The organism is Frigoribacterium sp. VKM Ac-2859 (genome assembly GCF_013204925.1).
In the GTDB taxonomy this organism is placed as follows: Bacteria; Actinomycetota; Actinomycetes; order Actinomycetales; family Microbacteriaceae; genus Frigoribacterium.
Genome location: NZ_JABMLC010000002.1, coordinates 438,360 through 494,450, shown reverse-complemented (window position 1 = coordinate 494,450; position 56,091 = coordinate 438,360). Strand labels below are relative to the sequence as shown.

The following is a 56,091-nucleotide window of genomic DNA, read 5'->3' as shown; positions in this document are numbered from 1 at the left end:
GCGACCGGACCACCGGCCCGACCAGGCGTGGTCGACCGTGACGAGCCGCGCCTCCTGGTCCATGACCCGACCCTATTCGTGCGTGCTGCCCGTGCCCTGCAGGCCCGCCCGCGTCCGGGGACGACGAGGCGGGCTCGCAGGGTGGGGGACGACGAGGCGGGCTCGCAGGGTGGGGGACGACGAGGCGGGCTCGCAGGGTGGGTGCCGACGAGGCGCGACTCAGCCGGGCAGGACGGCCCGCGAGCACCGCGCCACGTAGGGCAGGCGGATGAGGTCGGCGCCGCGGGTGTCCGGGTGCGTGTCGAGCAGCCGCTCGACGTCGCGCAGCAGGGCCGCGCGGTCGTCGGGCGAGAGCGTGATGACGTAGCTGCGCGACGCGATCATGGCGAGGAACTCGTCGCGACCCAGCTCGTGCACCCAGGGGACGTCGTACCGCTCGACGGTGCCGAACGGCGCACCGACGACGGGGGCGTCCGACCCCATGTCGCGCTCGCGGGGTTGACGCATCACCCGGCTGAGCTCCGCCAGCCACGGCACGGACTCGTCGCGGATGTTCCAGACGAGGCCGAGGGTGCCGCCGGGACGCAGGACGCGGGCGATCTCGGGCACGGCGCGGTCGGGGTCGACCCAGTGCCAGGCCTGCGCGACGAGGACGGCGTCCACCGAGTCGTCGCCGAGGGGGATGTCCTCGGCCGACCCGGCGACCGACGTCGCCCCGGGGACGACCTGCTCGAGGGTCGCGCGCATGCCCGGCGACGGCTCGACGGCCGTGACCGACGGGGCACGGTCGAGCAGCAGACGGGTGAGCTTGCCCGTGCCCGCCCCCAGGTCGACCACGTGACAGGCGCCCTCGGGCAGCAGCCAGTCGACGGCGTCGAGGGGGTACGACGGGCGACCCCTCTCGTAGACGTCGGCGGCCAGCCCGAACGAGGCGGCGAGGTCGGAATCGGGTCGTGCGGGGTCGAAGCCATGGGCGGCCGGATCGAACCCCTCCTGCAGTGGTTGATGTGTCACCGGAACACTGTCGCACGTCACGATCCGTCACACACCCTCTGTTACGTCGGCCTCGGGCGCAGCATGGAGGGGATGACTTCCTCGCTGCCTCCGACCCCTTCGTCCCCGCGTCCGACCCGTCCCCTGCGGGTCGTCGCGGTGTCCGGCACCCTCAGCACGCCGTCGAAGACCGACGCCCTCGTGCACGAGATCGTGACGGCGCTGGGCGACGTCCTGCCGATCGAGGCGCACGTCATCCGGGTCAGCGAACTCGGCCCCCTGTTCGCCGGCGCGCTCACCCGGGACCAGCTCGACGAGCGGGTCGAGCGCGAGCTGGTGGCCATCGAGACCGCCGACCTGCTGATCGTCGCCTCGCCCGTCTACCGCGCCTCCTTCACCGGGCTGTTCAAGCACTTGTTCGACTTCGTCGAGCAGTACGCGCTCGTGGACGTGCCCGTGCTGCTCGCCGCGACCGGGGGGAGCGAGCGCCACGCGCTGATCATCGAGCACGCGTTGCGACCGCTGTTCGGGTTCTTCCAGGCCCTCACCCTGCCGCTGGGCGTCTACGCGCACACGACCGACTTCACGGCGACCGGAGGCGCGGAGAAGTACGCGGTCACGGCCCCTCTGCTGCAGGAGCGCATCCGCCACGCGATCCAGCGCGGCCTGCCGCTGATCCGCTCGAGCATCGCCGAGAAGGGGCGCATCGAGCAGACCCTCGACGACGGCGACGCGCGCGACGACCTGACGGGGGACGACCTGCGCGCCGGCGAGCTCGACGTCACGACCCCGACGCGCCTGTTCAGCTGAGCGCGACCCGAAGGCGGGGCAGCCGCTCCGGGATGCCCACCGGTATCGTGATCGTCGTGAACCCCGACCCGACTCCCCGTGGCCCGTCCGTCGCCCGCGCCGAGATCCGCGACAGCGAGGCACAGCGCCGTCTCGGCCTGTTGCCCTCCGGCGTGCTGCCGGGGCGTGCGGCCCGATGGGTGGACGACGGCGTGGACGACCTGTCCGTGCTCGCGCTCGCCGAGGCACAGACCAGCACCGACGACGCCCGCGAGGCGCTCCTCGCCCAGGCGGCCGTCGACCTCGGCCTCGGCTTCGGCTCGGTGCGCGAGGCGCGTGCCCACCACGGTCAGCGCGTCGTCGAGTCGATGACGGCCGCGTCGGCCCCTGCCGACGCCCTGGGCTTCTCGAACGGCTTCACCGACACCATCGAGGAGTCGGTGCGCGACAGCATCGCCCGCCTCTTCAAGCCCCGCGGCTGATCCGGGGCGTCGACGCGACCGGACGCAGGAGGCGCGGTGCCGGTCGTGACCGGCACCGCGCCTCCTGCGGTCGTGCCGTGGGTCAGGCCTTGCCGACCTCGAGCTCGACGACCGCCCACGAGAGGGCGGGCAGGCGGAGGCGCGCGGTACCGCCGTCGACCGTGACGCCGGTCAGCGGCACGAGGCCCACGGTGTCCTGCGCGTTCTCGGTGTTGGACGAGAAGCGGTCGCCGCCCTCGGGGACGGCCAGGACCTCGGCGCGGGTGACGCGTCCGCCGCTGAAGCCGCGCAGGGCGACCTCGACGTCGGCCGCCTCGTCGAGACCGCGGTTGGCGAGGAAGAACGCGACCGTGCCGGCCTCCTCGTCGTAGGTGGCGCTGACGTCGACCAGGTCGGCGTCGCCGTACTTCTCGGTGTCGACCTTGTCGCTCGTGACGAGGGTGCGCAGGATCTGCCCGGTGGCGAGCGCGGCCATGCGGGCGAACGGCCAGAAGATCGACTGACGCCACGCGGGCCCGCCGGCCTCGCTGCGGATCGGCGCGATGACGTTGACGAGCTGCGCCTGGTTGGCGATCTTGACCCGGTCGCCGTGACGCAGCAGCGAGTTGAGGAAGGTGCCGACCACGACCGCGTCGGTGACGTTGTACTGGTCCTCGATCAGCCGGGGGTGCTCGCGCCAGCCCTTCGACACGTTGTGCGGCTGGTCGTCCGAGTCGAGGCCCGTCTGGTACCAGACGTTCCACTCGTCGAACGAGATGTCGACCTGCTTCGTGTGCTTTCCGGCGGCCTTGACGCCGTCGATCGTCGACACGACCTCCTCGATGAACGCGTCCATGTCGACGGCCGTCGCGAGGAAGCTCTTCGCGTCGCCGTCGTGCTCCTGGTAGTAGGCGTGCATCGACACGTAGTCGACCTCGTCGTAGGCGTGCGTCAGGACCTCGTGCTCCCAGGTGCCGAAGGTGGGCATGCCGCGGCCCGAGCTGCCGACGGCGACCAGCTCGATCGAGTCGTCGACGAACTTCATGGCCTTGGCGGCCTCCTGGGCCAGGCGGCCGTACTCGGTGGCCGTCTTGTGGCCGATCTGCCACGGGCCGTCGAGCTCGTTGCCGAGGCACCAGAGCTTGATGTCGAAGGGGTCCTTGGCGCCGTTGGCGATGCGGCGGTCGCTCAGCGCGGTGCCGCCGGGGTGGTTGGCGTACTCGACGAGCTCCCGGGCGGCGTCGACGCCCCGGGTGCCGAGGTTGACGGCCTCCATCACCTCGGTGCCGGCGAGCTTCGACCACGCGACGAACTCGTGCAGGCCGAAGGCGTTGGTCTCGACGGTGTGCCAGGCGCCGTCGAGGCGACGGGGGCGCTGGTCGACCGGGCCGACGCCGTCCTCCCAGTTGTACCCCGAGACGAAGTTGCCGCCGGGGTAGCGGATGACGGTGGCGCCGAGCTCCTTGGTGAGGTCGAGGACGTCCTGGCGGAAGCCGTTCTCGTCGGCGGTGGGGTGACCGGGTTCGTAGATGCCGGTGTAGACGCAGCGGCCCATGTGCTCGACGAACGAGCCGAACAGGCGGCGGGGGACCGGGCCGATGGTGAACTCGCGGTCGACGGTGATGCGGGCGGTGGACATGGGTCTCCTAGGTGAGGGGATCGGCGTGCGTGCGGTGGGGACGAGGAGGCGCGGTGCGGCAGGGCGGTCGCGTCCGGGGCGGTCGGATCACTGACCTCCGAACCCGGTGGTCGAGATGCCCTTGATGATCTGCCGCTGGAAGAACAGGAACACCAGGATGAGCGGCAGGGCGGCGAGGACCGCGGCGGCCATGTTCTGCGCGTACTGGATGCCGTAGGCGCTCTCGATGGTCTGCAGGCCGACCGGCAGGGTGAGCAGCGACGCGTCGTTCGTGACGATGAACGGCCACAGGAAGTTGTTCCAGGCGCCGATGAACACGAAGATCGACACCGCGCCGAGGATGGGGCGCGACAGCGGCAGCAGGATCGTGAAGAAGACCCGGATGCGCCCCGCGCCGTCGACGCGGGCGGCGTCCTCGAGCTCGATCGGCACCTGGTCGAAGAACTTCTTCAGCACGAACACCATCGCCGGGGCGATCGCCTGCGGCAGGATGATGCCCCAGTACGTGTCGACCATGTCGAAGGCGAGCATCTGGTAGAACAGCGGCACGATCAGCACCTGCGGCGGGATGATGATCGACGCGATCGTCGCGACGTACAGCCACTTCTTGCCGCGGAAGTCGAGGCGCGAGAAGGCGTAGGCGACGAGGGCCGAGGTGGCCACGACGATCAGCGTGATGACGATCGAGGTGAACAGGCTGTTGAACAGCCACACCGGGATGTTGCCCTGTTCGAGCACCCCACGGTAGGCGTCCAGCGTGAAGCCGCCGGCCGGGATCCAGGTCTGGGGCGTCGCCGCGGCGTCGGTCTCGCTCTTGAACGAGGTGGCGAGCGACCACAGGAACGGCAGCAGCCAGAGGACGGCGAGCACGACCAGGATGGCCACGCTGATCACGGCCATCGGGCCGAACGGCTTCTGGCCGGGCTTGTGGCCCTTCCGGCCCCGGGCGGCCGTGGGGGCCCGCAGGTCGGACATGGGGGCGAGGGCGGGGGCGGTCACTTCTGGGCTCCCTTGCGGTTGCGGGCCGTGATGCTGAACTGTGCGATCGAGATGACGACGATGACCGCGAAGAAGATGTACGAGATCGCCGACGAGTAGCCGAAGCGGTAGCCGGTGAAGCCGGTGTCGAAGATGTACTGCACGGCCGAGCGGGTGCTGCCCGCCGGTCCGCCGGTGGTCATCTGGTAGATCTGGTCGAAGACCTTCAGCGAGGCGAGCACCTGGAGGATGACGATCAGGCCGGTGGTCGGGCCGAGCTGCGGGATGGTGATCGACAGCAGCGACCGCCAGCGTCCGGCGCCGTCGAGCGACGCGGCCTCGTACTGCTGGTCGGGGATGTTCTGCAGGGCGGCGAGGTACAGCAGGAAGTTGAAGCCGACCGTCCACCAGACGGTGGTCGCCACCACGGCGATCATGGCGGTGTCGGGGTCCTGCAGCCAGGCGGGTTGCGGCAGCCCCAGTGTGCCGAGCACGTTGTTGATCGGGCCGAGGGTGGGGCTGTAGAGCTGGATCCAGAACAGCGAGACGACCGTCGAGGCGAGCAGGTACGGCAGGAAGAAGCTCAGCCGCCAGAGCCACTGACCCGGCAGCCCGGTGTTGACGAGGATGGCGAGCACCAGCGCGACGACGACGAGCGGGATCGTGCTGAGCACCGTGAACCACAGCGTGTTGAGCATCGAACGCCACATGTCGCCGTCGGCGAAGGCCTCGGCGTAGTTGGCGACGCCGATCAGCTCGCCGCCCTGGCCGGTCAGGCTCTGGCCGGTGAAGCTCAGGTAGAAGCCGTGGAGCAGCGGCCAGACCAGGAACACCGCGAAGAGCACGGTGAACGGAGCGGCGAAGCCCCAGCCGATGCGGTTGTCGGAGGGGCCGGTCCGCTTGCGGGAGGCGCGGCTGCGGTCGGTCGCGCGGGCGTCGGACCGCGCGCGCTCGGCGGTGGCCCGGGGGGCCTTGACCGTGGTGGAGGTCACAGATCGACTCCTTCGTCGTCGTGATGGTCGGGTCGTGCGGAGGGGGAGGAGGGCGGTGTCGGGCGGACGGGGCGGCGGTGCCGCGTCGGCGTGGGGGAGGGCACGACGGTCACACCGGAGCCGGCCGCGACAGCTGCGTGTTGACTCGCGCGACGAACCGACGCATGCCGTCGGCCGCGTCGTCCTTGGCGAGGATCACGGACTGGATCGAGTCGAGGAAGTACGTCTGGAAGTCCGAGCCCGAGCCGGTGAACCAGGCGGGCGGGTCGTAGTTCAGGTAGTCCGCCGCCTCGGCGTAGTTCGCCTGCGGTCGCAGCTCGGCGTACTCGGGGCTCTCGACGATCGGCAGGTAGGCCGGGATGTGCCCGGCCGCGGCCCAGGAGATGGAGTCCTTCAGGATGGTCGAGACCATCTTGTAGACGTCCTCGCGCTTGACGTCGTCGACCTCGCTCTGCCTCGGCAGCACGAACGCGTGCGAGTCGGCGTAGACGGCCGGCGTGCCGAAGAGCGTCGGGATGATGCTGCCGTCGAACGGGATGCCCGCGTTCTCGGCGCTCGGGACCTCCCACACGCCGGTGAAGAGCATGCCGCTCTCGCCGCTGACGAACTCGGCGATGCCCGACTGGATGTCGCTGGCCGTGGCCATCGCCGTGCCGTCCGTGAGTTGCTGCATGAACTGGAGCGCGGTGACGGCGGCCTGCTCGTCGTACTCGACCGTGCCGCCCTCCTTCAGCACCATGTCGGCGCCCTGCTGCTTGTAGAACGTGTAGAACATGCGCCACAGCTGCGCGCCGTCGTTGAGGTAGCCCCACGAGGCGCCGTGCTTGCCGGTCACCTGCTGCATGGCGTTCGCGACCTCGAGGAACTGCTCGGGGCTGGTGATCTCGACGAGCTTGCCGTCGGGGCCGAGGGCACCCGCCTGGGCGGCGATGTCGGTGTTGTACAACAGGATGAACGGGTGCGAGTCGAGGGCGACCGAGTAGAGGTCGCCGCCGTTGAAGCCCTTCTTCCACACGGCCTCGGCGAAGTCCTCTTCGCGGACTCCGTACGACGCGAGCTTCTCGACGTCCCACGGGTCGAGCAGGCCGCCGGGGGCGTAGCCGGGCACGCGCGAGGCGTGCATGATCGCCACGTCCGGCGCGCGACCGCCGGCCGAGGCCATGGCGAGCTTCGTGTAGTACGGCGTGCCCCAGGCGAGCACGGTCTGCGTCGCGTGGAACCCCGGGTTCTGCTCGTTGGCCTGGTCGATCAGCGCCGACATCTTGATGCCGTCACCGCCGCTGAGCAGGTGCCAGAACTTCAGCTGCGCGACGTCCGTGCCCGAGCCGGTGACCGCCCCGGGCGCACAGCCCGAGAGGCCCGTGGCGACGAACGCCCCGCCGACGAGGGCGGCCGAGCCGAGCAACATGCTGCGGCGGCTGAGGCCGCGGGGGGTGGCGGTGCCGGCGGTGGTGCCCGGACGCGGTGCCGGGGTCGTCCGATGGTTCTCGGTCATCTTCACTCCTTCGTGATGCGTGACGAGAGCGACTATTCCATCGTTGTAACGGATGCGCAAGAGGTTTCCGGCACACCGCCAGGACATGGCCACGGCGCCAGGCTCTCTTCTGGCGTCGTGCCCACCTCGTGGTGTCAGGCGCGGCCGCGGGTGCTGGCGCGCACGACGATCTCGTGGGGGACGATCACGAGTTCGGCCGCGCCCTGCCGGTCGGCGATGCGGGCCGCGAGCAGTTCGAGGGTGCGGTCGACGAAGAGGCGCTTGTCGAAGGTGACGGTCGTCAACGGCGGCACGGAGAACCTCCCGTCGACGATGTCGTCGAAACCGGCGACCGCGACGTCGTCGGGGACCCGCAGGCCCGCCGACGTCAGCGCGCTGACGGCGCCGATGGCGAGCGAGTCGGTGAAGCAGAAGATCGCGTCGGGCCGGTCGCCGCGCTCGACGGCCGCCCGGACGACCGAGAAGGCGTCGGCCGAGGTCCACTCCGGGCACGAGTACTGCAGCGCGTGGTCGAGGGGCAGGCCGGCCTCGGCCATGGCCTGCTCGAAGCCGCGGGTGCGGGCGCGCGCCGTGGCCGTGTCGAACTCGCCGGCCGAGTCGCCGAGGGTGGCGATGCGGCGGTGTCCGGCGGCGATCAGGTGGGCCGTCATGTCGCGGGCCGCGGCGACGCTGTCGACGCGCACCTGGTCGACGAGGGTCTGCTCGACCTCGCCGATGACGACCACGGGCGGCAGCGAGTCGGCGGCCCCGGTGCCGGTGCCGGTGCCGGTGCCGGAGCCGCTGCCGGCGGACGACAGGGCGCTGGCGTCGAGCGTGATCGGGTTGAGGACGAGGCCGTCGACGAGGTGTTCCTTGCCGCGCGAGAGCAGCTCGCCCTCGCGCTCGGGCCGCGAGCCGGTCTGCTCGAGCTGGATCGACCAGCCGCGCTCGTGCGCTTGTTCGACGAACCAGTGCGTCATCTCGGCGCTGTACGGGGTGCTCAGGTCGGGGAACGCCAGCGCGATCGACCCGGTGCGCCCGGTGCGCAGGCCACGCGCGCTGAGGTTCGGCACGTAGTCGAGTTCGGCCAGCGCGCTCTCGACCCGGGTGCGGGTGTCGGGCCGGACGAAGACGACGCCGTTGATCACGTTGGAGACGGTCTTCGGCGACACCCCGGCGAGTGCCGCCACGTCCTTCACCGTCGCGCGCATGCGTTCAGGCTAGTGGCGGCAGGCGCTCAGGCGGAGGCGAGCACCTTGACGATGCGCTGCAGCGAGACGCTCTCGCTCGGCCGCAGGTCTTGTGCGAACAAGCTGAGGCGGAACTCCTCGATCATCCACCGGGCGCGGACGAGCGCAGGAGGCGCGGTGTCGGCGGGCGGGAACGTCCCGCCCGCGGCCTCGTACCGCTCGGTCGCCTGCTGCACCTCGCTGAGCCAGACGCGGTCCCGCCCGGGGTTCTCGAGCAGTTTCGCCGTGCGCTTCGTGATGCCCACGAGGTACACCGGCACCCGCTGGAGCTGCTGGAGCCCGGTCTGCGACACGAAGCCCGGACGGATCAGGCGATCCCGCTGCTGCCGCATGTCGGTCAGCGCCGCGAGCAGGGTCATCGAGGTCGCACCCTTCAGGGCCTTGTCGGCGTCGCGGGCGGCGGTCAGCGTGCGGGCGACGAGCGAGACGGTCTGGAACATCTGGTCCATCACGGCCCCCGAGACACGGTCGCGGGTCGAGAGGAACTCCTTCTTCGTCATCACCATGCCGTCGGGCTTGACGCGGAACAGCACGTCGTCGACGACGGCCACGAGGCAGTCCGCGAAGAGCGCCGACGTGTTCTGGTACGGGCTCGTCGCGAGGATGAGCTTCTCGGCGCTCGTCAGGTGCTGCTGCACGTAGGCCACGGGCGACGGGGTCGCCAGCATCAGCAGGCGCCGCACGCCCTTCGGCGTCGCGAGGGCCTGGTCGGCGGGCGTCGCCATCAACGTGATCGAGACCGAGTCGCCGTGGTCGACCAACGCCGGGTAGGCCCGGATCACGGTGTCGCCGTGGCGGGTGTCGACGACCGCGGGGAGCTCGTCGAAGTCCCACGACGTCAGGCCCTCGCGCTCGATCGAGCTCGTGGGGCGAGGCGTGACGGGCGTGGCGTCGCCCCCCGCGCCTCCTCGTCCGCGACCCCGGCCCCGGCCGCGCTCGTCGCGCCCGCCGCCCTGTGTGACGCGCGCGACGCTGTCGCGCGTGGCGTCGCGCAGCCGGTGCTGGAGCGCGTCGAGGTCTTTGTCGGCCCCGACCGTGCGGCCCCGCTCGTCGACCACGGCGTACGTGACCCGCAGGTGCGCGGGCACGCGGTGCAGGTCGAAGTCGTCGGTCGATACGGGCGTGTAGGTGAGCTTCTTGATCGCCGCGGCCACGGTCGCCGTGAACGGCTCGTCGACGTCGGCCGGAGGTGCGTCGGGCAGCTCGTCCGTGATCTTCGACGCCCAGTCGGCGGCGGGCACCACGTTCTTGCGGATCTGCTTCGGCAGCGACTTGATGAGCGACGTGACGAGCTCGTCGCGCAACCCCGGCACCTGCCAGTCGAAGCCGACCGGACGGAGGCGCGGCAGCAGCGGCAGCGGAACGATCACGGTCACGCCGTCGTCGTCGGCCCCCGGCTCGAACTTGTAGCGCAGGGTCAACGTCTGGTCGCCCTGCTGCCACGTGCTCGGGAAACCCTGTTCGTCGACGTCGGGTTCGTCGTCCCCGAGCAGGTCGGCGGCGGTCATGGTGAGCAGGTCGGGCGTGTCGACCTTGGCCTTGCGCCACCAGCCCTCGAAGTCGCGCATGCTCGCGACGTCGGCCGGGATGCGCCGCTGGAAGAACTCGAACGCGGCGTCGCCGTCGACCAGGATGTCGCGGCGGCGCGTGCGCTCTTCGACCTCGGTGAGCTCGCGGATGAGCTGCCGGTTCTTCTGCTCGAAGGCCTGGTGCCCCTCCCAGTCGCCCTCGACCAGCGCGTGCCGGATGAACAGCTCGCGGGCGTAGGCGGGGTCGATGCGCGAGAACTGGATGCGTCGTCGCTCGACGATCGGCACCCCGTAGAGCGTGACGCGCTCGTAGGCGACGACGGCGCCCTGCTTCTTCTCCCAGTGGGGTTCGCCGTAGCTGCGCTTGACCAGGTCGGGCGCCAGCGGTTCGGCCCACGCCGGGTCGATCGAGCCGGCGACGCGGGCGAACAGGCGACTGGTCTCGACGAGTTCGGCGGTCATCACGGCCGCCGGCGGCTTCTTCGCGAGGCTGCTGCCCGGGAAGATCAGGAACCTCGTCTGGCGGGCGCCGACGAAGTCCCTCTTCTGCGGGTCGAACAGGCCGATCTGGCTGAGCAGGCCGGCCAGCAGGCTGCGGTGGACGCCGTCGGGGTTCGCGCTGCGCTCGCCGATGTGCAGGCCGAGGGGCCTGGCCGCGCGGCTGAGCTGGCGGTAGACGTCCTGCCACTCGCGGATGCGCAGGTAGTTGAGGAACTCGTCGCGGCACAGACGCTTGAAGGCGTTGCCGCTGAGCTCCTTCTGCTTGTCCTCGAGGTACTCGAACAGGTTGAGCAGCGTGAGGAAGTCGCCCTTGGGGTCGCGGAAGCGCGAGTGCTTCTCGTCGGCCTGGGCACGCCGCTCGAGGGGACGCTCGCGGGGGTCCTGGATGCTCAGGGCCGAGACGATGGCGAGCACCTCGCGCGTCGTGCCCTGCGTCTTGGACTCGACGACCATGCGGGCGAGGCGCGGATCGATCGGCAGTCGCGTGAGCTGCTTGCCGACCCGGGTGATCTGGCCGCCCTGGGTGACGGCGCCGAGCTCGCGCAGCAGGTCGAGTCCGTCCTTGATGCCGCGCGAGTCGGGCGGCTGGAGGAAGGGGAAGGCGGCGATGTCGCCGAGGTTCAGGGAGATCATCTGCAGGATGACCGCGGCGAGGTTGGTCCGCAGGATCTCGGGCTCGGTGAACTCGGGGCGCTTCTCGAAGTCGGTCTCGCTGTAGAGGCGGATCGCGATGCCGCTGCTCGTGCGACCGGAGCGGCCCGACCGCTGGTTGGCGCTCGCCTGCGAGATGGCCTCGATCGGCAGGCGCTGCACCTTGGCCCGGGTCGAGTAGCGGCTGATGCGGGCCATGCCGGCGTCGATCACGTACTTGATGCCGGGCACGGTGAGGCTGGTCTCGGCGACGTTGGTCGCGAGGACGATGCGGCGCCGGGTGCCCGCGGTCGTGCTGGGCTGGAAGACCCGGTGCTGGTCGGCGGCGCTCAACCGGCCGTAGAGCGGCAGCACCTCGGTGAACGGCAGGTTGCGGCCGCGGATGCTCTCCTCGGCGTCACGGATCTCGTTCTCTCCGCTGAGGAAGACGAGGACGTCGCCGCTCGACTCGCGGGCGAGCTCGTCGAGGGCCTCGTTGATGCCCTGCAGGTAGTCCTTGTCGTCGGCGCGCTGCCTGCGGTCGCCGGCCCGCGCCTCCTGACGGTCGCCCTGGCGACCCGCGGGGCGGTCGTCGTCGTCGAGGTCGTCGTCGTCGCTCGTGGTGTCGTCGGCCACGAGCGGTCGGTAGCGGACCTCGACCGGGTAGGTGCGACCCGAGACCTCGACGATGGGCGCGTCGCCGAAGTGCTTCGAGAACGACTCGGGATCGATCGTGGCGCTCGTGATGATGAGCTTGAGGTCGGGGCGGCGGGGCAACAGCTGCTTGAGGTACCCGAGCAGGAAGTCGATGGTCAGGCTGCGCTCGTGGGCCTCGTCGATGATGATCGTGTCGTAGCGCTCGAGCTCGCGGTCGAAGTGGATCTCGTTCAGCAGGATGCCGTCGGTCATCAGCTTGATCTGCGTGTCGGCACCGACCTTGTCGGTGAACCGCACCTGGTAGCCGACCACGCCGCCGACCTCGTCGCCGAGTTCTTCGGCGATGCGCTCGCTGATGGTGCGGGCCGCGATGCGGCGCGGCTGGGTGTGGCCGATCTTGGTCCGGCCGAGCTCGAGGCAGATCTTGGGCAGCTGGGTCGTCTTGCCCGAACCGGTGGCGCCCGCGACGATGACGACCTGGTTGTCACGGATCGCCGCGGCGATGTCGTCGCGCCTCTGGCTGACCGGCAGCTCGGCGGGATACGTGATGGTGGGGATCATGAGCCCTCCATCGTAAGCCGCCCGGGGCCGGACCGGGCGACGGGTGGCGCGTCGTAGGATCGCGGCAGACCGCACGTCAACGGAGACGGAGAGACACCATGTCATCAGCACCCAGCCCCCGAGGCCACGCCACCGCGTCGGTCGCGGCCATCCTCGCCGAGTCGGCCGGCCGGTTCCCCGACGACGTCGCCGTCATCGTCGGGCCCACCTCGACCACCTACGCCGAGCTCTGGCAGCAGACCCTGGCCTACGCCGGGGCCCTCCGCGCCCGGGGCGTCGGCCCCGGGGACCGGGTCGCCATGCTCGTCCCGAACGTCGCGGACTTCCCCCGCGTCTACTACGCGACGCTCGCGCTCGGCGCGGTGGCCGTGCCCGTCCACGCCCTCCTCAAGCGACACGAGATCGAGTACGTGCTGCGCGACAGCGGCTCCCGCCTGCTCGTCTGCGCCGCACCGCTGCTCGGTGAAGGAGGCGCAGGAGCGCAGCTCGCGGGGGTCGACGTCCTGACCGTGCTCGCGCCTCCTGCCGGCCAGGAGGACGACGGGCCCGACCGCCTCGAGGACCTCGCCGCGGCCGCCGCACCCCTCGACACCTACGTGCCCCGCGACCCGTTCGACACCGCCACGATCCTCTACACGAGCGGCACCACGGGCCAGCCCAAGGGGGCCGAGGGGTCTCACCTCGCCCTGATCGAGCAGGTCAACACCAACCTGATGACGACGTTCGACATGCATCGCGGCGACGTGCTGCTCGGGGCCCTGCCGCTGTTCCACACCTTCGGACAGACCTGCACGATGAACACCGGGTTCCGGGTCGGCGCGACGATCGTCATGCTGCCGAAGTTCGACGGCGACGCCGCGCTCGCCGCGATGGTCGAGCACGGCTGCGAGGTGTTCATGGGCGTGCCCACGATGTACATGGCCCTCATCGCCGCGGCCACCCGCAGCGAGGCGCGCCCACCGCTGCGCTACGCCGTCTCGGGCGGGGCGTCGCTGCCGCTCGCCGTGCTCGAGAAGTTCCAGCAGGTGTACGACGCCCCGATCCACGAGGGATACGGGCTGACCGAGACCTCGCCCGTCGCCACCTTCAACCACGTCGGGGTGCCACCGCGGCCCGGCACCATCGGCACGCCGATCTGGGGCGTCGACGTCGAGATCGCCGACCAGCACGTCGAGGACTCGATCGTGCTGCTGCCGCACGGCGAGATCGGCGAACTCGTCATCCGTGGGCACAACCTCATGAACGGCTACCTCGACCGGTCCGAGGACACCGCGAAGGCGATCGTCGACGGCTGGTTCCGCACGGGCGACCTCGGCACGAAGGACGACGACGGCTACCTGACGATCGTCGACCGCACGAAGGACATGATCATCCGCAACGGCTACAACGTGTACCCGCGGCAGGTCGAAGAGGTCCTCGCGCAGCACCCCGACGTCACGATGGCGGCCGTCTTCGGCGTGGCGCACGAGCTGCACGGGCAAGAGATCGAGGCGGCCGTCGTCCTCCGTGACGGGGCCACGGCGACCCCCGACGAGTTGGTCGCCTTCGTCGCCGACGAGATCGCGGCCTACAAGTACCCCCGCGTGGTCCACGTCCTCGACGCCTTGCCGCTCGGCCCCAGCGGCAAGGTGCTCAAGCGCGAACTCGTGGACCGGTTCTCGGCCGCCGTCACCGGGGTCGGCGAGGGAGCCGCCGCGCCCCGCTGACCGGGTCACGAGGGCACCCCCCGGACGGGGATCACCAGGACGGGGGCTGCCCGGACGGGGGCTGCCGGGCGGACGATCGGGCTCCTAGCCTCACAGCAGAACCTCAGCCCGATCTGACAGGACCCCCGTGAACCCTTCCATGTCCCGAGTCCTCGGCGTCACCGCCGCCGTGGGTGGCCTCGTCGCCCTGAGCCTGGCAGGCGTCACGGCGGCGACCGCCGAACCCGCCACCGGTTCCTTCACCGGGTCCGACGCCTCCGCGGCGGCGGCCCCCGCCCTCGACCGCTACCAGGGCGCCGACCGTTTCGCGACGGCCGCCGACATCGCCGGCCGGGCCTACCCCGACGGTGCCGGCACGGTCATCATCGCGAACGGCCTGCAGTTCCCCGACGCGCTGAGCGCCGCTCCGGCCGCCGCGCTGATCGAGGCGCCGCTCCTGCTGACGGCTCCGAACGCCCTCCCGTCGTCGGTGGCCGACCGCCTCGTCGCCCTCAAGCCGCGGAACGTCGTCGTCATCGGGGGCGTCAACGCCGTGTCGCCCGCCGTCGCCACCCAGATCGGCAAGATCACCGGGGCGACGGTCGATCGCGTCCAGGGCGCCGACCGTTACGCGACCTCGCGGGCCGTCGTCGACGCGTTCTTCGCCGAGACCGGCGTCTACCGCGCCTTCGTCACGACGGGCCTGAACTTCCCCGACGCGATCAGCGCCAGCGCCGCGGCCGGCGCCGGCAGCACCGACTCGACCGGTGCGCCGGACGCCGTGGTGCTCGTTCCGGGTTCGGCGGAACATCTCGACCAGGCCACGTCGACCCTGCTCGACGACCTCAACGTCCAGACGGTGGCGGTCGTCGGCGGATCGCTGGCGGTCTCCGACGGGATCTTCGCGGATCTCGACGCGCAGTTCCCGGGCGACGTCGCGCTGCTGGCTGGCGAGGACCGCTACGAGACCTCGGCCTTCGTCTCGTTCTTCGCCTTCAGCGACGCGAAGGGCGACACCCCCCGTACCGACGACTCGGGCACCGCGTACCTCGCCTCCGGTCAGAACTTCCCGGACGCCCTCGCCATCGCCGCGGTCGCCGGCGCCGAGAAGTCGCCCGTGCTCCTCACCCCGCCCGGCTGCACGAACTACTACGCCGAGGACCTCATCGCGGGCCTCGAGTCCGAGAAGGTCGTCACGATCGGTGGCACGGCGGCCGTCTCCGAGAACGCGGCCGCGTTGAACTACTGCCCGGGCCCGCCGCGCACCTGACCCGCGCCGTCGGTACCCTCGCACGATGATCGCCATCATGCTCGCCGCGCTCCTCTGGGGCACGACGGGCACGGTGGCGTCTTCTCTTCCCGGCGACGTCGGCCCGCTCGCCACGGGCGCCGCGACGATGTGCGTCGGCGGCCTGCTGCTGGCGCTCACGGCCCCCCGGGTCACACGAGCGGTCCTCCGGGGTGGCCCGACGGCGTGGCGCTGGCTCGTGCCGGGGGCCCTGGGCGTCGTGGTCTACCCGCTGGCGTTCTACTCGTCCATGTCGCTCGCCGGCGTCGCCGTGGGCAACGTGGTCTCGCTCGGCACGGCGCCCGTCTTCGCGGCGCTGCTCGAACGCCTGCTCGACCCGCCCGGCCGGCGGCGTCCCCTCGAGGCCCGCTGGGTGGCGAGTGCGGCACTGGCCGTCGTGGGCGTCGGAGTGCTCGCGGCGACCGGGCAGCACGGTCAGGCGGGCACGGCGGCGTCCCCCGGGTGGGCCCCGCTCGGCATCGCACTGGGCGTCCTCGCGGGTCTCGCCTACGCGACGTACACCTACACCGCGGCTCGGCTCATGGCCGAGGGTCACCCGTCGCGCGGGGCCGTGTCGGCCCAGTTCGGCCTCGGTGCGGTGCTCCTGCTGCCGGTGTTGCTGGCGACCGGGGCTCCGTTGCTGCAGTCGGGCGCCTCCGTGGGGGCGACGGCCTACCTGGCGATCGGGCCGATGTTCGTCGCCTACCTCCTCTTCGGCCACGGCCTGCGCACGGTGTCGAGTTCTCGGGCGACGACCGTGACGTTGCTCGAACCGTTCGTCGCGACCCTGCTGGCGGTGCTCGTGGTGGGCGAGCGGCTCGAGCCGCCGGGCTGGATCGGCCTCGCCCTCGTGCTGGCGGGTGTCGTGTCGATCGTGCTGACGAGACCCGTCCGCCCCTCCCGTCCCGAGGCGCCCGCCACCTAGAGTGGAGCCTCGACGATCGTGTCGCGGCCCCGTCCCGACACGACCGGCCCGCTCCGGCGGGCCCGCCTCATCACGAAGGAGTGACATGAGCGACACCATCACCGCACCCGCCCCGGCCGCCTCCGACGGTCCCGAGATCCACAAGGGCCTGGCCGGCGTCACGGTCGACCGGACGGCGGTCTCGAAGGTCGACGCGGCCAGCAACTCGCTGCTCTACCGCGGCTACCCGGTGCAGCAGCTCGCCGCCGAGCGGGACGTCGAGGACGTCGCCTGGCTGCTGCTGCACGGCGACCTGCCGACCGTCGACGAGCGACGCGACTTCGACGCCGAGCTGCGCTCGCACCGCACGCTGGCCCCCGGGCTGCAGCACCTCATCGACCTGATCCCCACCTCGGCGCACCCCATGGACGTCGTCCGCACCGCGGTGAGCGCCATCGGCGCCGCCCGGCCCGAACCCACGACGGGTGCGGGTGCCTACGACGTCGCCGACACGCGTCGACTCGCCACGCACCTCTTCGCCGTGCTGCCCGCCGTGATCGCCTACGACCAGCGGCGCCGCCACGACCTGCCGCCGGTTCCGCCGCGGGACGACCTCGGCTACAGCGCCGACTTCCTGCACCAGGTGTTCGACCGCGAGCCCGACCCGCTCGACGTGGACGCGTTCGACACCTCGATGACGCTCTACGCCGAGCACTCGTTCAACGCCTCCACCTTCACGGCCCGGGTCGTCGCCTCGACGCTGTCCGACCTGCACTCCTCGATCGTCGGCGCGATCGGGGCGCTCAAGGGCCCGCTGCACGGCGGCGCCAACGAGGCCGCGCTCGAGCTGCTCGACCGGGTCGGCCCCGCCGACGGGGCCGCGGCCTGGCTCGACGAGGCGTTCGCGCGCAAGGAGAAGATCATGGGCTTCGGGCACCGGGTCTACAAGAACGGCGACAGCCGGGTTCCCACGATGGAGGACGCCCTCGGCCGTCTCGTCGACCGGGCCCGCGAGCAGGGCGACGACCGGGTCGACGGGCTCAAGGAGACCTACGACGTCGTCGCGGCGACGGTGTTCGAGCGCAAGGGCCTGAAGCCCAACGTCGACTACCCGTCCGGGCTGGCGTACCACCTGATGGGGTTCGAGACGCCGGTCTTCACGCCGCTGTTCGTCGCGTCGCGGGTCCTCGGCTGGAGCGCCCACGTCATCGAGCAGCGCGAGGCCAACTCGCTCATCCGCCCCTTGAGCGAGTACGACGGCGCACCCCTGAGGGACGTCCCCGCGCGCTGACGCCTACCGTGGCCCGCATGCCGAACCAGCTGCGAGACGCCGTCAGCCCCTACCTCAGGTCGCACGCCGACAACCCCGTCGAGTGGCGTGCCTGGGGGACGGGGCCGTTCGCCGAGGCCGTCGAGCGGGACGTGCCCGTGATGGTGTCGATCGGCTACTCGACCTGCCACTGGTGCCACGTGATGGCGCGCGAGAGCTTCTCCGACCCCGAGGTCGCCGCCCAGCTCTCGGCGGGGTTCGTCTCGGTCAAGGTCGACCGCGAGGAACACCCCGACGTCGACTCCAGCTACCTGGCCGCCGCCTCGGCCTTCACCGAGGGGCTCGGCTGGCCGCTGACCGTCTTCGTCACGCCCGAGGGTCGGCCGTTCTACGCCGGCACGTACTTCCCGCCGGTGCCCGTGCAGGGTCGGCCGTCGTTCCGACAGGTGCTCGACGCCGTCACCGACGCCTGGACCACCAGGCGGTCCGAGGTCGACGCGACCGCGTCGGCGGTGCAGGAGGCGCTGGCTGCGGGGCCCGCGTCGGTCACCGGCACCGCGCCTCCTGGTCCCGGTGCCGGGGTCGCCCTGCCGGGACGGCCCGAGCTCGCCCACGCCGTCGCCCGGCTCGTCGCCCACGAGGACCGCGAGCACGGCGGCTTCGGCGGGGCCCCGAAGTTCCCGACGGCGCCGGCCCAGCTGGCGCTGCTCACCCTCGGCGCGGGAGGGGACGACGGTGCGCTCGAACTCGTGTCGCGGACGCTCGCCCGCATGGCCGCGTCGCCGCTGCGCGACCCGGTCGAGGGCGGGTTCTTCCGGTACGCGGTCCGACGCGACTGGTCCGAACCCCACTACGAGCGCATGCTGTACGACAACGCGCAGCTGCTGCTGGCCTACTCGCGGCTCTCGGTCCTCGACCCGGCCCCGGCCCCCGGCCCCGCGCCGACGTCGGCAACTCAGGAGATCGGCTCGGATCCGGCCCGGGTCGCCGCCGGGGTCGCCGATTTCCTGAGTTCCCGACTGCGCACGGCCGACGGGGCCTTCGGCTCGGCGCAGGACAGCGAGAGCACCATCGACGGCGTCCGTGACGAGGGCGGCTACTACCGGAGGGACGCCGCGGGCCGCGCGGCCCTCGACCCGCCGCCCGTCGACGACAAGGTGCTCACCGGCTGGAACGGCCTCGCGATCGCGGCGCTCGCCGAGGCGGGGTCACGGCACGGCCGCCCCGACTGGGTGCGCACCGCCCGCGGCGCGGCCGACCTGCTGCTCTCGCGTCACGAGACCGACGACGGTCGTCTGCTGCGCGCCTCCGTCGGGTCGACCGTGTCGGACGCCGTGGCGACCCTCGAGGACCACGGCCTGTTCGCGTCCGGCCTGCTGGCCCTCGCGCTCGCGACGGGCGAGGCCCGGTACGCCGTCGCCGCGCGGTCGTTCGTCGACGCCTGCCTGCTCGACGACGCCGACCCGCGGGTCGTCGCGGCCCCGTCGGGTGGCGACCCCGTGCTGGTCTCGCAGGGCGTGGCCCTGTCGAGCGACCCGAGCGAGGGTGCCTACCCGTCGGGACGCAGTGCGGTCGCGGCGGCCGCGCTCACCCTCCACCAGCTCACCGGGGAGGCGCGCTACAGGTCGGTGGCCGGACGGCTCGTCGCAGAGGTGGCCGGTTCGGCCCTCGACAACCCGCTCGCGTACGGTGCCGCCTTCGGGCTGCTCGTCGAGCTCGAGGCCCCGCTGACGCAGCTGGTCGTGGTCGAGCCGTCCCCGGTGGACCGCGCCGACGACGGCCTCGCCCGGCGGGCACGGAGCGTCGTCCGCCCCGGCAGCGTCGTCGCCGTGCTGGACGAGGAGGCGCTTGTCGCCTTCGAGCACGCGGGCTTCGAGTTGTTCGCGGGTCGCTCGGCCCCCGGGCGCGTCCCCACCGCGTACCTCTGCCGCGACTTCGTCTGCCGACTGCCGGTCACGACCGTGGACGACCTCGACGGACTGCTGCTCGAGGGGTGACGACACGACCGCGTCGGTCGCCGACGCCCCGGCGAATCACCGGGTAGGGGCACCCGCGGGGCGAGCACCGGGTAGGGGTGCCAGGCGGGGGCGCCCGGCGGGTGAACCGTGCGGGGCGATGGGCGGGGGCGTCAGGCGGCGGCGGGCACGAGCGGTGCGGTCGGGTCGGCGACCCACTCGGCGAGCGAACCGTCGTACACCGCGACGTCCGAGCGGCCGAGGACAGCGAGGGCGAGGGCGTCGACGCTGGCGGACACACCCGAGGCGCAGTAGACGACCGTGCGCGGTTCGTCGGGCACGACGGCGAGGCGGTCGCGGAGGACCGGGTCGCGGGCGAGCGTGCCGTCGTCGGCGAGGAGCGTCTCGGCCGGCACGTTGACGCTGCCGGGGATGTGCCCGGCGCGGGTGAGCGGGCTCGACGTGCCGTCGAACTCGTCGCGGGGCGAACCGGAGACGAGCGCTGCTCTCTCGTCGCCCGCCACCACGGACTCGACGAAGGCCTTGTCGACCCAGTGGTCGGGACGTTCGGTCGCGACGAACGGGGCGGGCGTCGGCAGGACGTCGCCGAGGTCGTACGGCTTGCCCTGCGCGAGCCACTGCGACCACCCGCCGTCGAGCACCGCCACGGCGTCGTGCCCGTAGGCGCGGAACAGCCACCACAGGCGGGACGCCCAGCGGCCGTCGACCGTGTCGTACACGACGACCGTGCTGTCGTTCGAGACGCCCAGCGCGGCCGCCGCGGCCTGGAAGCGGTCGACCCCGGGCCGGGTGAAGGGCAGGTCGGAGCCGGGGTCGCTGAAGTCGACGAGCAGGTCGGCGAGGACCGCCCCGGGGACGTGACCGTCTCGCTCGAATCCGTCGCGGCCAGTGGTGAGGGCCGCCGGGCCGTCGCCGCGACCCGGGCCGTCGCCGCGACCCGGGCCGTCGCCGCGACCCGGATCGACGTCGAGGTCGACGTCGAGATCGAGGTCGACGAGCACCGTCGCGTCGACGATCGTCAGGTCGTCGGCGCCGAGGTGGTCGGCCAACCACTGTGTCGAGACGACGGGTGAGGTGAGGACGGGTGCCATGCGGGCCACGGTAACGCCGACCGGTGACATCGGACCCTGAGTCCGCAATGAAGCGTCACAACGTGTGCGCCGCGACGAACGGGGAAACCGCGACCTGCCCCGACGGTCGTGTCAGCGACCAGCCTTCTTCGCGGTGATGACGCCGGTGTCGAAGCCCATCAGGTTGAGCCCGCCGTTGAACCGGGCGTGCTCGACCTTCATGCAGCGGTCCATGACGACGGTGAGCCCCTGTTCTTCGCCGTACCGGGCGGCCTCCTCGTCGTAGATGCCGAGCTGTACCCAGATCGTCTTCGCGCCGACTGCGAGCACGTCGTCGACGACCGATCGGATGTCGGAGGCCTTGCGGAACACGTCGACGACGTCGGGCACCTCGGGCAGCGAGGCCAGGTCGGGGTAGGCCTTCTGGCCGAGGATGGTGTCGGCGCGGGGGTTGACGAAGTAGACGCGCAGGTCGGTCGACTGCTGCAGGTAGGTGCCCACGAACGAGCTCGACCGGCTCGGGTTGGGCGAGGCACCGACGACGGCGACGCTCTTCGCCGAGCGCAGGATGGCCTGGCGCTCACGGGCCGTGGGGCCGACCCACGTCCGCTGCGACTTGAGCAGCTTGGCGAGGGGCGACGACGCGGGCAGCTCGCAGGTCAGCCCGTTGGTCAGCTGCGTGGTGACGGTGTCGGTCACGTCGGGTCACTCGCCTTTCGTCGCCGCGGCCAGCGCCTGGTCGAGGTCGTGGATGATGTCGTCGGGGTCTTCGATGCCGACGCTGATGCGCACCGAGCCGGGCAGCACCCCCGCGTCGACGAGCTGCTGCTCGCTGAGCTGGGCGTGGGTGGTCGAGCCCGGGTGGATGACGAGCGTCTTCGCGTCGCCGATGTTGGCGAGGTGGCTGGCGAGCTCGACCGACTCGATGAAGGTCTTGCCGGCCGGACGACCGCCCTTCAGCTCGAACGTGAAGACCGAGCCGGGGCCCTTCGGCAGGTACTTCGCCGCGCGCTCGTGGTGCGGGTGCCCGGGCAGGCCGGCCCAGCGAACGCGCTCGATGCGCGGGTCGGCGTCGAGCCACTCGGCGACCTGGCGGGCGTTGTCGACGTGGGCCTGCATGCGGAACGGCAGGGTCTCGACCCCCTGGGCGAGCAGGAAGGCCGAGTGGGGAGCGAGGGCCGGGCCGATGTCGCGCAACTGCTCGGCGCGCAACCGGGTCAGGAAGGCGTACTCGCCGAAGTTGCCGGACCAGTTGAGGCCGCCGTAGCTCGGCACGGGCTGGTCGAAGAGCGGGAACCGCTCGCTGTCCCAGTCGAAGCGGCCGGACTCGACGACGACGCCGCCGAGCGTGGTGCCGTGCCCGCCGAGGAACTTCGTGGCCGAGTGCACGACGACGTCGGCACCCCACTCGATCGGCCGGTTGAGGTAGGGGGTGGCGATGGTCGAGTCGACGATCAGGGGCAGGCCGTGCGAGTGGGCCACGTCGGCCAGGCCCTCGAGGTCGGCGACCTCGCCGGACGGGTTCGCGACCGTCTCGACGAAGACCAGCTTCGTCTCGGCACGGATGGCGGCGGCGTAGTCCGCCGGGTCGGAGGACTGCACGAAGGTCGTCTCGATGCCGAAGCGACGCAGGGTGACGTCGAGCTGGGTGATCGACCCGCCGTAGAGGTTCGCGCTCGCGACGATGTGGTCGCCCGCGCCGGCCAGCGAGGCGAACGTGACGAACTGGGCGCTGAGGCCGCTCGCCGTCGCGACGGCGCCGAGGCCGCCCTCGAGGCTGGCGACGCGCTCCTCGAAGGAGGCGGTGGTCGGGTTGGCGAGGCGGCTGTAGATGTTGCCGTACTTCTGCAGGGCGAACCGCGCCGCGGCGTCGTCGGTGTCGTCGAACACGAAGGCGCTGGTCTGGTAGATGGGCAGCGCCCGTGCCCCCGTCGCCGCGTCGGGGATGTTGCCCGCGTGGATCGCCCGCGTGCGGAAGCCGTACTCACGATCTGCCATGCCCCCACGCTAGCCGCTGGTCGTCACGCGGGGACCCGGGACGTCACACGGCGGAACACGGCCGACCCGCGCCTCCTGCGGGGGAGGAGCCGTCGGTCGGCGGACGGCGGCTCCGACGCCTACTTCCAGCTGGGGATCCAGTAGTGCAGCCGGATGAACTCCCAGTCCTCCAGCTGCGCCGTCCACAGGGGGTAGAAGAAGACGGACACGGCGACGGCGACCACGACGACGATCGCCGTGACGCCGATGCCGCTCAGCCGCCGGGACCGGTCGTCGGTGCGTCGGCCGAGGACGATGCCGAGCACCGCGGCCAGGCCGAGCACGAGGTAGGGCTCGAAGGCGATCGTGTAGAACTGGAACACCGTCCGGTCGGTGAACGCCAGCCACGGCAGGTAGGCCGCCGCGACGCCGACGAGGATCGCCCCGTACCGCCACTCGCGGTACCGCGCGACGCGGTAGACGAGGTAGAGGCAGGCCGCGACCGCCGCGTACCAGATCAACGGGTTCGCGACCGAGGTGATCGCCTCGCCGCACCGGGCCACGTCGCAGCCGCCCTGGCCCTCGTCGAACCCCTGGTAGTACATGCTCGTCGGTCGCAGCATCAGCAGCCAGGTGAGCGGGTTCGCCTGGTAGGCGTGCGGGGTGTGCAGGCCGACGTTGAACCCGTAGACGCCCGCCTGGTAGTGCCAGAAGTTCTGCACCACGTCGGGCACCCACGCCAGGGCTCCCGTCCACCGCGTGCCGCCGTCCTCGACCCAGCTGCGGTAGTAGCCGCCCGACGTCGCGAACCAGCCGGTCCAGCTCGCCAGGTAGGCCACCACGGCGACGGGCACGGTCAGCACGAAGCTCACCGGTGCCTGCCTGAACAGGGTGCCCGACAGCCAGAACTCCACGCCGGCCCGGCGGCGCGCCACCATGTCGACGACCACCGTGTAGACCGCGAAGAACGCCAGGAAGTACAGGCCGTTCCACTTCACGGCCGTCGCCAGCCCGCACAGCAGGCCGGCCGTCACCAGCCAGGGACGCGCCCACAGGGCGGGGCCCCAGGCGATGTCGCGACCGGCACCGCGCCTCCTCGCCCGCCAGGCCTCGAGCCGGCGGGCGCTCTGCCGGCGGTCGAGCAGCACCGCCCCGAAGGCCAGCAGGCCGAAGAACATGACGAAGTTGTCGAGCAGGGCCACCCGGGACATGACGATCGCGTGCCCGTCGATCGCCAGGAAGAACCCCGCCAGCGTGCCGAGCAGCGTCGATCGCAGCAGCAACGACCCGATGACGGCGACCAGGGCGACCGCGAGGATGCCCACGACGGCCGTGCTGATGCGCCAGCTCGCCGGGTTCTCGGGACCGACCGCCGCCATGCCGAGGCCGATCAGCCACTTGCCGAGGGGCGGGTGCGCCACGAACGACGGTGCCGCGAGGAACCCGCCGACCCCGCCCGCGGCGAAGGTCGGGTCGTAGTCGGCCGGCCACGACCCCTCGTAGCCGAGGTTGAACAACGACCAGGCGTCCTTGACGTAGTACGTCTCGTCGAACACGAGGGTCGCGGGGGAGTTCAGGTGCCACAGGCGCAGCACCGCGGCCAGCAGCGTGACCGCGAGCGGGCCCGCCCAGGCCCAGACGCGCCTCCTGACCGGGGTGCGCAGCACGCGCCCCCACCAGGCGTCGAGCCGGGCCGGGGGAGCCTCGCGGGCGTGGGCCGCGGTCGCGTCGTCGACCGGGGTGCCGACGGGCGGGACGGTCACCCGGTCGGTGAGCGGGTCGGCCGACGCGAGGCCCGGCTCGCCCGCCGTCGGACGGGCAGGAGGCGCGGTGCCGGCCTCGACGAGCGCGTCGAATTCGCGCTCGGGCCCGGTCGTCATCGGGCCATCGTAAGTGGGCGGTCCGGGGCCGGGGGACAATGGGCGGGTGATCGTGCTCGCCGCCACCCCCATCGGAAACCTCGGCGACGCCAGCCGTCGCCTGATCGAGACGCTGTCGAACGCCGAGGTCGTCGCCGCGGAGGACACGCGCACGGCGATCCACCTGATGCGCGCCCTGGGCGTCGAGAACCGCCCCCGCCTCATCGCCCTGCACGAGCACAACGAGCGCGAGAAGGCGGGCGAGATCGTCGAGCTGGCCCGCGCCTCCGACGTGGTCGTGCTCACCGACGCCGGCATGCCCGCCATCAGCGACCCCGGGTTCCCGCTCGTCGAGGCCGCCGCGGCCGCGGGCGTCACCGTCACGGCGATCCCCGGCCCGTCCGCGGTGCTCACCGCGCTCGCCGTGTCGGGACTGCCCACCGACCGCTTCAGCTTCGAAGGCTTCCTGCCGCGCAAGCAGGGCGACCGTCTGCGCGTGCTGGGGGCGCTCGCCGACGAACGCCGCACCATGGTGTTCTTCGAGTCGCCCCACCGCCTGGCCGACTCGCTCGGCGACCTGGTCACCGCTCTCGGGGCCACGCGCCGCGTGGTCGTCTGCCGTGAGCTGACGAAGCTGCACGAAGAGGTGCGCCGCGGCAGCGCGGCCGAGCTCGCCGAGTGGGCGGCCGAGGGCGTCCGGGGCGAGATCTGCATCGTGGTCGAGGGCGCCCCCGAACGCGTCGTCGACCTGGCCGCCGGGCTCGCGCAGGTGCAGGCCCTGGTCGCCGACGGCACCCGCCTCAAAGAGGCCACCGCCGACGTGGCCGCCGCCACGGGTCTGTCGAGGCGCGACCTCTACCAGGCCGCCCTCGCCGCCCGCCCGCCCCGCGCGTAGGGCGTGGCGTACGCCGCCCAGCCCGGCGGGTGCAAGCTCGGAGGAGGCGCGTGCCCGGAGGAGGCGCGGCCCACCACGAGCAGGAGGTACGACATGAAGGCGGTCCGTTTCGAGCAGTACGGCGACATCGACGAGCTGAAGGTCGAACAGGTGGCGAAGCCCGAGGCGGGTGCCGGCCAGGTCGTGGTCGCCGTCAAGGCGGCGGGCCTGAACCCCGGTGAGGCGGCGATCCGCGCCGGACTGATGCACGACGCGTTCCCTGCGGCGTTCCCGTCGGGGCAGGGGACCGACTTCGCCGGCGTGGTCGACGAGGTCGGCGCGGGGGTCGACGAGTGGTCCGTCGGTGACGAGGTCGTCGGGTGGGCCAACCGGTCGTCGCACGCCGAGTTCGTCGTCGTCGACCACGACGAACTCGTGGCGAAGCCCGAGAACGTGCCGTGGGAGGTCGCGGGCAGCATCAGCGTGACCGGACCCACCGCCTACGCCGCGCTGCGTGCCGTGCAGGCCACCGAGGGCGACACGATCGTCGTCTCGGCCGCGGCCGGCGGCGTCGGCGTGATGGTGTCGCAGCTCGCCGTCCTCGGCGGGCTCACCGTGATCGGCACCGCGAGCGAGCGCAACCACGACTTCCTGCGGCAGCTCGGCGTCACGCCCGTGGAGTACGGCGACGGCGTCGTCGACCGCATCCGTGAGGCCGCCCCCCAGGGCGTGGACGCGTTCGTGGACTGCTTCGGCCAGGGCAACGTCGGGTACGCCCTCGAGCTCGGCGTCGCGCCGCAGCGCATCGACACGATCATCGACTTCGCGGCCGTCGAGCAGCACGGCGTCAAGGCCGAGGGCAGCGCCCAGGCGACGTCGCAGGCCGTGCTGTCCGAGCTGCTCGAGCTGATCTCGACCAACAAGATCATGGTGCCGATCGACGGGATCTTCCCCCTCGACGACGTCAAGGACGCCTACCGCGACCTCGAGGACGGCCACGCCCGGGGCAAGTACGTGCTCGGCATGGACGTCGTCGAGTACCCGGGCGAGCACGCCGGCGAGCGGGCGGGTTCCGACGACCGCACCGAGGAGCACGACGCGACCTGACCGGTCGACGCGACCCGCGCCTCCTCGTCCCCGGCGGCGGACGCAGGAGGCGCGGGTCGCGTCATCACGTCGGTGCCCCCACCTAAGATGGTCCCCATGCCCGCCGGCGACTCCTTCTTCATCGCAACGCCCATCTTCTACGTCAACGACGTGCCGCACATCGGTCACGCCTACACCGAGGTCGCAGCCGACGTGCTCGCCCGGTGGCACCGTCAGCGAGGTGACGACGCCTGGCTGCTGACCGGCACCGACGAGCACGGTCAGAAGATCCTGCGCACGGCCACGAGCCACGGCGTGACTCCGCAGGAGTGGGCCGACAAGCTCGTCACCGAGTCCTGGAAGCCCCTGCTCGAGACCGTCGACATCGCCAACGACGACTTCATCCGCACGACCGACGCCCGCCACGAGGCCGGCGTGCAGAAGTTCCTGCAGAAGCTCTACGACGACGGCTTCATCTACCAGGGTGAGTTCGAGGGCTTCTACTGCGTCGGCTGCGAAGAGTACAAGCAGCCGAGCGACCTGGTGCCCGGCACCGGCGCCTACGAGGGCGAGCAGGTCTGCGCGATCCACAGCATCCCGGTCGAGGTGCTGCAAGAGAGCAACTACTTCTTCCGCATGAGCGACTTCGAGCAGCGACTGCTCGACCTCTACGAGGCCCAGCCCGACTTCGTGCAGCCCGACTCGGTGCGCAACGAGGTCGTCTCGTTCGTCAAGCAGGGTCTGCGCGACCTGTCGATCTCGCGACAGAGCTTCGACTGGGGCGTCAAGGTGCCCTGGGACGAGAAGCACGTCGTCTACGTGTGGTTCGACGCCCTGCTCAACTACGTCACGGCCATCGGCTACGGCGTCGACGACGACGAGTTCCGGCGTCGCTGGCCGGCCGTGCAGCTCGTCGGCAAGGACATCGTGAGGTTCCACGCCGTCATCTGGCCCGCGATGCTCATGGCGGCCGGGCTGCCCGTCCCCAAGAACGTCTTCGGCCACGGCTGGCTGCTGGTCGGCGGCGAGAAGATGTCGAAGTCGAAGCTCACGGGCATCGCCCCTCAGCAGATCACCGACGTCTTCGGTGCCGACGCGTTCCGGTACTACTTCATGCGCGCCATCACCTTCGGTCAGGACGGCAACTTCAGCTGGGAAGACATCGCGGCCCGCTACCAGGCCGAGTTGGCCAACGGGTTCGGCAACCTGGCCTCGCGCGTCGTGGCCATGATCACCCGCTACTTCGACGGCACCGTGCCCGTCGCCGGCGACCTCACCGAGGCCGACCTGGCCGTCCGTGAGACCGAACTGCGGGTCACGGCCGAGGCCGACGCGGCGATCGACCGGTTCGCCATCAACGAGGCGCTCGCGTCCATCTGGCAACTGGTCGACCAGCTGAACGGGTACATCACCGAGCAAGAGCCCTGGGCCATCGCGAAGGACGAGTCGCAGCGCGAGCGCCTGGCGACGGTCCTCGCCACCGCGCTGCGGGGTCTCGGCACCCTCACCGTGCTGCTGTCGCCGTTCATCCCGACGGCCACGCGCACCCTGTGGCAGTCGATCGGGCAGGGCGAGCTGACCAGCCAGCCCGTCGACCGGGCGGCCGAGTGGTCGAGCGCTCCCGACGTCCAGCCGCTCGCCGCCGGTCTCTTCCCGCGCATCGAACAGCCCGAGCCCGCGGCATGAGCGACGACACGTCCGGTGGCGGCGGCGCGACCTCCGGGCCGGCCGACGGAGTCCCGGCGACGCACGTCCGCCACCGCTCGTCGGGCGCGGACGGCCAGAAGCGCGACCTGACCTACCCCGCGCCTCCCCAGCCCCTCGTCGTGCCGGTCTACGACAACCACACGCACCTCGAGATCGCCGACGGCGTCGGAGACGACGGCGACGGCCCCCTCGACTACCGCGAGCACCTCGACCGGGCCTCGTCCGTGGGCGTGCGCGGCGTGGTGCAGGTCGGCACCGACCTCGAGACGTCCCGCTGGTCGGCCGAGATCGCCAGCCGCGAGCCCCGGGTGCTCGCCGCCGTCGCCATCCACCCGAACGAGGCCCCGGCCCTCGCGGCCGCGGGCACCCTCGACGAGGCGCTGTCCGAGCTGGACGGGCTCGCCGCGAGGCCGCGCGTGCGCGCCGTCGGCGAGACCGGGCTCGACTTCTTCCGCACCGGCGACGACGGTCGGGCGGCCCAGCTCGAGGCGTTCCGCGGCCACATCGAGATCGCCAAGCGCCACGGCCTGGCCCTGCAGATCCACGACCGCGACGCCCACGACGACGTGGTCGACCTGCTGCTCGAGGTGGGCGCTCCCGAACGCACCGTCTTCCACTGCTTCAGCGGCGGGCCGGAGCTGGCGAGCATCCTCGCCGAGAACGGCTGGTACGCGTCCTTCGCCGGCACGGTGACGTTCAAGAACGCCCAGCCCCTGCGCGACGCCCTCGTGCAGTTGCCGCGCAACCTGATCATGGTCGAGACCGACGCGCCCTACCTGACGCCGGTGCCCTACCGCGGTCGCCCCAACGCGCCGTACCTGATCCCCTTCACGCTGCGGTCGATGGCCGAGACGATCGGCACCGACGTGTCCATGCTCGCGGCCCAGATCTCGTCGACGACCGAACTGGTGTACGGCAGCTGGGACAGCGAGCCCGTGACGGTCGAGGGCTGATGTCGCGCGCCACCCTGCTCGGCCCCGCCGAGATCCGTGACCTCGCCGACCTCCTCGGCGTGCAGCCGACCAAGAAGCTCGGGCAGAACTTCGTCCACGACGCCAACACCGTGCGTCGCATCGTCGCCGCGTCGGGTGTCTCGGCGGGCATGACCGTCGTCGAGATCGGCCCCGGGCTCGGCTCCCTGACCCTCGGCCTGCTCGAGGCGGGCGCCAAGGTGGTGGCCGTCGAGATCGACAAGCGCCTCGCCGAACAGCTGCCGAAGACCGTCGCGCAGCTGCAGCCGGCGGCCGACCTCACCGTCGTCGTCGACGACGCCCTGCGCGTGACGACCCTGCCCGACGAACCGACCCACCTCGTGGCGAACCTGCCTTACAACGTCAGCGTGCCGGTGCTCCTGCACTTCCTCGAGCACTTCGACGGGCTCGAGCACGGGCTCGTCATGGTGCAGTCCGAGGTCGGTCTGCGCCTGGCCGCCGAGCCCGGCTCGAAGGTGTACGGCGGGCCGAGCATCAAGGCGGCGTGGTACGGCGAGTTCCGGGCCGCGGGCCAGGTCAGCCGCCAGGTGTTCTGGCCGGTGCCGAACGTCGACAGCATCCTCGTCGCGTTCGACCGCAAGCCGGCCCGCGGCAGCGAGCTCGAGCGTCGGGCGACCTTCGCCCTCGTCGATGCCGCGTTCCAGCAGCGACGCAAGATGCTGCGCCAGTCGCTGTCCTCCCTCTACGGGTCGTCCGCCGCCGCCTCCGAGGCCCTCGAGCGTGCCGGACTCGCCCCGACCCAGCGGGGAGAGCAGCTCACCGTCGACGACTTCCTCGCCGTGGCCCGGGTCAGCGACGTCGACGCCCTCGCCGGGGCGTCCGTCGCCGCCGTGCTGCACGCCGACGAGGGCGAGGCCGGCTGAGCCGTGCCCCGACGCAAGAACGGCCCCGACGGCGCGCCGTCCGGCAGGGCCAGGGGCAGGGACGGTGGCGGTGACGAGCGCGGGCACGGTGAGCAGCGGCTCAGTGACGCCCGGCTCGGGTCGGGCACCGGACGCGGTGCGGCCGAGTGGTTCGCACGGCTCGACGCCGCGGGGGCGGCGCGACTGTCCCACGAGCAGATCTCGCGCCTCCTGGTCGACGAGTTCGAGGTCGTGCCGTGGTGGGCCGAAGGGATCACGGTGCGCTACGAACAAGAACGCGGCGTCGAGCCGCCGGGGCGTCAGCCCGACGGCAGCTACGCGGTCACCGTCGGCCGCAGCCTGAGGGGTGCACCGCTCGAACTGTTCGACCTCGCCGTCGACCGGTTCGCCCGGTACGCCGGCGGTCCGCCCGAGGTCGTCGCCCGGTCCGCGACGCGTCCGACCGCCGACTGGACCCTCGCGCACGGGGACACGCTGCGCCTCCAGGTGGTGTCGACCGCCGGTCCGAAGTGCTCGGTGTCGTTGACGCAGGGCAGCCTGCGCCTGCCCGAACGGGTGCAGCCCGTGAAAGAGGGGTTGACGCGGGCGTTCGGCGTCATGAGTGATCGCCAGAACTGACTAGGTTGGACGCATGACGTCCGTGGCCGCCCCGACCGTGGTCCACACGCGTGCGCCGGGCAAGATCAACGTCTTCCTCGCCGTCGGTGACCTGCAGGACGACGGTTACCACGACCTCGCGACCGCCTACCAGGCCGTCTCCCTCTACGAGGACGTGCGCGCGCGTCGCGCCGACGACTTCACGGTCAGCGTCACGGGTGGCCCGTCCATCGACGTGTCGGGCGTGCCGACCGACGGGTCCAACCTGGCGATCAAGGCCGCCCGCCTGCTGGCCGAGACGACCGGCTACACGGGCGGCGTCGCCCTGACCGTCGACAAGGCGGTGCCCGTGGCCGGCGGCATGGGGGGCGGATCGGCCGACGCCGCCGCGACGCTGCTCGCGTGCGACACGCTCTGGGGAACCGGCGTCGGTCGTGACGAACTCCTGCGGCTCTCGGCCCGACTCGGTGCCGACGTCCCGTTCGCCTTCGCCGGGGGCACCGCGATCGGTACCGGTCGCGGCGACGAGCTCAGCCCGGCCCTGGCGAAGGGGCAGTTCCAGTGGGTCCTGGCCGTGGCCGACGTCGGCCTCTCGACGCCGCGCGTCTACGACGAACTCGACGCGCACCGTCTGCGGCACCAGGGCGAGATCCGCTCGGTGCGGCACCCCGTCGTCGACGCCGGCGTCCTGCAGGCACTCCGGGCGGGCGACCCGGGCATGCTCGCGGACGCCATGCACAACGACCTCCAGGCGCCCGCCCTGCACCTCCAGCCGGGCCTGGCCGACGTCCTCGAGCTCGGTGAGGGCAACGGGGCCCTCGCGGGCATCGTGTCGGGCTCCGGTCCGACGGTGGCGTTCCTCGCACCCGACCTCGACGGCGCTCTCGAGCTGCAGATCGCGCTGAGCGCCGCCCGTCTCACGGTCGTCCGCGCCACGGGCCCGGTCCACGGCGCCCGCGTCGTCACCGACTAGGCCCGGGCCCCGGGACGTCGCCGAGCCCCCGCGCGCGTACGGGGGCTCGGCGACGTCCCGGGGTCTCGCGGGCTCAGCGCTCGTACTTGAGCACGTTCGTGCGGGTGAGGTGCCACTCGTCGGCGACGTGGAAGCCCTTGGCGGCGAGGTCCGCGGTGACCCGGGGCCTCCAGTCCTGCTTGTCGCTCGTGATCAGCCAGACGACGTCGAGGTCGTCGGTGCGGTCGATGACGTCCTCGAGCGGGTGCTGGACCTCCCACAGCCCGCCGGTCTCGGCCGCGGGGGTCTCCAGCGTGAAGTCCGACATCCCCTCGAACGCCGCGGGGTACGTGTTCTCGATGATGCGCGACGTGGCCTTCGGGTGTCGACGCACGGGGCCGAAGACGACGCCCTCGGCCGTCCCGGCCGGTTCGAGCGCCCGTTGCTCGCTCACGAGGTCGGCCACCTGGTTCCACGCGGCCGAGTCCTTCGCCTCGGGCTGACGCTGACGTTCGTAGGTCGGGGCGGTGAGCACCACGGCGACCAGCAGGACGAGGGCGATCACCCGCCGCCAGGGGATGGCGGCCACGGCGACGGCCATCATGATCGCGACGGCCGGGGTGCCGAAGGTCAGGTAGCGGGGCGAGTAGAGCGGCTCGGTCACGAGCGAGACGCCCACGAGGCCGACGGTGGGCACGATCATCCAGGGCAGGACGACCTCGGCCAGTCCCCGGGCACGGGGCACGAGACCGGCGACCACGACGACCAGGCTGGCGAGCACCAGCATCCAGCCGAAGACGGCGAAACGGTCGTTCTGGTAGAACCACTGCGTCGTCAGCACCTGGTCGATCGTCGCGAAGCTCGGCCGGTCGAGCCAGCCGACCTGGCCGCTCTGCTCGGACGTGAAGTACACGACGGGCAGGCTCGCGAGTCCGGCGACGGCCGCACCGGCGAACCAGCCGAGGAACGAACCGCGTGCTCCGTGCGGTGCGCCGACGAGCGGGGTCGACGCCACGGCGTCCTGCGACGTCGCCACCGACCCCGAGGAGGCGCGGAGCCGGCGCTCGCGTCGCCACTGCACCAGCATGGTGACGCCGTGCCCCACCACGACGAAGGCGACGTACAGGAAGAAGAGAACCGAGACGACGGCGAGCACGGCGTAGGCGACCCACCAGCGGACGGCCGAGGCCCGGGTGCGGGTCTCGCCGACCTGGGCGGTCCGGCGCGAGGCGGTGACGAGGACGAGGGTCAGGGCGACGGCGAACATCGCCGAGAAGGCGTACGAACGGCCCTCGCCGCCCATCCAGGTCACGCGGGGGATCAGGCAGAACAGCAGGCCCGCCACGACGGCCGTCCGGCGGTCGGCCAGGGTGCGGGCGAGCACGACCGTGAACGCGGCGGCGAGCCCCGTGACGATCGTGCTGGGCACCCGGAGCGAGATCGGCGAGTACGGGAAGACGTCGAACCACAGGTGCATGAACGCGTAGTACGTGGCGTGCACCAGGTCGACGGTCTGGACCATCTGCCAGAGCTGGCCCCAGCTGCGGGTCGCCGAGATGACCGTCGCGGCCTCGTCGTACCAGACGGACGGCACCCAGAGGAAGGCGCCCGACAGCACGGCGGCGAGCAGGCCGACGAGCACGGCGTCGAGATGACGCCAGTGCCGGAGGCGCGTGAGGGCCGTGCTGCGGCCGGTCCCGGGCGTCGTGGATACAGTGGGCGCGGTCGATCGACCGTCGGCCGGATGCAGGAGGTTCGTCATGTCGTCTCTTCCCCCTCTCGGAGGATCTCGCGTGCGACACGGGGGTGACGCGCGCGGGGCGGCCGTGCACGACGGTGGCGTGCACGGTGCCGGCGTGCGCGACGGTGGACACGGCGGCGACCCCGTCGAGGGCGAACGCTACTCGCGAAGCGTGCGCCTGCCGGGGTTCGGTCTGGGCTCCCAGGGGCGCCTGGCGGCGTCGAGGGTGCTGGTGGTCGGGGCCGGCGGGCTGGGCGCGCCGGTCATCCAATATCTCGCAGCCTCGGGTGTGGGAACCCTGGGAATCGTCGACGACGACGCCGTCGATCTGTCGAACCTACAACGGCAGGTGCTCTTCCGCCCCGACCAGCTGGGCTTCCCGAAGGCCCGCGCCGCCGCAGACTGGGTGCGTGCCGCCAACCCGGACGTGACCGTCGTCGCCCATCCCGTCCGACTGAGCGACCGCACCGCCGACCTGCTCGACGACTACGACCTCGTGGTGGACGGCAGCGACTCGTTCGACACCTGCTACCTGGTGGCCGACGCCGCGGCCGAGCGCGGTCTGCCGGTCGTCTGGGGCAGCGTCAACCGCTGGGACGGACAGTTCAGCGTCTTCTGGGACGACGCCCCGGACGGCCGGGCGGTCGACTACCGCGACCTGCACCCTGCCCCGCCCGCCTCGGGCTGGGACGAGTCCTGCGCCGACGTCGGCGTGCTGGGGCCGCTGTGCGGGACGGTGGGCGCGGGCATGGCCGGAGAGGTCGTCAAGCTGCTGACCGGTCTCGGCGATCCGCTGCTCGGCCGGGTCGTAACCGTCGACGCCCTGGGCGGCACCTGGCGGGAGAGCCGGTTGGCCCGCGCCCCGCACCGGGCCGAGGCCCGGGCGACGGTGAACGACGCGCGCCGCGCCTCCTCGTCCTCGGTGCCCGAAGGCCAGGCGACCACCGCCGACGGGCCCGCGGCCCGTGGTCGCCGCGTCGGCCCCGACGTCGACGCGGCCGAGCTGACGACCCTGCTCGGGGCGCGAGCGACGGGCGACGCCGACTTCACGCTGCTCGACGTGCGCGAGGTCGACGAGCACGACTTCGCCCACATCTCCGGTGACGCGCAGGCTCCCGGGTACGGCACGCGCACCCGCCAGCGGCCCGAGCTCGATCCGGCGCAGCGGGTGGTCGTCTACTGCGCCCGAGGGCCGCGGGCCCGCGCCGCGGCCGACCTGCTGGCGGGCGAGGGCTTCGACGTGTCGGTGCTGCACGGCGGCATGCTCGGGTGGCAGCTCGCGCAGGGGGCACCCACGCGACCGTAGGCGGCGTTCAGCCGCCGGCGAACGGCGGCATGACGTCGATCACCGCGCCGTCGGGGACGAGCTGCTCGCGGTCCCGCGTGGTCAGGCCGTCGACGAGGAACGAGCAGCGCAGCAGCACGTCGCGGAAGTCCGCGGCCGACACGCCCTCGACCGGGCGGACCTCGGTGAGCAGGCGCCCGATGGTCGGGCGTTCGCCCGCGGGCACCTCGACGCGCTGGTCGTCGCGGCCCACGGCGGTGCGGGCGGCGGCGAAGAACCGCAGCGTCGACGAGAAGGGGGCCGAGACGGGGGCCGGGGTGGCTCCGTCGACGGTGGGGGCGGGGTTCGTGGTCGTCATCTCAGCCTCCGATGGCGCTCATGGTGCGTTCCGGCTGCACGAAGTCCGGGTCGTCGATGCCGTGGCCCGAGGGCTTGGCCCACATGGCACCGCGCCAGGCGTCGGCCAGTTCGAGGTCGCTCGCCCCGCTCCGCAGCAGGTCGCGCAGGCCGGTCTCTCCGCCGCTGAAGAGGCAGCTGCGTATGCCGCCCTCGGCGGTCATGCGGGTGCGCCGGCAGTCGGCGCAGAACGGTTCGCTGACCGAGGCGATGATGCCGACCCGCCCGGCCAGCCCGGCGTCGTCACCGCGGCCGACGGCGTCGAACAGCTCGGCGGGTGCTCCGTCGCGCTCGACGTCGGCGGGGCTGAGGTCGAAGCGCGTGGCGATCAGCGAGTGGATGTCGCGTGAGGTGACGAAGGAGGCGCGGTCCCAGCTGCGGTCGGCGTCCAACGGCATCTGCTCGATGAACCGCAGCTCGTGGCCGCCGCGCAGGGCCCAGGCGAGCAGGTCGGGCGCCTCGTGGTCGTTGATGCCGGGCAGCAGGACGGCGTTGATCTTGACCGGGGTGAGGCCGGCCGCCGCCGCGGCGTCGACGCCGGCGAGCACCTTGTCGAGGAACGGACGACGCGAGACCTTCATGAACGTCTCGGCGTGCAGCGAGTCGAGCGACACGTTGACCCGGTCGAGCCCGGCGTCGGCCAGGGCCTGGGCGCGGTGCGCCAGGCCGATGGCGTTCGTCGTCAGCGACACCTCGGGCCGCGGGTCGATCGCGGCGACCCGTCGCACGATGTCGATCAGGTCGGCACGCAGCAGCGGCTCGCCCCCGGTGAACCGCACCTGCCGGACGCCGAGGTCGCGCACGCCGATGCCGACCAGGCGCACGATCTCGTCGGCGTCGAGCGCCTGTTCACGGGGGAGGGCCGGCAGGCCCTCCGCCGGCATGCAGTAGGTGCAGCGCAGGTTGCACTTGTCGGTCAGCGAGACCCGCAGGTCGGTCGCGGTCCGACCGAAGCGGTCGAGCAGTCCCGGAGCGGCGTCGCTCGACGGCCGCGCGGGCAGCAGGTCGTCGGCGGGGGCCCGGCCGGGCATGGTGGGCAGTCCGAGCGAGACGGTCATCCGTCGAGGTTAAGCCCGCGGGGCCGAACGTGGGGTGTCCATGGGAGGCGACCCGCGCCTCCTTTCGCTCCGCCGTGCACGACGCCCCGCCCCGCAGGCTCGTCCGGGGCCACTCCCTGCGGCTGCGCGACCGCGCATTCGGAACTAGGCTCGCGTCCATGACGCAGATGCGGATCAAGGACGCGGCGGCGTTCCTCGGCGTGAGTGACGACACCGTGCGACGCTGGATCGACCTCGGCCTGCTCGAGAGCGAGAAGGACGACGCCGGGCGCGGCGTGGTCGACGGGCTCGCGCTCGCGAGGCTCGCCCGGAAGAACGCCGTGCTGCCCGCCGACCCGTCCGAGGTGGGGCGGTCGGCACGCAACCGCCTGGTGGGCGTCGTGACCGAGATCACCGCCGACCGGGTCATGGCCCAGGTCGAGCTGCAGTGCGGCCCGCACCGCATCGTCTCGCTGATGAGCAGCGAAGCCGTCCGCGAGCTGGGCCTCGAACCCGGTTCGGTGGCCATCGCCGTCGTGAAGGCCACGACGATCATCATCGAGACGCCCGGCGGGAAGGCCTGACCATGAGACGGACCCCCCGCGTCGTCACGGCGCTCGTCGGAGCCCTCGCGGTGGCGACGGCCCTCGCCCTGACGGGGTGCTCGGGCGCGACCGTCGACACGGCGACCAGCGCGACACCGACGGCCTCCGACCCGACCCTCGAGGGGTCGATCACCGTCTACGCCGCCGCCTCGTTGACGACGACGTTCACCGAACTCGCCGACGAGTTCGAGAAGGCGAACCCGGGCACGACCGTCGACCTGACCTTCGCGGGCTCGTCCGACCTGGTGACGCAGATCACCGAGGGAGCCCCGGCCGACGTCTTCGCCTCGGCCGACGAGAAGAACATGGCGAAGCTGACCGACGCCGGACTCGTCGACCCGTCCGCCTCGGAGGACTTCGCCACGAACGTCCTCACCATCGCCGTGCCGCCGTCGAACCCCGCCGACGTCACGGGCTTCGCCGACCTCGGTAAGTCCGACGTGAAGACCGTGGTCTGCGCGGCCCAGGTGCCCTGCGGTGCGGCGACGGTCGCGGTCGAGCGGGCCACCGGCGTCACGATCTCGCCGGTCAGCGAGGAGTCCTCGGTCACCGACGTGCTGGGCAAGGTCACCTCGGGGGAGGCCGACGCCGGGCTGGTCTACGTCACGGACGTCGAGGCCGCCGGCGACAGCGTGACAGGCATCGAGTTCCCCGAGGCCGACCAGGCCGTCAACACCTATCCCATCGCCCCTGTGGCCGACACGGCGAACCCGGCGGTGGCCGAGGCGTTCGTCGCCTTCGTCACCGGCGAGGTCGGGCAGGGCGTGCTGCGGGACGCCGGCTTCGGCACGCCGTGACGCCCGCCCTGCACCGCGCCTACGCCGGCGTCCCGGTGTGGATCGCGGTCGTCGCGGCCCTGGGGGCGGCCTTCGTCCTGCTGCCCCTCGTCGCCATGGTGTCCCGGGTCGACTGGGCCGAGTTCGTGCCGCTGGTCACCTCCGAGTCGTCGGTCGCCGCGTTCTGGCTCAGCCTGCGCACGTCGGTCACGGCGACCCTCCTCTGCGTCGTGCTCGGCGTCCCGATGGCGGTCGTGCTGGCCCGCACCGGGTTCCGGGGCCAGAGGGTGCTGCGGTCGCTCGTGCTGCTGCCGTTGGTGCTCCCGCCCGTCGTCGGAGGCATCGCGTTGCTCTACACCTTCGGGCGCCGCGGCCTGCTCGGTCAGGCGTTCGACGCGCTCGGCGTGACGATCGCGTTCTCGACCACGGCGGTCGTGCTGGCCCAGACCTTCGTCGCCCTGCCCTTCCTGGTGCTGAGCCTCGAGGGCGCCCTCCGCACGGTGGGCACGCGCTACGAGGCCGTCGCGGCGACCCTGGGCGCCCGGCCCACGACCGTGCTGCGGCGGGTCACGCTGCCGCTCGTGTTGCCCGCCCTCGTCTCGGGCGCCGTGTTGTCGTTCGCGCGGGCCCTCGGCGAGTTCGGGGCGACGCTGACCTTCGCGGGATCGTTGCAGGGCGTCACGCGCACACTTCCGCTCGAGATCTACCTGCAACGCGAGACCGACCCCGACGCCGCCGTGGCGCTGTCGCTCGTGCTCGTCCTCGTGGCGGTCGTCGTCGTCGCCCTGGCCCATCGGGCGGGCGGGCCGTCCGGCGTCGCCACCCGGAGGCGCGGGTCGTGACGCTCGAGTTCGCGGCGGTCGTCGAGGACCGCGGCTTCGACGTCGAGCTGGAGGTGGCCGACGGAGAGACGGTGGCCGTCCTCGGCCCCAACGGGGCCGGCAAGTCGACGCTGCTGTCCCTGGTCGCCGGCCTCCTGCGACCCGACCACGGCACGGCCCGCCTGGGCGACCGCGTGCTGTTCGACGTCGACGGCCGCGGGCGCGGACCCTCGCTGCGCCCGCACGAGCGCGGCGTCTCGATGCTCGCCCAGGACGCCCTGCTCTTCCCGCACCTCAGTGCGCTCGACAACGTCGCCTTCGGCCCGCGCAGCACCGGGGTGCCTCGACGCGAGGCCGGCCGCCGAGCCCGCGACTGGCTCGACCGGGTCGACGCCACGGGGCTCGCCGAGCGGCGTCCGGCGCAGCTCTCGGGTGGACAGGCGCAGCGGATCGCCGTCGCCCGTGCCCTGGCCGCCGACCCCTGCCTGTTGCTGCTCGACGAGCCGATGGCGGCTCTCGACGTGTCGGTCGCGCCCGCCCTGCGACGGACCCTGCGCGACGTCCTCGCCGACCGCACGGCGGTGATCGTCACGCACGACGTCCTCGACGCCTACACGCTGGCCGACCGGGTCGTCGTGCTCGACGGCGGCCGGGTCGTCGACGCCGGCCCCACGCGCGCCGTCCTCGACCGTCCGACCACGCCGTTCGCCGCGGGGCTCGCGGGGCTCGACCTGCTGACCGGCACGGCCCGCGGGGGAGGCGTCCGGTTGGAGGACGGCACCCTGCTGACCGCCCGGTCCGCCGACGGGCTCCCGGCGGGCGCCGCGGCCGCGGTGGCCGTGCGGCCGAGCGCCGTGCGCGTGTCGACCGGGACCCCCTCGGGTCCGACGCCGTCCGAGAACGTCCTCGACGTCGTCGTCACGGACCTCGAGCCCCGCGGGGACGTCGTCCGGGTCCGGGCCGGCGACGTGTCGGCCGACGTCCCGCCCGGCGTGGTCGCCGGCCTCGACCTCGTGCCGGGCAGCGTCGTCCGGTTCTCGTTCGACGCCGGGGACGCCGTCGCCTACCTGGTCTGAGCGGGCCTGGGGCTCGACGAGGGGGCGGACCGTCGGCGGCCGACGACCCGACGCAGCCGGCCGACGTCGCGCCCGACGGCGTCGAGCAACCGGTCCGTGAACCCGGGGCCGGCCCGCCAGAGCGTCACGAGCAGGATGACGAGCACGGCCGAGGCGAGCGACGCCCGCTGCAGTGCCATGCCCGGCTCGAGCTGGCGCACGAGCAGGGCGAGCGGGATCGCCAGCCACTCGACCCGCCCGGTCAGCGCGACGAACGGCACCAGCAGCAGGGCGTACCAGGGGTAGCGGGGGCTCACCGCCACGAGCGTCACGCCGATCATCACGAGCTGGCCGAGCCACGGGTCGTGAGCCGGGGTCTTCACCCACACGAGCACCGCCGTGACACCGACGATCAGCACGGCGACCGGTGTCGTCCACGCGTCCGGCATGAAGGCCGACAGGAACACGAAGCGCGAGCCGTCCTCGTAGCCCTCTTCGGTCAGGTAGCCCGGCAGGTACCCGAGCACGCCCCACCCGGTCATCGCGACGTAGGGCACGTAGAGCACGGCGAAGGTGACGACGGAGGCGCCGATCACCTTCCAGGGCTGCCCGCGCAGCAGGGCGGGTGCCGCGATCACCGGGATCAACTTGGTCGCGATGGCGGCCCCGAGCGCGATGCCGCCGCGGAAGCGCCGACCGGTGGCGACGAGCAACGACGCGGCGACCACGAGCACGGCACCCAGGAGGTCGACGTGCGAGTTCGTGACGCCCTCGCCGACCACGAGCGGGCACCAGCCCCACAGCGCGGCCCAGCGGGGGTCGAGACCCCGCCGGCGCAGGGTGGCCAGCAGGGCGACGGTCGTGCCCAGCACCAGCACGAAGCCCATCGCCTGCAACGGGAAGAACCCGGCGTCGGGGCCGACCACGGCGGACACCGCCCAGAAGTACAGTTCGGCCATCGGCGGGTAGATGGTCGGCACGTCCGGCCGGTTGATCAGCGTGCAGACGACGTCGCCCGTCTGGCTGTCGTAGGCACGGTGGACCTGGCGGTCGGGTTCGCCGCAGCGCTCGCCGATCGTGCCGTCGTCGCGGGTGAACGGCGTCGACTCGGGGAAGATCCAGGCCGGCCGCAGGTCGCGCAGCTCGCCCGCGTCGGGCGTGTACTCGTACGGCGAGACGCCGGCGGTCTGCACGATGCCGTCCCAGGCGTAGCGCGCCGGGTCGGTGCTCGTGTTGGGTACGCCGGTCAGGCCCGCCCCGCCGACCAGGGCCGTGCCCGCGACGACGAGAGCGGTGACGTGGCGCACGGGCACCCGGCGCAGCAGCACCACCGCCAGGGCGAACAGCGCCCAGCACACGGCGGTCCAGACGACGAAGTCGGTCCGCAGGTCTTTCATCAGGAATCCGACGTTCACGACGCCCCAGGCGATCGCCCCGGCCAATCCGAGGACGGCCACGGCCGCGAACACAGTACGCACGCCCCCAGTCTGGCCGAATCGGCCCTGGGAGTCGTGCACATCGGAGATGATGAGCCACATGAGACGACCGACACCATGAGGCGCCTGCTGTACGAGGCGCGCCGCGCCGCCTCGTCGCCGAACCGCAACGCCCGGTCGGCGACCGTCTTCGGTCGCCTCCTCGGCGCCGCGTTCGTCATCTGCCTGCTGACCGGGCTCTACAGCCACTTCCTGCAGGAGCCCCTCGACGGGATGCGGTTCCCGACGAGTCCCGTCTGGCTCTACCAGGTGAGCCAGGGCGTCCACATCACCGCGGGCATCGCCTGCATCCCCCTGCTGCTGGTCAAGCTGCACTCGGTGTTCCCGCAGCTCTTCCAGCACCCGCCGATCAAGCACCCGGTCGACGTGCTCGAGCGCGCCTCCATCGCCCTGTTCGTGGCGACGTCGATCCTCCAGCTCGTCACCGGCCTGCTGAACACGTACCAGTACTACCCGTGGCCGTTCCCGTTCAAGCAGGTGCACTTCGCCCTGTCGTTCGTCATCATCGGCTCGCTCGCGATCCACATCGCCGTCAAGCTGCCGCTCATCACCCGCTACTGGCGGGCGCGGGACAGCTACGACGCCGAGGGGCGCTTCGTCGAGCCGTCGTCCGAGCTCGACGAGGCCCGCGCCGCGTTCGTGGCCGAGAGCGAGGCGACCGCCGAGCTCGCCCGGTTCCGTGCCGTGCGCGACGCCGACGGGACGCGACGCGACCGTGATCCGCACGCCGCGCCTCCTGCGCCCGCCCGCGGCCTCACCGGACGCGTCCTCCGCTGGATCGACTCCGCACACGAGGTCGACCGCGAACCGGGCCGCGCCCGGGTGTCCCGCCGCGGCTTCTTCACCGCCGCCGGCGTCGCCACCGGGGGAGTCGTCGCGCTCACGGCCGGGCAGTCCTTCGCCCCGCTGTCACCGCTCAACGCCTTCGGCCCGCGGCAGCGCGGGCTCGGCCCGAACGACCTGCCGATCAACCGAACGGCCGCCGCCGCCCGGGTGCTCGAGACGGCCATGGACCCCGACTGGCGGCTCGACGTCCTGGTGGGCGGCGTCGCGACCTCGTTCACGCTCGACGCGCTGCGCGGGTTCGACGGGGCCGACGAACGCCTGCCGATCGCCTGCGTCGAGGGCTGGAGCCAGACCGGCGCCTGGCGCGGCGTCCGCCTCGTCGACCTGCTGGCGGCTGCCGGCGCCCCGACCGACCAGCGCCTCCGGCTCACCAGCCTCGAAGAGAAGGGTGGCTACCGCGTGACCGAGATGGGCCCCGAGTACGCCTCCGATCCGCGCACCCTCGTCGCCCTCGAGCTGAACGGCGAGCCGCTCAGCATCGACCACGGCTACCCGGCGCGCATGATCGCCCCGGGCCGACCCGGCGTGCTGCAGACCAAGTGGCTCAGCTCGATCGAGGTGCTCTCGTGAGCGCCCGGGTGCCCTCGGCCGCGTCGAGCGCAGGAGGCGCGGGCACGTCGCGCACCGTCCGCGTCGTGCGCGGGGTGCTGATCGCCCTCGGCGTGGCCCTCGTCGGCCTCGGCGGCTGGGTGCTCACCGACACCGTCTCCCCGAACCGGTACGGCGGACTGCTGCTCTGGCTGGCCGGTTCGGTCGTCGTGCACGACGCCGTGCTCGCCCCCGTGGTCGCCGCGGTCTCGCTGCTCGTGCGGCGGACCGGACGCCGCATCCGGCCCGCGGTCCTCTGGATCGTGCAGGGCGCGGTCGTCGTCGGGGCGATCTTCTCGCTCGTCGTCGTGCCCGAGATCGTGGCGAAGGCGAAGGGGCCGAAGAACGACACCGTGCTGCCGTTCGACTACGGCCTGCGCCTGGCCGTGCTGTGGCTCGTCATCGCGGCGCTGACGGCCGCTGTGGTCGCGCTCTACCTGGCGCGCAGGCGGCAGAAGGTGCGTCCGTCGACCGACCAGGTCTGAGCGACCCGCAGGCCCGCGCGTCGAGCGTGGCGGTGCAGGGCCTCGCGGCCGACCTCCGCCCAGGGGAAGGTCGCGCTGGCATGACCCTGGTCGTCGACCACGTGGGCCTCGTAGCTGTCGTCGAGCGACGCCTCGGGGGCGGTCTCGACGACGACCGAGCCGGTCGCGGTGAGGATCTCGGCGCAGCGGGTCAGCAGCGCCGTCGGGTCGCCGCCGATGCCGACGTTGCCGTCCAGCAGCAGCGCGAGGTTCCACTGGCCCTCGCGGGGCAGCGGGTCGAAGACCGACCCGCCGGCCACGGGCAGGCCGGCCTCGCGGGCCATCGCCACGGCCGTGGGCGAGACGTCCAGACCCAGGACGGTCAGGCCGCGGTCCACGGCGGCGCGCACCATGCGGGCCGGCCCGCAGCCGATGTCGAGCACGGGGCCGGTCTCGCCGTCGAGGGTGGTGAGGTCGGCCGCGTCGGCGTCGGCGCTCCAGCGCGCGACGTCGAACGCCTCGTCGTCGCCGACCTCGGGGGGCGACGCGGGGCGTCCGGCACCGCCGGCCGCGCGGACGAGTTGCAGGAGCCCCTCGTGACGCAGGGCGCGCGCGTACGGCTCCGCGCCTCCTGAACCGAAGGTGGCGGGCTGTTCGGGGGCGATGGTCATGAGGTGACCCCTTCGGTGGCGGGATCGGTCGTGCGGGCGACGCCGTTCGTGGTGGTGGTCGTGGGGGGCGCCTCGGCGTGCCGCAGGGCGGCGGCGAAGCGGCTGTCGGGTGCGACGGACGCGACGAGGCGGGCGTCGTCGATCGTGTCGACGTCGACGAGCTCGGGCAGCATGCGCACGGTCAGGCCGGCGTCGGCGAGTCGGCGGAGCTGGTGCGCACCCGTGTCGTCACGCGACATCGGCACGCCGCGCAGCAGGTCTCCGGTCGGCCGGGAGAGTCCCAGGGCCCAGAACCCGCCGTCGTTGGCCGGGCCGAACCAGGCGTCGACGTCGTCGGTCCACGCGTCGAAGACGGGGGCGAGGGCCTCGACCGTGACCTGGGGGGTGTCCATGCCGATCAGCACGGTCTTCCCGTCGACCTCGTCGAAGAGGGCGCCGAGGCGTGCGTCGAGGTCGCCACCGATCTGAGGGATCACATCGAAGTCTTCGGAGCCGACGGGCCTGCGGTTGCCGTCGAACAACAACACGCGACGCGTGGCGGGCAGCCGACGGACGACGTCGAGGGTGTCCTGGATCGCGGCGGCCGCGACGTCGGCGGCCTGCTCGAGGCTGAGCGGGGGGTGCAGGCGCGTCTTGACCTTGCCCGGGATCGTCTCCTTCGCGATCACCACGAGGGTCGTCATCGGCCGACCTCCCTCAGGAGTCGCGACATGTCCTTGATCGCGACGGACGTGCCGCGGATGGTGCCGGTCACCTTGCTGCGGCCGACCCGGGGCGAGTAGGGCGCGTCCTGCTCGACGATCCGCCAGCCGGCCTCGCTCGCGCGCAGCACCATCTCGAGCGGGTAGCCGCTGCGGCGGTCCTTCAGGTCGAGGTCGAGCAGTGCCCGGCGCCGCGCGACGCGCATCGGGCCGAGGTCGTGCAGGGCGACGCCGCTGGCCCGCCGCATGAGGTGCGAGAGGGCGAGGTTGGCGATGCGGGCGTGCACCGGCCAGGCGCCCCGGGTCGTCGGGCGCCGGCGGCCGAGGACGAGATCGGCGTCACCGGCCATCACGGGGGCGGCGAGGGCGACGAGGTCGGCGGGGTCCATCGACGCGTCGGCGTCGCAGAACGCGACGTAGTCGGCCGTGGCGGCCTCGAGACCGGCGTGGGCGGCGCTGCCGAAGCCGCGCCGCGCCTCCTGCACCACGGTCGCACCGTGCTCGGCGGCGACGCGAGCGGAGTCGTCGGTCGAGCCGTTGTCGACGACGATCGCGTGCCAGCCCTCGGGCAGGCGGCCGAGGACCCAGGGCAACGCGCCTTCTTCGTCGAGACAGGGAAGCACGACGTCGACTCGGGGGCTGCTCATCCTCTCGACTGTACGGATGCGATCCCATGAAGGTGATGGGAGCGGGCGGTGCGCACCCGAACGGGGGGCGGCACCGCCCGCCTAGCGGACGACCGCGGCGCGCAGCGGGGCCGAGGCGAACTCGTGCATGCCCTGCTCGAAGGTCACGCTCGGTCGCCAGCCCAGCTCGCCCTGCAGCCGCGCCGACGACGCCGTCACGTGCCGCACGTCGCCCGCGCGGTACTCGCCGGTGACGACGGGCGTCGGTCCGCCGGCCTCGCGCGCCAGGGCCTCCGCCATCTCGCCGATCGTGTGCACCGTCCCGCTGCCGACGTTGAACGCGCGGAACGTGTCGGCCGACTGATCCGCGGTCCACTCGAGGGCCGCGAGGTTGGCCGACGCGATGTCGCGGACGTGGACGAAGTCGCGACGCTGGGCGCCGTCCTCGAACACGCGCGGAGCCTCGCCGCGTTCGAGGGCGGAGCGGAAGAGCGAGGCCACGCCGGCGTAGGGCGTGTTCTGCGGCATGCCCGGGCCGTAGACGTTGTGGTAGCGCAGGGCGGCGGCCCGACCGCCGGTGCTGCGCGCCCACGAGGTCGACAGGTGCTCCTGCGTCAGCTTCGTGATGGCGTAGACGTTGCGGGGGTCGAGCGGGGCCTCCTCGCCGATCAGCTGCGGCTCGAGCAGTTCGCCCGCCTCGTCACGCGGGTCGAAGACGCCCGCGTCGAGGTCGGCGATGCGGCGGGGTGCCGGGCGTTCGGTCGCACCGGTCGAGGTGCGGTAGCTGCCCTCGCCGTAGACGACCATCGACGAGGCGACGACGAGGCGGTCGACGCCGGCCCGGTCCATCGCCGCGAGCACGACGGCCGTGCCGAGCTCGTTCGACGAGACGTAGTCGGGCGCGTCCTGGAAGTCCACGCCGAGCCCGACCTTGGCCGCCTGGTGACAGACCGCGTCGACGCCCGCGAGTGCCCGGTCGACGGTCTCGGCGTCACGCACGTCGCCGTGCACGAAGTCGACGCGCGGGTCGACCGTCGGCTCGCCGCCGTGCACGTCGGCCCGCAGGGAGTCGAGCACGCGCACGTGCCAGCCGCGGGCGAGGGCGAGGTCGACGATCGCCGACCCGATGAAGCCGGCCCCACCCGTGACGAGCAGCAGGCCCGGGCCGTCGGCGGACGAGGAGGCGCTGGTCCTGTTCACAGCGCAGCCTTCCGACCCGAGACGGGCCGGGCGAGCACCTCGGCCACCGCCCCGGGCGGCATCAGCTCGCGGGGCGAGTAGTCGCCGGGCATCGCGGCGACGATCGACTCGATGGCCGCGACGATGCGCGGTTGGGCGGCCGCGAGCCGTTCGAACACGAGCGAGGCGCTCACGGCGTCGGCGTCGGGTGCGTCGCCCTCGGCCGGGGCCAGGCCGGCGTCGCTGTCGGTCACGAACGAGAGGTTGACGGCTCCCATGCCGAGTTCGAGGGTGAGCGGGATCTCGGGGTACATCGTCATGTTGACCGTGTGCGCACCCGCGGCCCGGAACCACAGCGACTCGGCCCGGGTCGAGAACCGCGGCCCCTGGATCACCACGCAGGTGCCGGTCGGGGAGAACGGCTCACCCTGCGCCTCGAGGGCCGCGATCGCCGCGGCCCGGAGCACGGGGTCGAACGGGTCGGCGGCGATCAGGTGCTGAACCTGCCCCTCGACGTCGAAGAACGTGTCGCGTCGTCCCCGGGTGCGGTCGATGAACTGGTCGGTCACGACCATGGTGCCGGGGGCGACGTCGGGGCTGACCCCGCCGACCGCCGACGACGACACGATGGCCTTCGCGCCGAGCGACGCCAGTGCCCACACGTTCGCCCGGTAGTCGATCAGGTGCGGCGCCACCGCGTGGCCCGCGCCGTGCCGGGTGAGGAAGGCCACGCGCTTGCCGCCCAACTCGCCGATCGTCACCTCGCTCGAGGTCGGGCCGTAGGGCGTCTCGACGACGTGCCGGGTCGCCTCGCCCTCGGCGAAGAGAGAGTACAGCCCCGATCCGCCGATGACGGCGACGTCGACGGGCGGCGGCCCCGAGGAGGCGCGGGTGGGCTGGGGGACGTCGGGCTCGGTCGCGGGGTCGGTCACCCCCGATACGCTACTGACGATCGCCCGAGAGGAACCGCGTGCGCACCATCGAGACCCACCTCGCCGAGGTCACGGCCGTCGTCGAGGCGGCCGTGCGGGCCCGTCCGGTCGACGCGTTGGTGGTGAGCCCCGAGGCGCTCGCCTCGCGCTCCGACCGGTACCGCGACCGCGTCCTCGCCGCCGACGTCGTCGCCCCGATCGACCTGCCGCCCTTCGCCAACTCGCAGATGGACGGCTACGCCGTCTCGACCGCCGGGCTCGACCCCGATGCGCCCACCAGCCTCCGGGTCGCCGCGCGCATCCCCGCCGGGCGGGCCGCCCCCGACCTGGTCTCCGGCGCCGCGGCCCCGATCATGACCGGCGCGGCCGTCCCCGCCGGTGCCGACGCGATCGTGCCCATCGAGAAGGTCTCGCCGGACGCCTTCCCTCCCGTGGGCGTCGAGGCCGTCGTCGAGGTGCCGCCGGGCGTCGCCGCCGGGGCCTTCGTCCGCGCCGCGGGCAGCGACGTCGCCGCGGGTTCCGTGCTCTTCGCGGCCGGGACGCGACTGACGCCCGCGCGGTGGGGCGTGCTCGCCGCCTCCGGGATCGACGCGGTCGAGGTACGGAGCCGCCCGCGCCTCCTGCTGGTGTCGACCGGCGAAGAGCTCGCCGCACCCGGTGCCCCGCTCGGGCCCGGCCAGATCCACGACGCGAACGGCGTCGCGCTGGCCGCGGCGCTCGCCGAGGTCGGAGTCGTCGTCACCTCCGCCCGGGTGACCGACGACGCGGCCGCCCTGCTCGCCGTCGTCGCCCGCCACGCCGACGAGGTCGACCTCGTGCTCACGAGCGGCGGGGTCAGCGCGGGTGCCTACGAGGTCGTCCGCGACGCCTTCGAGGGTGCCGGCGTCACGTTCGGTCCGGTCGCCATGCAACCGGGCGGGCCGCAGGGCTGGGGGACGATCCGCGTGCACGACCGCGAGCTGCCCGTCGTCTGCTTCCCGGGCAACCCCGTCAGCTCGCTCGTGTCGTTCGAGGCCTTCCTGCGCCCCGCCCTGCAGGGCGTCACCGGCGTCGGCCTGCCCCGACGGCGCTGGACCGTGCCGATGGCGCACCCCGTGGACTCGCCGGTCGGCAAACACCAGCTGCGTCGCGGCCGGGTCGACGTCGACGGGCGTGCCCACCTCGTCGGCGGGCCGAGTTCGCACCTGCTCGCCGCCCACGCCGAGGCCACCGTGCTCGTCTCGATCCCCGTCGGGGTCGACCGCGTCGACGCGGACGACCGGGTCGAGGTCTGGGCGCTCGACGACCCCGCCCCCCACGAGAAGGCCGACCGATGACCCCGACCCCGCCCGACGTGCCGCCGACCGACCTGCCGACCGACGCCCCGACCGACGCCCCGCTCTCGCACGTGCGCGAGGACGGCACCGCGCACATGGTCGACGTGACCGGCAAGTCCGAGACGAAGCGGATCGCCACCGCCCAGGCCGTGCTGACCACCCGGCCCGACGTCGTCGCGCGACTGGTCGACGGATCGCTGCCCAAGGGCGAGGCCCTCGGCACCGCCCGCATCGCCGGCATCCTGGCGGCCAAGCAGACGCCGACGCTCATCCCGCTGTGCCACCCGCTGCCGCTCGGCGCGATCACCGTCGACTTCGAGACCACGGAGGCGCAGGTCACCGTGATCGCCCGCGTCTCGACCCGGGGTGTCACCGGGGTCGAGATGGAGGCCCTGACCGCCGCGTCCGTCGCGGCCCTGACCCTCTTCGACATGATCAAGGCGGTCGACGCGCTCGCCGTGATCGGCGAGATCAAGGTGCTCGACAAGCAGGGCGGCAAGTCGGGGGACTGGTCACGATGAGCGGCGTCCCGGACGAGACGGCCGACGTGACCGCGCCCGGCGTAACCGCGCCCGACGAGACCGCCCGGCGCCGGGCCGTCGTCGTCGTGGCCTCCACCCGGGCCGCCGCCGGCACCGCCGACGACACGACCGGTCCGGTCATCCGCGACTGGTTCGTCGCGCGGGGGTGGCTGGTCGAGGGGCCCGTCGTCGTGGCCGACGGCGAACCGGTCGGCGCGGTGCTCGAGGCCGCCCTCGAGTGGGGCGTCGACGCCGTCGTCACCACCGGCGGCACCGGGGTGTCGCCGACCGACGCGACGCCCGAGATGACCCTGCCGCTGCTCGACCGCGAACTGCCCGGCATCGCCGAAGAACTCCGGCGCAGGGGTGCGGCCTCGACGCCCCTGGCCGTCCTCTCCCGGGGGCTCGCGGGCGTGGCCGGCGGCACCTTCGTCGTCAACCTGCCCGGCTCCCGCGGCGGGGTGCGCGACGGGCTCGCGGTCCTCGAGGACGTCCTCGACCACGTGGTCGACCAGTTGCACGGGGTCGACCACGCCCAGAACCGCCATCCCAGTCCCGAGGGGGCCGCATGACCACCGACGATCCGACCCTCCTGCCCGGCGGTGCGTCCGCCGGGGCACCCGCCGCGCCTCCCGCCTCCGAGCGCGTGCTGCTCGCCCGCGTCGTCGACGTGACCGTGTCGGTGGCCGAGTGCTCCGCGCTCGTGACGAGCCGCGCCTCCGGGGCGGTCGTGACGTTCGAGGGCGTCGTCCGCGACCACGACGAGGGGCGGGGGGTCGAGGCGCTGCACTACGAGGCGCATCCGACGGCGACCGAGGTGATCCACGAGGTCGCGGTCGCCGTGGCCGAGGCGCACCCCGAGGTCGCGATCGCGGTCGAGCACCGCTACGGCGACCTCGTCGTGGGCGACGTCGCGCTGGCCTGCGCGGTGGCGTCGGCCCACCGCGCCGAGGCGTTCGCGGCCTGCGCCGCGCTCGTCGACGAGGTCAAGGCCCGCACCCCGATCTGGAAGCGCCAGGAGTTCACCGACGGCTCGGACGAGTGGGTGGCGTCGCTGGGTTGACCCCGGTCGAGCACCGTCGAGTCGGCCGCCCGGCCCGGGCCGTCTACGCTTCTGTGGTGGCTCATCTACTCGGCGCAGAAAACCTCCGTCTCGAATTCCCGACCAAGGTCGTCCTCGACGGGGTGACCCTCGGCATCGACGAGGGCTCCCGCATCGGTGTCGTCGGCCGCAACGGTGACGGCAAGTCGACGCTCATGTCGGTGCTCGCGGGTCGGCTCGAACCCGACGACGGTCGTGTGACGACCCGCCGCGGCCTGACCATCGGCATGCTCGACCAGCGCGACGTGCTGCCCGAGGGCGCCACGGTCGGCAGCCTGATCGTCGGCGACCGCGACGAGCACGAATGGGCCGGCGACGCGCGCATCCGCGACGTCATCTCGGGCCTCGCCACCGACATCCCGTGGGAGGCGCGGGTCGAGGACCTCTCCGGAGGTCAGCGTCGACGCGTGGCCCTCGCGACCCTGCTCGTCGGCGACTGGGACGTCCTGTTCCTCGACGAGCCCACCAACCACCTCGACGTCGAGGGCGTCGCCTGGCTGGCGCAGCACCTCTCGCGTCGCTGGTCGACGAACTCGGGCGCCCTCGTGGTCGTGACCCACGACCGGTGGTTCCTCGACGAGGTCTCGACCGACACCTGGGAGGTCCACGACGGCATCGTCGAACCCTTCGAGGGTGGCTACGCGGCCTACGTGCTCCAGCGCGTCGAGCGGGACCGCATGGCGTCCGCCTCCGAGGCCAAGCGCCAGAACCTCATGCGCAAAGAGCTCGCCTGGCTCCGTCGCGGGGCCCCGGCGCGCTCGACCAAGCCCAAGTTCCGCATCGACGCGGCCAACGAGCTGATCGCCGACGAGCCGCCCGTGCGCGACGCCGTCCAGCTGTCGCAGATGGCGACCGCGCGCCTCGGCAAGGACGTCGTCGACCTCGTCGAGGTCGGCGTCTCGTTCGGTGACAAGCGCGTGCTGCAGGACGTCGAGTGGCGCATCGCGCCGGGGGAGCGCACCGGCGTGCTCGGCGTCAACGGCGCCGGCAAGTCGACGCTGCTGAAGGTCGTCACCGGGGCCATCGCCCCCACCGAGGGGCGCGTCAAACAGGGCAAGACGGTCAAGTTCGCGATCCTCGACCAGCAGCTCGCCGACCTCCACGAGGTCGCGCACGAGCGGGTGAACGACGTCATCGGCCGGCAGCGCACCTCGTACGTCACCGGGGGCAAAGAGATGACGCCCGGGCAGCTGCTCGAGCGCCTCGGCTTCACCAGCGCCCAGCTGCAGACCCCCATCAAAGACCTGTCCGGTGGCCAGAAGCGTCGCCTGCAGTTCCTGTTGATCCTGCTGAACGAGCCGAACGTGCTCATCCTCGACGAGCCCACCAACGACCTCGACACCGACATGCTCGCCGCGATGGAGGACCTGCTCGACGGTTGGCCCGGCACCCTGCTCGTCGTCTCGCACGACCGGTACCTGCTCGAGCGCGTCACCGACCAGCAGTACGCCGTGCTCGAGGGCCGCTTCCGGCACCTGCCCGGCGGTGTCGACCAGTACCTGCAGCTTCGTCGCGAGGCGACCCAGAACCAAGGAGGCGCGACCGACCGCCCGACGGCCGTCCAGGGGGCCTCGGCGTCCGTCGCGGCCTCGGCCGCCGCCTCGGGCCTGTCGGGAGCCGAGAAGCGCAACGCCGAGAAAGAGCTCGGATCGATCGACCGCAAGCTCGCGAAGGCCTCGGGCGAGCGCGAGACCCTGCTGGCCCAGTTCGCCTCCTTCGACCAGTCCGACTTCGACGGCCTGGCCGCGTTGCAGGCGAAGCTGACGGCGCTCGACCACAAGACGGGCGAGCTCGAGGTGCGCTGGCTCGAGCTGAGCGAGTTGCTGGCGTAGCGAGCGGGCCGGCGTGCTCCGCCGGTCGACCCGACTCAGTCGCCGAGCGTGAGGCTCAGCGTCCGCAGCAGGTCGGTCAGCCGGCGGCGGTCGTCGTCGCTGAGGTCGCTGAGCAGGGCGTCCTCGGCCGTGACGAGACGTTCGATCGCGGCGTCGACCGCGCGCCGTCCGTCGCCCGTCATCGTGACCAGGATGCCCCGGCCGTCGTTCGGGTCGGTGCGGCGTTCGACCAGGCCGCGGGCCACGAGCCGGTCGATGCGGTTGGTCATCGCGCCGCTCGAGACGAGGGTCTGCTGCAGCAGCGTCTTGGGGCTCAACTGGTAGGGGTCGCCGGCCCGACGCAGCGCCGAGAGCACGTCGAACTCCCACGACTCGAGGTCGCTGGCGGTGAACGCCTCGCGACGGGCGCGATCGAGGTGCTTCGACAGCCGCCCGACGCGCGAGAGCACCTGGAGCGGCGCGAAGTCGAGGTCGGGTCGCTCGTGGCGCCACGCCTCGACGATGCGGTCGACCTCGTCCTGCTCGGGCATCAGCCCATCATGCCCGAGGCCGTCGTCGGGTGCGGGAGGCGCGGTGCGGCCCGGCGGGCCCGTCGCCCCGCGCGGGCACCTCGGTCGAGTCGTGGTCTGGCAGAATGGACCGGCGCGCACGCGCGGTCCGCCATGGTGTAACGGCAGCACGACAGCCTTTGGAGCTGTTAGGTCTAGGTTCGAATCCTGGTGGCGGAGCCCCGAGCGTCGCAGGTCGCGGTCGGCTCGTCGGGTCCGTCCCGCCCCGACCGCGGGCGCCCTGGCGTCCATCCGACGACGAGGACTCCTGCCATGTCGAAGACCGATCCCACGCCATCCCTCGTCCGGGCCGTCCTGCTCGGCGTCCTCAGCGGGTCGCGCTCGGCGACGCCGCTCGCCGTCCTGGCCCTGAACCACGACGCCCAGGAGGCGCGGGGCCCCTGGCAGCGCTGGCGCCTGTTCCGCTCACCCCTCGGCCGCGGTGCCCTGGTGGCCGCGGGCGTCGGTGAGCTCGTCGGCGACAAGCTGCCGGCCACGCCGAGCCGGGTCGGTGCCGGCCCGCTGTTCGGTCGCGCGGTCTCCGGCGCCGTCGCGGGGATCGCGATGGCCGGCACCGGCCGTCGGGGCACCCCCGTGGCCGCAGCGCTCGCCGGGGCGTCCGGCGCCCTCGTCGGCAGCTGGCTCTTCTACCGGGCACGGAAGGCCGTCGTCGACGGGACCGGGCTGCCCGACGTCGCCGTCGCGCTCGTCGAGGACGCCGTCGCGGTCTCGGGCTCGGTCGCCGTCGTCCGCTCCCGCTGACTCCTCCCCACCTCGTCTCGGCGTCGGCGGCGTCCCCACGCCGGGCGGGTGACCCGTGGTCGGGCGGCCTCCCGTGGGAGGATCGGCGGTGATCACGCGCCACCCCTCACCAAGGAGCACCATGCCCGAACGCCAGCTCGCCGTCGTCGTCCTCGCCGCAGGGCAGGGCACCCGCATGAAGTCCTCGACCCCGAAGGTCCTGCACCGCCTGGCGGGGCTGCCGCTGATCCAGCACGTGCTCGAGAGCGCCGGCGCGCTCCGGCCCGACCACCTCGTCGCCGTGGTGCGGCACGAGCGCGACCTGGTCGTCGCGAGCGTGCTCGATACCGCCCCGCACGCGCTCGTCGTCGATCAGGACGACGTGCCCGGCACCGGTCGAGCCGTCGAACAAGCGGTGGAGGCGCTGCCCGCCGACTTCACCGGCGACGTCGTGGTCGTCAGTGCCGACGTGCCCTTCCTCGACCACGCGACGCTCACCGCCCTGCTCGACCAGCACCGTGCCGCCTCCGCCTCGGCGACGCTGCTGAGTGCCGTGCTGCCCGACGCCACCGGCTACGGGCGGGTCGTCCGCCGCGAGTCGGGCGACGTCGACCGCATCGTCGAGCACAAGGACGCCACCGACGACGAGCGGGCCGTGCGCGAGATCAACTCGGGCACCTACGTCTTCACCGTCGCCGCCCTGCGCACCCACCTGCCCCGCATCGGGTCGGCCAACGCGCAGAACGAGAAGTACGTCACCGACATGGTCGGCCTGCTCACCGGTGCCGGCGAGGTCGTCGCCGCACGGGCGATCGACGAGACGTGGCGCCTCGAGGGCATCAACGACCGCGTGCAGCTCGCCGCCGCGGCCCGTCGGCTGAACGACCGCATCGTCGAGCACTGGCAGCGCGAAGGCGTCTCGATCGTCGACCCGCAGACCACCTGGATCGACCGCGACGTCTCCCTCAGCCCCGACGTCGAACTGCTGCCGGGCACCCAGCTCCGCGGCGCGACCTACATCGCCCCGGGCGCGGTCGTCGGCCCCGACACCACCCTCGTCGACACCGAGGTGGGCGAGGGGGCGACCGTCAAGCGCACGGACGCGACGCTCGCCGTCATCGGTGCCCGCGCCTCCGTGGGGCCGTTCGCGTACCTGCGGCCCAACACGCTCCTGTCCGCCGACGGCAAGATCGGCACCTTCGTCGAGACCAAGAACGTGCAGATCGGCGCCGGGTCGAAGGTGCCGCACCTCAGCTACGTGGGCGACACCGAGGTGGGCGAGGGGTCGAACATCGGCGCCGGCACCATCACGGCCAACTACGACGGCGTGGACAAGCACCGCACCGAGGTCGGGTCGCACGTCCGCACCGGGTCGCACAACGTCTTCGTCGCCCCCGTTAGGATTGGCGACGGAGCGTACACAGGCGCCGGAACGATCGTCCGCAAAGACGTGCCGGCCGGGGCCCTGGCCTTGAGCATCGCTCCACAGCGCAATGCGAGCGGATGGGTCGAGGCGAACCGCCCCGGCTCGGCGGCTGCCGAGGCCGCCGCTCGCGCCGAACGAACGACCGACTGAACCCGGTCGGGTTGGCCCCTCGGGGCCGGAGAGCGAGTGACGTGTCCGGAATCAAGATCACCGGCGAGAACCGACTCGTTCTGATCTCGGGGCGTGCGCACCCCGAACTGGCCAACCAGATCGCCGCCGAGCTCGGCAGCGAGCTGATCCCGACCGACGCCCGCACCTTCGCCAACGGCGAGCTCTACGCCCGGTTCGACGAGAGCGTCCGTGGCTCGGACGCCTTCGTCATCCAGTCCCACTCGGCGCCGATCAACGAGTGGCTGATGGAACAGCTGATCATGGTCGACGCACTGAAGCGGGCCTCGGCCAAGCGCATCACCGTCGTGGCGCCGTTCTACCCGTACGCCCGGCAAGACAAGAAGGGCCGGGGCCGCGAGCCGATCTCCGCCCGGCTCGTCGCCGACCTCTTCAAGGCGGCCGGCGCGCACCGCATCATGAGCGTCGACCTCCACGCCCCGCAGATCCAGGGCTTCTTCGACGGCCCGGTCGACCACCTCTTCGCCATGCCCGTGCTGCTCGAGCACTTCCGCGCCAAGCTCGACAACACCACCCTGACGGTGGTCTCGCCCGACATGGGCCGCGTCCGCGTCGCCGACATCTGGAGCGAGAAGCTCGACGCCCCCCTCGCGATCATCCACAAGCGCCGTGACCCGTTGGTGCCGAACCAGGTCACCGTCCACGAGATCGTCGGCGACGTCTCGGGTCGCGTGTGCCTGCTGGTCGACGACCTGATCGACACCGGTCGCACCATCGTCAAGGCCGCCGAGGCGCTCAAGGCCAACGGCGCGATCGGCGTCGTGGTCGCCGCGACCCACGCGGTCTTCAGCGACCCCGCCCCCGAGATCCTCAACAGCGAGTTCATCGACTCGGTCGTCGTCACCGACACCCTGCCGCTCACCGAGCACCAGAAGTTCGACAAGCTCGAGATCCTGCCCATCGCCCCGCTGATCGCCCGGGCGATCCACGAGGTCTTCGACAACGGTTCGGTCACCTCGATGTTCGACGGCGCCGCCTAGCCCCCGCCCGACACCTCCCGTCGCGTCGGCACGGAGTCGGCCGGCCCGACCCGCCTGGCCCCGACCGCCCGGCTCGCCTGGCCCCGACCGCCCGGCTCGCCTGGCCCCGACCGGCCAGGCTGCCTGGCCCCGACCGGCCCGGCTGCCTGGCCCCGACCGGCCCGGCCGCTCGGACCCGACCGGCCCGGCCGGCTCGTCCGATGTCGGCAACTCCGGAGTCCGGCTGCGCCGCGCCTCCTGCCCGCCGTTCCGGCGGTCGTTCTCCTGACGTGCCGACGTGGATTTGCTCGACCCGCCCGCCCGCCCGCCCGCCCGCCCGGCCCGGCTTGCTCGTCCGATGTCGGCAACTCCGGAGTTCGGCTGCGCCGCGCCTCCTGCGGGCCGCTTCGGCGGTCGTTGTCCTGACTTGCCGACGGGGACCTGCTCGACCCCACCCGGCCGCTCGGCCCCGACCGGCCCGGCTTGCTCGTCCGATGTCGGCAACTCCGGAGTTCGGCTGCGCCGCGCCTCCTGCGGGCCGTTTCGGCGGTCGTTGTCCTGACTTGCCGACGGGGACCCGCTCGACCCGCCCGGCCACGGACCCACCCGGCTCGTTCGGTCCCGACCGAGCCGACGTGCCCATGCGATGTCGGCAACTCCAGAGTTTTGCTGCGCCGCGCCTCC

The 56,091-nt window shown here is 72.6% G+C and carries 51 protein-coding genes, 1 tRNA gene and 1 pseudogene (1 of these 53 cut by a window edge); 31 read left to right on the top strand and 22 right to left on the bottom strand.

The features are described 5' to 3' along the window. Together HQQ78_RS10165 and HQQ78_RS10160 are read right to left on the bottom strand one after the other, a co-directional pair. Window positions 1-63: the start of an amidohydrolase gene (locus HQQ78_RS10165; protein WP_173152967.1), read on the bottom strand. Its footprint begins 1,044 nt before the window's first position; only the first 63 of its 1,107 coding nucleotides appear in the window; it begins with the start codon at window positions 61-63; its stop codon lies off the left edge, out of view. A 156-nt stretch (window positions 64-219) separates the two neighbouring features. Beyond that, complete coding sequence (locus tag HQQ78_RS10160) at window positions 220-1,014, bottom strand: class I SAM-dependent methyltransferase (protein WP_371740472.1); 795 nt, start codon at window positions 1,012-1,014, stop codon at window positions 220-222. A gap of 72 nt (window positions 1,015-1,086) precedes the next feature. Between HQQ78_RS10160 and msuE the strand changes: the two genes are divergently transcribed. Together msuE and HQQ78_RS10150 are read left to right on the top strand one after the other, a co-directional pair. Continuing rightward, complete coding sequence (gene msuE, locus HQQ78_RS10155; protein WP_173152964.1) at window positions 1,087-1,803, top strand: FMN reductase; 717 nt, start codon at window positions 1,087-1,089, stop codon at window positions 1,801-1,803. 32 nt (window positions 1,804-1,835) lie between these two features. Next, entirely contained in the window at window positions 1,836-2,264 is a 429-nt protein-coding gene (locus HQQ78_RS10150; RefSeq protein ID WP_056048939.1) for a hypothetical protein, read from the top strand. Window positions 2,265-2,346: 82 nt separating this feature from the next. On the opposite strand, the gene HQQ78_RS10145 is transcribed toward HQQ78_RS10150, so the two are convergent. The 6 genes from HQQ78_RS10145 to hrpA all read right to left on the bottom strand — a co-directional run bounded on the left by HQQ78_RS10145 (window position 2,347) and on the right by hrpA (window position 12,454). Next, entirely contained in the window at window positions 2,347-3,882 is a 1,536-nt protein-coding gene (locus HQQ78_RS10145) for an alpha-N-arabinofuranosidase (RefSeq protein WP_056048936.1), read from the bottom strand. 87 nt (window positions 3,883-3,969) lie between these two features. After that, the gene (locus HQQ78_RS10140; protein ID WP_173154783.1) at window positions 3,970-4,857 is read right to left on the bottom strand and encodes a carbohydrate ABC transporter permease; all 888 of its coding nucleotides are present in this window, start codon (window positions 4,855-4,857) and stop codon (window positions 3,970-3,972) included. Window positions 4,858-4,877: 20 nt separating this feature from the next. After that, window positions 4,878-5,735, bottom strand: a complete 858-nt coding sequence (locus HQQ78_RS10135; protein WP_043593482.1) for a carbohydrate ABC transporter permease — start codon at window positions 5,733-5,735, stop codon at window positions 4,878-4,880. 226 nt (window positions 5,736-5,961) lie between these two features. Then, window positions 5,962-7,347, bottom strand: coding sequence for an extracellular solute-binding protein (locus HQQ78_RS10130; RefSeq protein ID WP_123571746.1), 1,386 nt, complete (start codon window positions 7,345-7,347; stop codon window positions 5,962-5,964). A gap of 134 nt (window positions 7,348-7,481) precedes the next feature. Beyond that, complete coding sequence (locus HQQ78_RS10125) at window positions 7,482-8,537, bottom strand: LacI family DNA-binding transcriptional regulator (protein ID WP_173152961.1); 1,056 nt, start codon at window positions 8,535-8,537, stop codon at window positions 7,482-7,484. A 26-nt stretch (window positions 8,538-8,563) separates the two neighbouring features. Further along, window positions 8,564-12,454 carry an ATP-dependent RNA helicase HrpA gene (gene hrpA / locus HQQ78_RS10120; protein WP_173152958.1) on the bottom strand — a complete coding sequence of 1,297 codons (3,891 nt, stop codon included), beginning with the start codon at window positions 12,452-12,454 and terminating at the stop codon, window positions 8,564-8,566. A 98-nt stretch (window positions 12,455-12,552) separates the two neighbouring features. On the opposite strand from hrpA, the gene HQQ78_RS10115 reads away from it, so the two are divergent. The 5 genes from HQQ78_RS10115 to HQQ78_RS10095 all read left to right on the top strand — a co-directional run bounded on the left by HQQ78_RS10115 (window position 12,553) and on the right by HQQ78_RS10095 (window position 19,598). Beyond that, window positions 12,553-14,160 (top strand): long-chain fatty acid--CoA ligase, encoded by a 1,608-nt coding sequence (locus tag HQQ78_RS10115; RefSeq protein ID WP_173152955.1) that lies wholly within the window; start codon window positions 12,553-12,555, stop codon window positions 14,158-14,160. Window positions 14,161-14,299: 139 nt separating this feature from the next. After that, the gene (locus HQQ78_RS10110) at window positions 14,300-15,409 is read left to right on the top strand and encodes a cell wall-binding repeat-containing protein (protein WP_123571627.1); all 1,110 of its coding nucleotides are present in this window, start codon (window positions 14,300-14,302) and stop codon (window positions 15,407-15,409) included. Between the two features lie 25 nt (window positions 15,410-15,434). Continuing rightward, window positions 15,435-16,352 (top strand): DMT family transporter, encoded by a 918-nt coding sequence (locus tag HQQ78_RS10105; protein WP_173152952.1) that lies wholly within the window; start codon window positions 15,435-15,437, stop codon window positions 16,350-16,352. A gap of 85 nt (window positions 16,353-16,437) precedes the next feature. Beyond that, window positions 16,438-17,622 carry a bifunctional 2-methylcitrate synthase/citrate synthase gene (locus HQQ78_RS10100; RefSeq protein ID WP_173152949.1) on the top strand — a complete coding sequence of 395 codons (1,185 nt, stop codon included), beginning with the start codon at window positions 16,438-16,440 and terminating at the stop codon, window positions 17,620-17,622. Between the two features lie 17 nt (window positions 17,623-17,639). Beyond that, complete coding sequence (locus HQQ78_RS10095; protein ID WP_173152946.1) at window positions 17,640-19,598, top strand: thioredoxin domain-containing protein; 1,959 nt, start codon at window positions 17,640-17,642, stop codon at window positions 19,596-19,598. A gap of 131 nt (window positions 19,599-19,729) precedes the next feature. Here the strand turns inward: HQQ78_RS10095 and HQQ78_RS10090 are convergent, their stop codons facing one another. The 4 genes from HQQ78_RS10090 to HQQ78_RS10075 all read right to left on the bottom strand — a co-directional run bounded on the left by HQQ78_RS10090 (window position 19,730) and on the right by HQQ78_RS10075 (window position 24,504). Then, the gene (locus tag HQQ78_RS10090; protein WP_173152943.1) at window positions 19,730-20,668 is read right to left on the bottom strand and encodes a sulfurtransferase; all 939 of its coding nucleotides are present in this window, start codon (window positions 20,666-20,668) and stop codon (window positions 19,730-19,732) included. A gap of 111 nt (window positions 20,669-20,779) precedes the next feature. Beyond that, entirely contained in the window at window positions 20,780-21,346 is a 567-nt protein-coding gene (locus HQQ78_RS10085) for a CoA-binding protein (RefSeq protein ID WP_173152940.1), read from the bottom strand. A gap of 6 nt (window positions 21,347-21,352) precedes the next feature. Next, a complete protein-coding gene (locus tag HQQ78_RS10080) occupies window positions 21,353-22,645 on the bottom strand; it encodes an O-acetylhomoserine aminocarboxypropyltransferase/cysteine synthase family protein (RefSeq protein ID WP_173152937.1) in 1,293 nt (430 codons plus the stop codon). 119 nt (window positions 22,646-22,764) lie between these two features. Then, entirely contained in the window at window positions 22,765-24,504 is a 1,740-nt protein-coding gene (locus HQQ78_RS10075; protein WP_173152934.1) for a dolichyl-phosphate-mannose--protein mannosyltransferase, read from the bottom strand. Between the two features lie 46 nt (window positions 24,505-24,550). Here HQQ78_RS10075 and rsmI point away from each other — a divergent pair, with 46 nt between their 5' ends. The 7 genes from rsmI (at window position 24,551) to HQQ78_RS10040 (ending at window position 31,575) form a co-directional block, all read left to right on the top strand. Continuing rightward, complete coding sequence (gene rsmI / locus HQQ78_RS10070; RefSeq protein ID WP_056048904.1) at window positions 24,551-25,378, top strand: 16S rRNA (cytidine(1402)-2'-O)-methyltransferase; 828 nt, start codon at window positions 24,551-24,553, stop codon at window positions 25,376-25,378. Between the two features lie 93 nt (window positions 25,379-25,471). After that, window positions 25,472-26,464 (top strand): NADP-dependent oxidoreductase, encoded by a 993-nt coding sequence (locus tag HQQ78_RS10065; protein WP_082452609.1) that lies wholly within the window; start codon window positions 25,472-25,474, stop codon window positions 26,462-26,464. A 96-nt stretch (window positions 26,465-26,560) separates the two neighbouring features. After that, the gene (gene metG, locus HQQ78_RS10060) at window positions 26,561-28,129 is read left to right on the top strand and encodes a methionine--tRNA ligase (RefSeq protein WP_056049295.1); all 1,569 of its coding nucleotides are present in this window, start codon (window positions 26,561-26,563) and stop codon (window positions 28,127-28,129) included. Beyond that, window positions 28,126-29,103 carry a TatD family hydrolase gene (locus HQQ78_RS10055; RefSeq protein WP_082460596.1) on the top strand — a complete coding sequence of 326 codons (978 nt, stop codon included), beginning with the start codon at window positions 28,126-28,128 and terminating at the stop codon, window positions 29,101-29,103. Before metG ends, HQQ78_RS10055 begins: the two co-directional genes overlap by 4 nt. After that, window positions 29,103-30,005, top strand: a complete 903-nt coding sequence (rsmA, locus tag HQQ78_RS10050; RefSeq protein WP_173152916.1) for a 16S rRNA (adenine(1518)-N(6)/adenine(1519)-N(6))-dimethyltransferase RsmA — start codon at window positions 29,103-29,105, stop codon at window positions 30,003-30,005. The genes HQQ78_RS10055 and rsmA overlap by 1 nt, the downstream gene beginning before the upstream one ends. A 3-nt stretch (window positions 30,006-30,008) precedes the next feature. Further along, window positions 30,009-30,623, top strand: coding sequence for a hypothetical protein (locus HQQ78_RS10045; protein ID WP_056048896.1), 615 nt, complete (start codon window positions 30,009-30,011; stop codon window positions 30,621-30,623). Between the two features lie 13 nt (window positions 30,624-30,636). Further along, window positions 30,637-31,575: a 4-(cytidine 5'-diphospho)-2-C-methyl-D-erythritol kinase gene (locus HQQ78_RS10040; RefSeq protein WP_159827195.1), complete on the top strand. Its 939-nt coding sequence runs from the start codon at window positions 30,637-30,639 to the stop codon at window positions 31,573-31,575. Between the two features lie 73 nt (window positions 31,576-31,648). Here the strand turns inward: HQQ78_RS10040 and HQQ78_RS10035 are convergent, their stop codons facing one another. Then, entirely contained in the window at window positions 31,649-33,316 is a 1,668-nt protein-coding gene (locus HQQ78_RS10035; RefSeq protein WP_123571619.1) for a hypothetical protein, read from the bottom strand. 31 nt (window positions 33,317-33,347) lie between these two features. Between HQQ78_RS10035 and HQQ78_RS10030 the strand changes: the two genes are divergently transcribed. After that, window positions 33,348-34,601 (top strand): ThiF family adenylyltransferase, encoded by a 1,254-nt coding sequence (locus HQQ78_RS10030; protein ID WP_371740473.1) that lies wholly within the window; start codon window positions 33,348-33,350, stop codon window positions 34,599-34,601. Between the two features lie 7 nt (window positions 34,602-34,608). On the opposite strand, the gene HQQ78_RS10025 is transcribed toward HQQ78_RS10030, so the two are convergent. Beyond that, a complete protein-coding gene (locus HQQ78_RS10025) occupies window positions 34,609-34,938 on the bottom strand; it encodes a MoaD/ThiS family protein (RefSeq protein ID WP_173152910.1) in 330 nt (109 codons plus the stop codon). Window position 34,939: 1 nt separating this feature from the next. Next, entirely contained in the window at window positions 34,940-36,034 is a 1,095-nt protein-coding gene (gene moaA, locus HQQ78_RS10020) for a GTP 3',8-cyclase MoaA (RefSeq protein WP_123571616.1), read from the bottom strand. A 158-nt stretch (window positions 36,035-36,192) separates the two neighbouring features. Here moaA and HQQ78_RS10015 point away from each other — a divergent pair, with 158 nt between their 5' ends. Genes HQQ78_RS10015 through HQQ78_RS10000 form a run of 4 tightly spaced genes read left to right on the top strand, consistent with a single transcriptional unit; the run spans window position 36,193 to window position 39,291 of the window. Further along, complete coding sequence (locus HQQ78_RS10015; protein ID WP_173152907.1) at window positions 36,193-36,597, top strand: molybdopterin-binding protein; 405 nt, start codon at window positions 36,193-36,195, stop codon at window positions 36,595-36,597. Between the two features lie 2 nt (window positions 36,598-36,599). After that, on the top strand, window positions 36,600-37,415 hold the full coding sequence (gene modA / locus HQQ78_RS10010; RefSeq protein ID WP_173152904.1) for a molybdate ABC transporter substrate-binding protein: 816 nt from the start codon (window positions 36,600-36,602) through the stop codon (window positions 37,413-37,415). Beyond that, complete coding sequence (locus HQQ78_RS10005; RefSeq protein WP_233568493.1) at window positions 37,412-38,236, top strand: ABC transporter permease; 825 nt, start codon at window positions 37,412-37,414, stop codon at window positions 38,234-38,236. The genes modA and HQQ78_RS10005 overlap by 4 nt, the downstream gene beginning before the upstream one ends. Beyond that, window positions 38,233-39,291, top strand: coding sequence for a sulfate/molybdate ABC transporter ATP-binding protein (locus tag HQQ78_RS10000; RefSeq protein WP_173152901.1), 1,059 nt, complete (start codon window positions 38,233-38,235; stop codon window positions 39,289-39,291). Before HQQ78_RS10005 ends, HQQ78_RS10000 begins: the two co-directional genes overlap by 4 nt. Here the strand turns inward: HQQ78_RS10000 and HQQ78_RS16395 are convergent. Then, window positions 39,279-40,748 (bottom strand): glycosyltransferase 87 family protein, encoded by a 1,470-nt coding sequence (locus HQQ78_RS16395; protein ID WP_173152898.1) that lies wholly within the window; start codon window positions 40,746-40,748, stop codon window positions 39,279-39,281. The two genes, HQQ78_RS10000 and HQQ78_RS16395, sit on opposite strands and share 13 nt — an antisense overlap. Window positions 40,749-40,823: 75 nt before the next feature. Here HQQ78_RS16395 and HQQ78_RS09990 point away from each other — a divergent pair, with 75 nt between their 5' ends. Then, complete coding sequence (locus tag HQQ78_RS09990) at window positions 40,824-42,182, top strand: molybdopterin-dependent oxidoreductase (protein ID WP_173152896.1); 1,359 nt, start codon at window positions 40,824-40,826, stop codon at window positions 42,180-42,182. Continuing rightward, entirely contained in the window at window positions 42,179-42,685 is a 507-nt protein-coding gene (locus tag HQQ78_RS09985) for a hypothetical protein (protein ID WP_173152893.1), read from the top strand. The genes HQQ78_RS09990 and HQQ78_RS09985 overlap by 4 nt, the downstream gene beginning before the upstream one ends. Here HQQ78_RS09985 and HQQ78_RS09980 read toward each other — a convergent pair. From HQQ78_RS09980 to HQQ78_RS09960, 5 genes are all read right to left on the bottom strand, one after another. Further along, entirely contained in the window at window positions 42,634-43,335 is a 702-nt protein-coding gene (locus HQQ78_RS09980; protein WP_123571609.1) for a bifunctional 2-polyprenyl-6-hydroxyphenol methylase/3-demethylubiquinol 3-O-methyltransferase UbiG, read from the bottom strand. The genes HQQ78_RS09985 and HQQ78_RS09980 overlap by 52 nt on opposite strands. After that, entirely contained in the window at window positions 43,332-44,018 is a 687-nt protein-coding gene (locus HQQ78_RS09975) for a DUF2064 domain-containing protein (protein ID WP_056048862.1), read from the bottom strand. Before HQQ78_RS09975 ends, HQQ78_RS09980 begins: the two co-directional genes overlap by 4 nt. Next, window positions 44,015-44,683, bottom strand: coding sequence for a glycosyltransferase family 2 protein (locus HQQ78_RS09970; protein ID WP_056048859.1), 669 nt, complete (start codon window positions 44,681-44,683; stop codon window positions 44,015-44,017). Before HQQ78_RS09970 ends, HQQ78_RS09975 begins: the two co-directional genes overlap by 4 nt. A gap of 81 nt (window positions 44,684-44,764) precedes the next feature. After that, entirely contained in the window at window positions 44,765-45,862 is a 1,098-nt protein-coding gene (locus HQQ78_RS09965) for an NAD-dependent epimerase/dehydratase family protein (RefSeq protein WP_371740474.1), read from the bottom strand. Continuing rightward, window positions 45,859-46,773, bottom strand: a complete 915-nt coding sequence (locus HQQ78_RS09960) for an MTAP family purine nucleoside phosphorylase (RefSeq protein WP_173152889.1) — start codon at window positions 46,771-46,773, stop codon at window positions 45,859-45,861. The genes HQQ78_RS09965 and HQQ78_RS09960 overlap by 4 nt, the downstream gene beginning before the upstream one ends. A gap of 38 nt (window positions 46,774-46,811) precedes the next feature. Between HQQ78_RS09960 and glp the strand changes: the two genes are divergently transcribed. The 6 genes and pseudogenes from glp to HQQ78_RS16385 all read left to right on the top strand — a co-directional run bounded on the left by glp (window position 46,812) and on the right by HQQ78_RS16385 (window position 51,544). Beyond that, window positions 46,812-48,089: a gephyrin-like molybdotransferase Glp gene (gene glp / locus HQQ78_RS09955; RefSeq protein WP_173152886.1), complete on the top strand. Its 1,278-nt coding sequence runs from the start codon at window positions 46,812-46,814 to the stop codon at window positions 48,087-48,089. After that, complete coding sequence (gene moaC, locus HQQ78_RS09950) at window positions 48,086-48,610, top strand: cyclic pyranopterin monophosphate synthase MoaC (RefSeq protein WP_173152883.1); 525 nt, start codon at window positions 48,086-48,088, stop codon at window positions 48,608-48,610. The genes glp and moaC overlap by 4 nt, the downstream gene beginning before the upstream one ends. Then, the gene (locus HQQ78_RS09945; protein ID WP_173152880.1) at window positions 48,607-49,182 is read left to right on the top strand and encodes a molybdenum cofactor biosynthesis protein B; all 576 of its coding nucleotides are present in this window, start codon (window positions 48,607-48,609) and stop codon (window positions 49,180-49,182) included. Before moaC ends, HQQ78_RS09945 begins: the two co-directional genes overlap by 4 nt. Beyond that, window positions 49,179-49,673 carry a molybdenum cofactor biosynthesis protein MoaE gene (locus tag HQQ78_RS09940; RefSeq protein ID WP_082460591.1) on the top strand — a complete coding sequence of 165 codons (495 nt, stop codon included), beginning with the start codon at window positions 49,179-49,181 and terminating at the stop codon, window positions 49,671-49,673. Before HQQ78_RS09945 ends, HQQ78_RS09940 begins: the two co-directional genes overlap by 4 nt. Continuing rightward, window positions 49,652-50,198, top strand: a pseudogene (locus HQQ78_RS16390) (ATP-binding cassette domain-containing protein); the annotation flags it as partial. The gene HQQ78_RS09940 and the pseudogene HQQ78_RS16390, both read left to right, overlap by 22 nt. 191 nt (window positions 50,199-50,389) lie before the next feature. After that, window positions 50,390-51,544, top strand: a complete 1,155-nt coding sequence (locus tag HQQ78_RS16385) for an ABC-F family ATP-binding cassette domain-containing protein (RefSeq protein ID WP_369794404.1) — start codon at window positions 50,390-50,392, stop codon at window positions 51,542-51,544. Between the two features lie 35 nt (window positions 51,545-51,579). Here HQQ78_RS16385 and HQQ78_RS09930 read toward each other — a convergent pair whose 3' ends face one another. Next, window positions 51,580-52,074 carry a MarR family winged helix-turn-helix transcriptional regulator gene (locus HQQ78_RS09930; RefSeq protein WP_123571605.1) on the bottom strand — a complete coding sequence of 165 codons (495 nt, stop codon included), beginning with the start codon at window positions 52,072-52,074 and terminating at the stop codon, window positions 51,580-51,582. A 126-nt stretch (window positions 52,075-52,200) separates the two neighbouring features. Here HQQ78_RS09930 and HQQ78_RS09925 point away from each other — a divergent pair. The 4 genes from HQQ78_RS09925 (at window position 52,201) to HQQ78_RS09910 (ending at window position 55,428) form a co-directional block, all read left to right on the top strand. Next, window positions 52,201-52,272, top strand: a tRNA-Gln gene (locus tag HQQ78_RS09925). 93 nt (window positions 52,273-52,365) lie between these two features. Further along, entirely contained in the window at window positions 52,366-52,854 is a 489-nt protein-coding gene (locus HQQ78_RS09920; protein WP_123571604.1) for a DUF4126 family protein, read from the top strand. Between the two features lie 121 nt (window positions 52,855-52,975). Further along, a complete protein-coding gene (gene glmU / locus HQQ78_RS09915; RefSeq protein WP_173152877.1) occupies window positions 52,976-54,409 on the top strand; it encodes a bifunctional UDP-N-acetylglucosamine diphosphorylase/glucosamine-1-phosphate N-acetyltransferase GlmU in 1,434 nt (477 codons plus the stop codon). A gap of 41 nt (window positions 54,410-54,450) precedes the next feature. Next, the gene (locus HQQ78_RS09910) at window positions 54,451-55,428 is read left to right on the top strand and encodes a ribose-phosphate diphosphokinase (RefSeq protein WP_056048844.1); all 978 of its coding nucleotides are present in this window, start codon (window positions 54,451-54,453) and stop codon (window positions 55,426-55,428) included. Window positions 55,429-56,091: the final 663 nt, after the last annotated feature.

Bases quoted from the DNA above. Each gene is read 5' to 3' on its own strand.
- msuE (WP_173152964.1), top strand. From the start codon at position 1,087: ATGACTTCCTCGCTGCCTCCGACCCCTTCGTCCCCGCGTCCGACCCGT.
- HQQ78_RS10150 (WP_056048939.1), top strand. From the start codon at position 1,836: ATGCCCACCGGTATCGTGATCGTCGTGAACCCCGACCCGACTCCCCGT.
- HQQ78_RS10145 (WP_056048936.1), bottom strand. From the start codon at position 3,882: ATGTCCACCGCCCGCATCACCGTCGACCGCGAGTTCACCATCGGCCCG.
- HQQ78_RS10140 (WP_173154783.1), bottom strand. From the start codon at position 4,857: ATGTCCGACCTGCGGGCCCCCACGGCCGCCCGGGGCCGGAAGGGCCAC.
- HQQ78_RS10130 (WP_123571746.1), bottom strand. From the start codon at position 7,347: ATGACCGAGAACCATCGGACGACCCCGGCACCGCGTCCGGGCACCACC.
- HQQ78_RS10125 (WP_173152961.1), bottom strand. From the start codon at position 8,537: ATGCGCGCGACGGTGAAGGACGTGGCGGCACTCGCCGGGGTGTCGCCG.
- hrpA (WP_173152958.1), bottom strand. From the start codon at position 12,454: ATGATCCCCACCATCACGTATCCCGCCGAGCTGCCGGTCAGCCAGAGG.
- HQQ78_RS10115 (WP_173152955.1), top strand. From the start codon at position 12,553: ATGTCATCAGCACCCAGCCCCCGAGGCCACGCCACCGCGTCGGTCGCG.
- HQQ78_RS10110 (WP_123571627.1), top strand. From the start codon at position 14,300: ATGTCCCGAGTCCTCGGCGTCACCGCCGCCGTGGGTGGCCTCGTCGCC.
- HQQ78_RS10105 (WP_173152952.1), top strand. From the start codon at position 15,435: ATGATCGCCATCATGCTCGCCGCGCTCCTCTGGGGCACGACGGGCACG.
- HQQ78_RS10100 (WP_173152949.1), top strand. From the start codon at position 16,438: ATGAGCGACACCATCACCGCACCCGCCCCGGCCGCCTCCGACGGTCCC.
- HQQ78_RS10095 (WP_173152946.1), top strand. From the start codon at position 17,640: ATGCCGAACCAGCTGCGAGACGCCGTCAGCCCCTACCTCAGGTCGCAC.
- HQQ78_RS10090 (WP_173152943.1), bottom strand. From the start codon at position 20,668: ATGGCACCCGTCCTCACCTCACCCGTCGTCTCGACACAGTGGTTGGCC.
- HQQ78_RS10080 (WP_173152937.1), bottom strand. From the start codon at position 22,645: ATGGCAGATCGTGAGTACGGCTTCCGCACGCGGGCGATCCACGCGGGC.
- HQQ78_RS10075 (WP_173152934.1), bottom strand. From the start codon at position 24,504: ATGACGACCGGGCCCGAGCGCGAATTCGACGCGCTCGTCGAGGCCGGC.
- HQQ78_RS10065 (WP_082452609.1), top strand. From the start codon at position 25,472: ATGAAGGCGGTCCGTTTCGAGCAGTACGGCGACATCGACGAGCTGAAG.
- metG (WP_056049295.1), top strand. From the start codon at position 26,561: ATGCCCGCCGGCGACTCCTTCTTCATCGCAACGCCCATCTTCTACGTC.
- HQQ78_RS10055 (WP_082460596.1), top strand. From the start codon at position 28,126: ATGAGCGACGACACGTCCGGTGGCGGCGGCGCGACCTCCGGGCCGGCC.
- rsmA (WP_173152916.1), top strand. From the start codon at position 29,103: ATGTCGCGCGCCACCCTGCTCGGCCCCGCCGAGATCCGTGACCTCGCC.
- HQQ78_RS10040 (WP_159827195.1), top strand. From the start codon at position 30,637: ATGACGTCCGTGGCCGCCCCGACCGTGGTCCACACGCGTGCGCCGGGC.
- HQQ78_RS10035 (WP_123571619.1), bottom strand. From the start codon at position 33,316: ATGACGAACCTCCTGCATCCGGCCGACGGTCGATCGACCGCGCCCACT.
- HQQ78_RS10025 (WP_173152910.1), bottom strand. From the start codon at position 34,938: ATGACGACCACGAACCCCGCCCCCACCGTCGACGGAGCCACCCCGGCC.
- moaA (WP_123571616.1), bottom strand. From the start codon at position 36,034: ATGACCGTCTCGCTCGGACTGCCCACCATGCCCGGCCGGGCCCCCGCC.
- HQQ78_RS10015 (WP_173152907.1), top strand. From the start codon at position 36,193: ATGACGCAGATGCGGATCAAGGACGCGGCGGCGTTCCTCGGCGTGAGT.
- modA (WP_173152904.1), top strand. From the start codon at position 36,600: ATGAGACGGACCCCCCGCGTCGTCACGGCGCTCGTCGGAGCCCTCGCG.
- HQQ78_RS09990 (WP_173152896.1), top strand. From the start codon at position 40,824: ATGAGGCGCCTGCTGTACGAGGCGCGCCGCGCCGCCTCGTCGCCGAAC.
- HQQ78_RS09980 (WP_123571609.1), bottom strand. From the start codon at position 43,335: ATGACCATCGCCCCCGAACAGCCCGCCACCTTCGGTTCAGGAGGCGCG.
- HQQ78_RS09975 (WP_056048862.1), bottom strand. From the start codon at position 44,018: ATGACGACCCTCGTGGTGATCGCGAAGGAGACGATCCCGGGCAAGGTC.
- HQQ78_RS09970 (WP_056048859.1), bottom strand. From the start codon at position 44,683: ATGAGCAGCCCCCGAGTCGACGTCGTGCTTCCCTGTCTCGACGAAGAA.
- moaC (WP_173152883.1), top strand. From the start codon at position 48,086: ATGACCCCGACCCCGCCCGACGTGCCGCCGACCGACCTGCCGACCGAC.
- HQQ78_RS09945 (WP_173152880.1), top strand. From the start codon at position 48,607: ATGAGCGGCGTCCCGGACGAGACGGCCGACGTGACCGCGCCCGGCGTA.
- HQQ78_RS09940 (WP_082460591.1), top strand. From the start codon at position 49,179: ATGACCACCGACGATCCGACCCTCCTGCCCGGCGGTGCGTCCGCCGGG.
- HQQ78_RS16385 (WP_369794404.1), top strand. From the start codon at position 50,390: ATGGCGTCCGCCTCCGAGGCCAAGCGCCAGAACCTCATGCGCAAAGAG.
- HQQ78_RS09930 (WP_123571605.1), bottom strand. From the start codon at position 52,074: ATGCCCGAGCAGGACGAGGTCGACCGCATCGTCGAGGCGTGGCGCCAC.
- HQQ78_RS09920 (WP_123571604.1), top strand. From the start codon at position 52,366: ATGTCGAAGACCGATCCCACGCCATCCCTCGTCCGGGCCGTCCTGCTC.
- glmU (WP_173152877.1), top strand. From the start codon at position 52,976: ATGCCCGAACGCCAGCTCGCCGTCGTCGTCCTCGCCGCAGGGCAGGGC.